Annotated in this window: 53 protein-coding genes and 1 pseudogene (1 of these 54 cut by a window edge); 33 read left to right on the top strand and 21 right to left on the bottom strand. The window is 66.9% G+C overall.

Annotated elements, in window-relative coordinates:
• The 11 genes from A9G05_RS14825 to sthA all read left to right on the top strand — a co-directional run.
• Positions 1-1,140: the 3' portion of a glyceraldehyde-3-phosphate dehydrogenase gene (locus A9G05_RS14825; RefSeq protein WP_069561708.1), read on the top strand. The gene continues 327 nt to the left of window position 1, outside the view; only the last 1,140 of its 1,467 coding nucleotides appear in the window; its start codon lies off the left edge, out of view; it ends in the stop codon at positions 1,138-1,140.
• Between the two features lie 94 nt (positions 1,141-1,234).
• Complete coding sequence (locus A9G05_RS14820) at positions 1,235-2,626, top strand: amino acid permease (protein ID WP_069561707.1); 1,392 nt, start codon at positions 1,235-1,237, stop codon at positions 2,624-2,626.
• A 271-nt stretch (positions 2,627-2,897) separates the two neighbouring features.
• Positions 2,898-4,235, top strand: a complete 1,338-nt coding sequence (locus A9G05_RS14815; RefSeq protein ID WP_069561706.1) for a Na(+)-translocating NADH-quinone reductase subunit A — start codon at positions 2,898-2,900, stop codon at positions 4,233-4,235.
• Between the two features lies 1 nt (position 4,236).
• On the top strand, positions 4,237-5,448 hold the full coding sequence (locus tag A9G05_RS14810; protein WP_069561705.1) for an NADH:ubiquinone reductase (Na(+)-transporting) subunit B: 1,212 nt from the start codon (positions 4,237-4,239) through the stop codon (positions 5,446-5,448).
• Positions 5,441-6,229: a Na(+)-translocating NADH-quinone reductase subunit C gene (locus A9G05_RS14805; protein WP_069561704.1), complete on the top strand. Its 789-nt coding sequence runs from the start codon at positions 5,441-5,443 to the stop codon at positions 6,227-6,229. The genes A9G05_RS14810 and A9G05_RS14805 overlap by 8 nt, the downstream gene beginning before the upstream one ends.
• On the top strand, positions 6,226-6,900 hold the full coding sequence (locus A9G05_RS14800; RefSeq protein WP_170832289.1) for an NADH:ubiquinone reductase (Na(+)-transporting) subunit D: 675 nt from the start codon (positions 6,226-6,228) through the stop codon (positions 6,898-6,900). Before A9G05_RS14805 ends, A9G05_RS14800 begins: the two co-directional genes overlap by 4 nt.
• Positions 6,900-7,508, top strand: a complete 609-nt coding sequence (nqrE, locus tag A9G05_RS14795) for an NADH:ubiquinone reductase (Na(+)-transporting) subunit E (protein WP_069561703.1) — start codon at positions 6,900-6,902, stop codon at positions 7,506-7,508. The genes A9G05_RS14800 and nqrE overlap by 1 nt, the downstream gene beginning before the upstream one ends.
• 9 nt (positions 7,509-7,517) lie before the next feature.
• Positions 7,518-8,744 carry an NADH:ubiquinone reductase (Na(+)-transporting) subunit F gene (nqrF, locus tag A9G05_RS14790; RefSeq protein ID WP_069561702.1) on the top strand — a complete coding sequence of 409 codons (1,227 nt, stop codon included), beginning with the start codon at positions 7,518-7,520 and terminating at the stop codon, positions 8,742-8,744.
• A 79-nt stretch (positions 8,745-8,823) separates the two neighbouring features.
• Entirely contained in the window at positions 8,824-9,744 is a 921-nt protein-coding gene (locus A9G05_RS14785; protein ID WP_371850567.1) for an FAD:protein FMN transferase, read from the top strand.
• A 2-nt stretch (positions 9,745-9,746) separates the two neighbouring features.
• Complete coding sequence (nqrM, locus tag A9G05_RS14780) at positions 9,747-9,974, top strand: (Na+)-NQR maturation NqrM (RefSeq protein ID WP_069561700.1); 228 nt, start codon at positions 9,747-9,749, stop codon at positions 9,972-9,974.
• Positions 9,975-10,091: 117 nt separating this feature from the next.
• A complete protein-coding gene (gene sthA, locus A9G05_RS14775; protein ID WP_069561699.1) occupies positions 10,092-11,486 on the top strand; it encodes a Si-specific NAD(P)(+) transhydrogenase in 1,395 nt (464 codons plus the stop codon).
• A 223-nt stretch (positions 11,487-11,709) separates the two neighbouring features.
• Here sthA and A9G05_RS14770 read toward each other — a convergent pair whose 3' ends face one another.
• From A9G05_RS14770 to A9G05_RS14760, 3 genes are read right to left on the bottom strand one after another with little or no spacing between them, the layout of a single operon-like run.
• Positions 11,710-12,429, bottom strand: a complete 720-nt coding sequence (locus tag A9G05_RS14770; RefSeq protein WP_069561698.1) for a glycerophosphodiester phosphodiesterase — start codon at positions 12,427-12,429, stop codon at positions 11,710-11,712.
• On the bottom strand, positions 12,426-12,719 hold the full coding sequence (locus tag A9G05_RS14765) for a phosphodiesterase (RefSeq protein WP_069561697.1): 294 nt from the start codon (positions 12,717-12,719) through the stop codon (positions 12,426-12,428). Before A9G05_RS14765 ends, A9G05_RS14770 begins: the two co-directional genes overlap by 4 nt.
• A gap of 4 nt (positions 12,720-12,723) precedes the next feature.
• Entirely contained in the window at positions 12,724-13,305 is a 582-nt protein-coding gene (locus tag A9G05_RS14760; protein ID WP_069561696.1) for a PilZ domain-containing protein, read from the bottom strand.
• Between the two features lie 98 nt (positions 13,306-13,403).
• On the opposite strand from A9G05_RS14760, the gene A9G05_RS14755 reads away from it, so the two are divergent.
• Genes A9G05_RS14755 through A9G05_RS14745 form a run of 3 tightly spaced genes read left to right on the top strand, consistent with a single transcriptional unit; the run spans position 13,404 to position 16,585 of the window.
• Positions 13,404-14,654 carry a lipoprotein-releasing ABC transporter permease subunit gene (locus tag A9G05_RS14755; RefSeq protein WP_069561695.1) on the top strand — a complete coding sequence of 417 codons (1,251 nt, stop codon included), beginning with the start codon at positions 13,404-13,406 and terminating at the stop codon, positions 14,652-14,654.
• Position 14,655: 1 nt separating this feature from the next.
• On the top strand, positions 14,656-15,339 hold the full coding sequence (lolD, locus tag A9G05_RS14750) for a lipoprotein-releasing ABC transporter ATP-binding protein LolD (protein WP_165664847.1): 684 nt from the start codon (positions 14,656-14,658) through the stop codon (positions 15,337-15,339).
• 1 nt (position 15,340) lies between these two features.
• Positions 15,341-16,585: a lipoprotein-releasing ABC transporter permease subunit gene (locus tag A9G05_RS14745; RefSeq protein WP_069561693.1), complete on the top strand. Its 1,245-nt coding sequence runs from the start codon at positions 15,341-15,343 to the stop codon at positions 16,583-16,585.
• A gap of 63 nt (positions 16,586-16,648) precedes the next feature.
• On the opposite strand, the gene A9G05_RS14740 is transcribed toward A9G05_RS14745, so the two are convergent.
• Entirely contained in the window at positions 16,649-17,179 is a 531-nt protein-coding gene (locus A9G05_RS14740; RefSeq protein WP_069561692.1) for a DUF2062 domain-containing protein, read from the bottom strand.
• A 147-nt stretch (positions 17,180-17,326) separates the two neighbouring features.
• On the opposite strand from A9G05_RS14740, the gene A9G05_RS14735 reads away from it, so the two are divergent.
• The 8 genes from A9G05_RS14735 (at position 17,327) to murB (ending at position 24,163) form a co-directional block, all read left to right on the top strand.
• Positions 17,327-19,549: a DNA internalization-related competence protein ComEC/Rec2 gene (locus tag A9G05_RS14735; RefSeq protein WP_069561691.1), complete on the top strand. Its 2,223-nt coding sequence runs from the start codon at positions 17,327-17,329 to the stop codon at positions 19,547-19,549.
• Between the two features lie 72 nt (positions 19,550-19,621).
• The gene (locus A9G05_RS14730) at positions 19,622-20,257 is read left to right on the top strand and encodes a MotA/TolQ/ExbB proton channel family protein (RefSeq protein ID WP_069561690.1); all 636 of its coding nucleotides are present in this window, start codon (positions 19,622-19,624) and stop codon (positions 20,255-20,257) included.
• Positions 20,254-20,697: a biopolymer transporter ExbD gene (locus tag A9G05_RS14725; RefSeq protein WP_044404945.1), complete on the top strand. Its 444-nt coding sequence runs from the start codon at positions 20,254-20,256 to the stop codon at positions 20,695-20,697. Before A9G05_RS14730 ends, A9G05_RS14725 begins: the two co-directional genes overlap by 4 nt.
• Positions 20,697-21,701, top strand: coding sequence for a tetraacyldisaccharide 4'-kinase (lpxK, locus tag A9G05_RS14720; RefSeq protein WP_069561689.1), 1,005 nt, complete (start codon positions 20,697-20,699; stop codon positions 21,699-21,701). Before A9G05_RS14725 ends, lpxK begins: the two co-directional genes overlap by 1 nt.
• 35 nt (positions 21,702-21,736) lie before the next feature.
• The gene (locus A9G05_RS14715; RefSeq protein ID WP_069561688.1) at positions 21,737-21,922 is read left to right on the top strand and encodes a Trm112 family protein; all 186 of its coding nucleotides are present in this window, start codon (positions 21,737-21,739) and stop codon (positions 21,920-21,922) included.
• Positions 21,922-22,686, top strand: a complete 765-nt coding sequence (gene kdsB, locus A9G05_RS14710) for a 3-deoxy-manno-octulosonate cytidylyltransferase (RefSeq protein WP_069561687.1) — start codon at positions 21,922-21,924, stop codon at positions 22,684-22,686. Before A9G05_RS14715 ends, kdsB begins: the two co-directional genes overlap by 1 nt.
• Positions 22,686-23,147 carry a low molecular weight protein-tyrosine-phosphatase gene (locus A9G05_RS14705; RefSeq protein ID WP_069561686.1) on the top strand — a complete coding sequence of 154 codons (462 nt, stop codon included), beginning with the start codon at positions 22,686-22,688 and terminating at the stop codon, positions 23,145-23,147. Before kdsB ends, A9G05_RS14705 begins: the two co-directional genes overlap by 1 nt.
• Complete coding sequence (gene murB / locus A9G05_RS14700; protein ID WP_069561685.1) at positions 23,144-24,163, top strand: UDP-N-acetylmuramate dehydrogenase; 1,020 nt, start codon at positions 23,144-23,146, stop codon at positions 24,161-24,163. Before A9G05_RS14705 ends, murB begins: the two co-directional genes overlap by 4 nt.
• An 81-nt stretch (positions 24,164-24,244) precedes the next feature.
• Here the strand turns inward: murB and A9G05_RS14695 are convergent, their stop codons facing one another.
• Positions 24,245-25,306 (bottom strand): SMP-30/gluconolactonase/LRE family protein, encoded by a 1,062-nt coding sequence (locus tag A9G05_RS14695; RefSeq protein WP_069561684.1) that lies wholly within the window; start codon positions 25,304-25,306, stop codon positions 24,245-24,247.
• 300 nt (positions 25,307-25,606) lie between these two features.
• Here A9G05_RS14695 and A9G05_RS14690 point away from each other — a divergent pair, with 300 nt between their 5' ends.
• The 6 genes from A9G05_RS14690 (at position 25,607) to A9G05_RS14665 (ending at position 32,049) form a co-directional block, all read left to right on the top strand.
• Entirely contained in the window at positions 25,607-27,292 is a 1,686-nt protein-coding gene (locus tag A9G05_RS14690) for a VWA domain-containing protein (RefSeq protein WP_069561683.1), read from the top strand.
• 1 nt (position 27,293) lies between these two features.
• Entirely contained in the window at positions 27,294-27,884 is a 591-nt protein-coding gene (locus tag A9G05_RS14685; RefSeq protein WP_069561682.1) for an RNA polymerase sigma factor, read from the top strand.
• Positions 27,881-28,621: a hypothetical protein gene (locus A9G05_RS14680; protein WP_069561681.1), complete on the top strand. Its 741-nt coding sequence runs from the start codon at positions 27,881-27,883 to the stop codon at positions 28,619-28,621. The genes A9G05_RS14685 and A9G05_RS14680 overlap by 4 nt, the downstream gene beginning before the upstream one ends.
• A gap of 80 nt (positions 28,622-28,701) precedes the next feature.
• On the top strand, positions 28,702-31,146 hold the full coding sequence (locus A9G05_RS14675) for a hypothetical protein (RefSeq protein ID WP_069561680.1): 2,445 nt from the start codon (positions 28,702-28,704) through the stop codon (positions 31,144-31,146).
• A complete protein-coding gene (locus A9G05_RS14670; RefSeq protein WP_069561679.1) occupies positions 31,143-31,493 on the top strand; it encodes a hypothetical protein in 351 nt (116 codons plus the stop codon). The genes A9G05_RS14675 and A9G05_RS14670 overlap by 4 nt, the downstream gene beginning before the upstream one ends.
• Before the next feature lie 67 nt (positions 31,494-31,560).
• On the top strand, positions 31,561-32,049 hold the full coding sequence (locus A9G05_RS14665; protein WP_069561678.1) for a hypothetical protein: 489 nt from the start codon (positions 31,561-31,563) through the stop codon (positions 32,047-32,049).
• 62 nt (positions 32,050-32,111) lie between these two features.
• Here the strand turns inward: A9G05_RS14665 and A9G05_RS14660 are convergent, their stop codons facing one another.
• The 9 genes from A9G05_RS14660 to A9G05_RS14620 all read right to left on the bottom strand — a co-directional run bounded on the left by A9G05_RS14660 (position 32,112) and on the right by A9G05_RS14620 (position 45,955).
• Complete coding sequence (locus A9G05_RS14660) at positions 32,112-33,941, bottom strand: long-chain-acyl-CoA synthetase (RefSeq protein ID WP_069561677.1); 1,830 nt, start codon at positions 33,939-33,941, stop codon at positions 32,112-32,114.
• Positions 33,942-34,155: 214 nt separating this feature from the next.
• Positions 34,156-35,853: an autotransporter outer membrane beta-barrel domain-containing protein gene (locus tag A9G05_RS14655; RefSeq protein WP_069561676.1), complete on the bottom strand. Its 1,698-nt coding sequence runs from the start codon at positions 35,851-35,853 to the stop codon at positions 34,156-34,158.
• A 408-nt stretch (positions 35,854-36,261) separates the two neighbouring features.
• A complete protein-coding gene (locus A9G05_RS14650; protein WP_069561675.1) occupies positions 36,262-37,086 on the bottom strand; it encodes an NAD(P)-dependent oxidoreductase in 825 nt (274 codons plus the stop codon).
• A gap of 73 nt (positions 37,087-37,159) precedes the next feature.
• Positions 37,160-39,145, bottom strand: a complete 1,986-nt coding sequence (locus A9G05_RS14645) for an acetyl/propionyl/methylcrotonyl-CoA carboxylase subunit alpha (protein WP_069561674.1) — start codon at positions 39,143-39,145, stop codon at positions 37,160-37,162.
• A gap of 483 nt (positions 39,146-39,628) precedes the next feature.
• Positions 39,629-40,423, bottom strand: a complete 795-nt coding sequence (atuE, locus tag A9G05_RS14640; RefSeq protein ID WP_069561741.1) for an isohexenylglutaconyl-CoA hydratase — start codon at positions 40,421-40,423, stop codon at positions 39,629-39,631.
• Positions 40,424-40,436: 13 nt separating this feature from the next.
• On the bottom strand, positions 40,437-41,597 hold the full coding sequence (atuD, locus tag A9G05_RS14635) for a citronellyl-CoA dehydrogenase (protein ID WP_069561673.1): 1,161 nt from the start codon (positions 41,595-41,597) through the stop codon (positions 40,437-40,439).
• A gap of 58 nt (positions 41,598-41,655) precedes the next feature.
• Entirely contained in the window at positions 41,656-43,272 is a 1,617-nt protein-coding gene (gene atuC, locus A9G05_RS14630; RefSeq protein ID WP_069561672.1) for a geranyl-CoA carboxylase subunit beta, read from the bottom strand.
• Positions 43,273-43,275: 3 nt separating this feature from the next.
• A complete protein-coding gene (locus tag A9G05_RS14625; RefSeq protein ID WP_069561671.1) occupies positions 43,276-44,145 on the bottom strand; it encodes an SDR family oxidoreductase in 870 nt (289 codons plus the stop codon).
• Positions 44,146-44,167: 22 nt separating this feature from the next.
• Positions 44,168-45,955 carry an acyclic terpene utilization AtuA family protein gene (locus tag A9G05_RS14620; RefSeq protein WP_069561670.1) on the bottom strand — a complete coding sequence of 596 codons (1,788 nt, stop codon included), beginning with the start codon at positions 45,953-45,955 and terminating at the stop codon, positions 44,168-44,170.
• Between the two features lie 207 nt (positions 45,956-46,162).
• On the opposite strand from A9G05_RS14620, the gene A9G05_RS14615 reads away from it, so the two are divergent.
• The 3 genes from A9G05_RS14615 to A9G05_RS14605 are packed head-to-tail and all read left to right on the top strand — an operon-like array spanning position 46,163 to position 48,514.
• Complete coding sequence (locus A9G05_RS14615; protein ID WP_069561740.1) at positions 46,163-46,786, top strand: TetR/AcrR family transcriptional regulator; 624 nt, start codon at positions 46,163-46,165, stop codon at positions 46,784-46,786.
• Positions 46,787-46,842: 56 nt separating this feature from the next.
• A complete protein-coding gene (locus tag A9G05_RS14610) occupies positions 46,843-47,640 on the top strand; it encodes an ABC transporter substrate-binding protein (protein WP_069561669.1) in 798 nt (265 codons plus the stop codon).
• Positions 47,641-47,662: 22 nt separating this feature from the next.
• Positions 47,663-48,514 carry a transporter substrate-binding domain-containing protein gene (locus tag A9G05_RS14605; RefSeq protein WP_083272589.1) on the top strand — a complete coding sequence of 284 codons (852 nt, stop codon included), beginning with the start codon at positions 47,663-47,665 and terminating at the stop codon, positions 48,512-48,514.
• On the opposite strand, the gene A9G05_RS14600 is transcribed toward A9G05_RS14605, so the two are convergent.
• The 3 genes from A9G05_RS14600 to A9G05_RS14590 form a co-directional block, all read right to left on the bottom strand.
• Positions 48,465-49,223, bottom strand: coding sequence for a CPBP family intramembrane glutamic endopeptidase (locus A9G05_RS14600; protein WP_069561668.1), 759 nt, complete (start codon positions 49,221-49,223; stop codon positions 48,465-48,467). The genes A9G05_RS14605 and A9G05_RS14600 overlap by 50 nt on opposite strands.
• A gap of 103 nt (positions 49,224-49,326) precedes the next feature.
• The gene (locus tag A9G05_RS14595; protein ID WP_069561667.1) at positions 49,327-49,494 is read right to left on the bottom strand and encodes a DUF2897 family protein; all 168 of its coding nucleotides are present in this window, start codon (positions 49,492-49,494) and stop codon (positions 49,327-49,329) included.
• Positions 49,495-49,711: 217 nt separating this feature from the next.
• Complete coding sequence (locus A9G05_RS14590; RefSeq protein ID WP_069561666.1) at positions 49,712-50,623, bottom strand: LysR family transcriptional regulator; 912 nt, start codon at positions 50,621-50,623, stop codon at positions 49,712-49,714.
• A 66-nt stretch (positions 50,624-50,689) separates the two neighbouring features.
• On the opposite strand from A9G05_RS14590, the gene A9G05_RS14585 reads away from it, so the two are divergent.
• A complete protein-coding gene (locus A9G05_RS14585; protein WP_069561665.1) occupies positions 50,690-51,304 on the top strand; it encodes a LysE family translocator in 615 nt (204 codons plus the stop codon).
• Positions 51,305-51,533: 229 nt separating this feature from the next.
• Positions 51,534-52,061, top strand: coding sequence for a hypothetical protein (locus tag A9G05_RS14580; RefSeq protein ID WP_069561664.1), 528 nt, complete (start codon positions 51,534-51,536; stop codon positions 52,059-52,061).
• Positions 52,062-52,167: 106 nt separating this feature from the next.
• Here A9G05_RS14580 and A9G05_RS14575 read toward each other — a convergent pair whose 3' ends face one another.
• The 4 genes and pseudogenes from A9G05_RS14575 to A9G05_RS26640 form a co-directional block, all read right to left on the bottom strand.
• The gene (locus A9G05_RS14575; RefSeq protein ID WP_069561663.1) at positions 52,168-52,677 is read right to left on the bottom strand and encodes a BRO family protein; all 510 of its coding nucleotides are present in this window, start codon (positions 52,675-52,677) and stop codon (positions 52,168-52,170) included.
• Positions 52,678-53,470: 793 nt separating this feature from the next.
• Complete coding sequence (locus A9G05_RS14570) at positions 53,471-53,944, bottom strand: hypothetical protein (protein ID WP_069561662.1); 474 nt, start codon at positions 53,942-53,944, stop codon at positions 53,471-53,473.
• A gap of 207 nt (positions 53,945-54,151) precedes the next feature.
• A complete protein-coding gene (locus A9G05_RS14565; RefSeq protein ID WP_069561661.1) occupies positions 54,152-55,138 on the bottom strand; it encodes an arsenic resistance protein in 987 nt (328 codons plus the stop codon).
• A gap of 33 nt (positions 55,139-55,171) precedes the next feature.
• Positions 55,172-55,701: pseudogene (locus A9G05_RS26640) on the bottom strand (transposase); the annotation flags it as partial.
• Positions 55,702-55,783: the final 82 nt, after the last annotated feature.

Raw genomic sequence — 55,783 nt, 5'->3', positions numbered from 1 at the left:
GGTGCCGGTCGCAGCCTCGAACAGTTCACCCAGGACGAACTGGCCGAACTGGTTGGCAAGCAGAACGGCGCTGCCCGTGAAGGCACCGACGTTGTCCTCTACGGCTTCGGTCGCATCGGTCGCCTGCTGGCACGCATCCTCATCGAGAAGACCGGTGGCGGCGACGGCCTGCGCCTGCGCGCCATCGTCGTGCGCAAGGGCGCCGAGAACGACCTGGTCAAGCGCGCCAGCCTGCTGCGTCGCGACTCCGTGCACGGTCCGTTCGACGGCACCATCGTCATCGACGAGGAGAACAGCACCCTCACCGCCAACGGCAACCTGATCCAGGTGATCTACTCCAACGATCCCGCCTCGGTCGACTACACCGCTTATGGCATCAAGAACGCCCTGCTGGTGGATAACACCGGCAAATGGCGTGACGCCGAGGGTCTGAGCCAGCACCTGAAGTGCCCGGGCATCGACCGCGTGGTCCTCACTGCTCCCGGCAAGGGCGCGCTGAAGAACATCGTCCACGGTATCAACCACGGCGAGATCACTGCCGACGACAAGATCATCTCCGCTGCCTCCTGCACCACCAACGCCATCGTGCCGGTGCTCAAGGCGGTGAATGACAAGTTCGGCATCGCCAACGGCCACGTCGAGACCGTTCACTCGTACACCAACGACCAGAACCTGATCGACAACTTCCACAAGGGCAGCCGCCGTGGTCGCAGCGCCGCGCTGAACATGGTGATCACCGAGACCGGTGCCGCCACCGCAGCCGCCAAGGCCCTGCCGGTGCTGAAAGGCAAGCTGACCGGCAATGCCATCCGTGTGCCGACCCCGAACGTCTCCATGGCCATCCTCAACCTGAACCTGGAGAAGGCCACCACCCGCGACGAGATCAACGAGTACCTGCGCCAGATGGCCATGCACTCCGACCTGCACAAGCAGATCGACTACGTCTCCTCCCAGGAAGTGGTGTCCACCGACTTCGTCGGCTCCCGCCACGCTGGCGTGGTGGATGCCGAAGCCACCATCTGCAACGACAACCGTGTCGTCCTCTACGTCTGGTACGACAACGAGTTCGGCTACAGCTGCCAGGTGGTCCGCGTGATGGAAGACATGGCTGGGGTTAACCCGCCGGCCTTCCCGCGTTAAGTCGCTGGTCCGTGAAAACGGGAGCTCTCGGGCTCCCGTTTTTCATTTTTCCGGCTGTAATCGCTAGACCCTTCCCCTCTTTTCGGAACTCCTGATGGACGGACAACAGCAGCACGCCGGCTCGCTCAAGCGCGGGCTGGAAAACCGCCATATCCAGTTGATCGCCCTAGGTGGCGCCATCGGCACCGGCCTGTTCCTCGGCTCTGCCGGGGTGCTCAAGTCCGCCGGGCCGTCGATGATCCTCGGCTACGCCATCGCCGGCTTCATCGCTTTCCTGATCATGCGCCAGCTCGGCGAGATGATCGTCGAGGAGCCCGTGGCCGGCTCCTTCAGCCACTTCGCCCACAAGTACTGGGGCGGCTATGCGGGCTTCCTGGCCGGCTGGAACTACTGGGTGCTCTATGTGCTGGTGGGCATGGCCGAGTTGACCGCCGTGGGCAAGTACATCCAGTTCTGGTGGCCCGACGTGCCCACCTGGGCGACGGCGGCAGCCTTCTTCGTGCTGATCAACCTGATCAACCTGGCCAACGTCCGGGTCTTCGGCGAGACCGAGTTCTGGTTCGCCCTGGTCAAGGTGGTGGCGATCATCGGCATGATCATCCTCGGCCTCTACCTGCTGGTCTCCGGTACCGGCGGCGAGCAGGCCGCAGTGAGCAACCTCTGGAGTCACGGCGGGTTCTTCCCCAACGGCCTGGAAGGGCTGGTGATGGTCCTGGCGATCATCATGTTCTCCTTCGGTGGGCTGGAGCTGGTGGGCATCACCGCCGCCGAGGCCAGCGAGCCGAAGAAGGTGATCCCGAAGGCGATCAACCAGGTCATCTACCGCATCCTGATCTTCTACATCGGTGCCCTCAGCGTACTGCTGATGCTCTACCCCTGGGACAAGCTGCTGGAAACGCTCAACGCCGCCGGCGACCCCTACAGCAGCAGCCCGTTCGTGCAGATCTTCTCGCTGATCGGCAGCGACACCGCCGCCCACCTGCTGAACTTCGTGGTGCTGACTGCCGCGCTGTCGGTTTACAACAGCGGCGTGTACTGCAACAGCCGCATGCTCTACGGCCTGGCCGAGCAGGGTGATGCGCCGAAGGCACTGCTCAAGGTCAACCGCCGTGGCGTGCCGGTGCTGGCCATTGGCGTGTCTGCGCTGATCACTCTGTTGTGCGTGCTGGTGAACTACCTGGCGCCCAAGCAGGCCCTGGAGCTGTTGATGGCGCTGGTGGTGGCGGCCCTGGTGATCAACTGGGCGATGATCAGTCTGTCGCACCTGATGTTCCGCAAGTCGTTGCAGCGCCAGGGCATCGAGCCCTTCTTCAAATCGCTCTGGTACCCCTTCAGCAACTACCTGTGCCTGGCCTTCGTGATGTTGATCCTGGGCGTGATGCTGATGATCCCGGGCATCAACGTCTCGGTCTATGCCATTCCGTTCTGGCTTGGATTTATTGCGATTTGTTACTGGGTTAGGCGCACCACCGGGGCGCGCCGGTAGAACCTGAAACGGGGGCCTTGGCCCCCGTTTTTCATGGTGTGGCGGGCTATGACCGTTCGTCCGCTGGCTGACTTCCGGTTGCCCGAATAGCTCTAACAGTCGGAAATTTAGGGACTTTCAGTGGCCGCTTGGGAAGTCGCCTCTTTATAATGCGCGGTTCTCGTCCCGGGGCCCTGCCGCATGCTGCGATTTCAGCCCAGCGCCTGCCTGGCGTTTGGCGGCTACTGTTCCACACCGGGACGAAACCCTTCTCAAGGTTCAGGCGAGAAACATGACAAGAATCAGACGGGGGTTGGACCTGCCCATCGCAGGCCAACCTGAGCAGCGCATCGAGGCTGCGCGAGCCGTGCGTAGCGTGGCCGTGATCGGCTTCGACTATCACGGCATGAAGCCCACCATGCAGGTGCAGGTCGGCGACCGGGTGAAGCTGGGCCAGGTCCTCTTCACCGACAAGAAGAGCCCCGGCGTAGCGTTCACCGCCCCGGCCGCGGGTGTGGTATCGGCCATCCACCGTGGCGAGCAGCGCGTGCTGCAGTCGGTGGTGATCGATGTGGACGGCGACGACGAAGTCGTCTTCGATACCTGCCCGGACAGCGCCCTGGATGCCCTCGAACCCCAGGCCGTGCGGGACAACCTGCAGCGTTCGGGGCTGTGGGCTGCGCTGCGCACGCGCCCGTTCAGCCGGGTGCCGGCTGTCGATGCCGTTCCCAGCTCGATCTTCGTGACCGCCCTCGATACCCACCCGCTGGCCGCTGATCCGCAACCGATCATCGCTGCCCATGCCGAAGACTTCGAGCGTGGCCTCAAGGTGCTGGCACGTCTCGGTCAGGTGTTCCTGTGCAAAGCAGACGGGGTCAGCCTGCCGGGCGAACAGGTTGCCGGCGTGCGCGCCGAGGCTTTCTCCGGCCCGCATCCGGCGGGTCTTCCGGGCACCCACATCCATTTCCTCGACCCGGTCAGCGCCACCAAGAGCGTCTGGCACATCGGTTATCAGGACGTGATCGCCGTCGGCAAGCTGTTCGCCACCGGCCGCCTGTGGGTCGAGCGTGTCGTGGCCCTGGCCGGCCCGGTGGTGGAGAAGCCGCGCCTGCTGGCCACCCGCCTGGGCGCCAGTCTTGACGAACTGACCGCCGGCGAACTCAAGCCCGGCGTCAATCGCGTGGTGTCCGGCTCCCTGTTGGGCGGTCGCACCTCCCGCGGCGCCTGCGCCTACCTGGGGCGCTACCACCTGCAGGTGTCCTGCCTCGCCGAAGGCCACGACCGCGAGCTGATGCACTACCTGCGCGCCGGCGTGAACAAGCACTCGGTGCTGAACATCTTCGTTTCCAAGCTGATGGCCGCCCGCCGGTTCGCCTTCAGCACCACCACCAACGGCAGTCCGCGCGCCATGGTGCCGGTGGGCAACTACGAGGCGGTGATGCCGCTGGACATCCTGCCCACCCAGTTGCTGCGCTACCTCATCGTCGGCGACACCGAGATGGCCCAGAAACTGGGCTGCCTGGAGCTGGACGAAGAAGACCTGGCGCTGTGCAGCTACGTGTGCGCCGGCAAGTACGAATACGGCCCCATCCTGCGGGACAACCTCAACCGCATCGAGAAGGAGGGCTGACATGGGCCTGCGCAAATTCCTCGACCGGATCGAGCACAACTTCGAGCAAGGCGGCCGCTTCGAGAAGTGGTACGCCCTGTACGAAGCGATCGACACCTTCTTCTACCGGCCGGCCAGTGTCACCCGGACCACGGCCCATGTGCGCGATGGCATCGACCTCAAGCGCATGATGATCACCGTGTGGCTCTGTACCTTCCCCGCGATGTTCTTCGGTATGTGGAACGTCGGCTACCAGGCCAACCTGGTGTTCGCCCAGAGCCCTGACCTGCTGGCCGCCCAGGATGGCTGGCGCTTCGCGCTGATCGGCAGCCTGGCCGGCTTCGACCCCAACAGCCTGTGGGACAACATCATCCAGGGCGCCGCCTGGTTCCTGCCCATCTACGCCGTGACCTTTATCGTCGGCGGCTTCTGGGAAGTGCTGTTCGCCGCCATCCGCCGCCATGAAGTGAACGAAGGCTTCTTCGTCACCTCCGTGCTCTTTGCCCTGACCCTGCCGCCGAGCATCCCGCTGTGGCAGGTGGCCCTGGGCATCAGCTTCGGCGTGGTGCTGGGCAAGGAAGTGTTCGGCGGTACCGGCAAGAACTTCCTCAACCCCGCCCTGGTGGGCCGTGCCTTCCTGTTCTTCGCCTACCCGGCGCAGCTCTCCGGCGACAGCGTGTGGACGGCGGTGGACGGCTTTGCCGGCGCCACGTCCCTGAGCCTGGGCGCTGCCGGTGGCGTGGAGAACATCGTCGGTCACGGCATCACCTGGATGGACGCCTTCCTCGGTACCATCCACGGCTCCATCGGCGAGACCAGTACCCTGGCCATCTTCATCGGCGGCGGTGTGCTGCTGCTGACCCGCATCGCCGCCTGGCGCATCGTCGTCGGTGTGCTGCTGGGCATGATCGCCACCAGCACGTTGTTCAACGCCATCGGTTCCGACACCAACCCGATGTTCGCCATGCCCTGGTACTGGCACCTGGTCCTCGGCGGCTTCGCCTTCGGCATGATGTTCATGGCCACCGACCCGGTGTCCGCCTCCATGACCAACACCGGCAAATGGCTGTTCGGCGCACTGATCGGCCTGATGGTGGTGCTGATCCGCGTGGTCAACCCCGCCTTCCCCGAAGGCATGATGCTGGCGATCCTCTTCGCCAACCTCTGTGCACCGCTGATCGACCACTTCGTCGTCCAGGCCAACATCAAGCGGAGGCTGGCACGCCATGGCTAACCAGAAGGAATCCACGATCCGCACCCTGCTGGTGGCCCTGGTGGTCTGCCTGGTGTGCTCCATCTTCGTCGCCGGCGGGGCGGTGGCCCTCAAGCCGGTGCAGGTGGAGAACCGCGAGCTGGACAAGCAGCGCAGTATCCTCTCCATCGCTGGCCTCGGCCAGCCGGGCATGTCCGCCAGCGAAGTGAAGGCGCTCTATGCCGAGCGCATCACCGCCAAGGTGGTGGACCTCTCCAGCGGTGAGTACAGCGACGCCATCCAGGCCGCCGGCTTCGACCCGCTGAAGGCCGCCAAGGACCCGAAGCTCTCCGACGCCCTGCCGGGTGACCAGGACATCGCCTCCATCAAGCGCCGCGAGCGCTTCACCACCGTCTACCTGGTGGAGAAGGACGGCCAGTTGGACACCCTGATCCTGCCGGTGCGTGGCTACGGCCTGTGGTCGACCCTGTATGGCTTCCTCGCCCTCAAGGGTGATCTCAATACCGTGGTCGGCCTCGGCTTCTACCAACACGGCGAGACGCCCGGCCTCGGCGGCGAGGTGGACAACCCGAAATGGAAGGCGCTGTGGAACGGCAAGAGCCTGTTCGATGAGCAGGGCCAACTGGCCATCCAGATCATCAAGGGCAGTGTCGAGCCCGGTTCGCCCAGCGCCAGCCACCAGGTCGACGGCCTGGCCGGTGCCACGCTGACCAGCAAGGGCGTCAACAACCTGCTGCATTTCTGGCTCGGCAAGAACGGCTTCGGCCCCTTCCTGGCCAAGCTCAACGACGGGGAGGCATGAACATGGCGCAACCCACGATCCGCTCGGTCCTGCTGGACCCGATCCTGCACAACAACCCCATCGGCCTGCAGATCCTCGGCATCTGCTCGGCCCTGGCGGTCACCTCCAACCTGAAGACCGCGCTGGTGATGTCCATCGCCCTGACGCTGGTGACCGGCTTCTCCAACCTGTTCATCTCGATGATCCGCAGCCAGATCCCCAGCTCGATCCGCATGATCGTGCAGATGGTGATCATCGCCTCGCTGGTGATCGTGGTCGACCAGGTGCTCAAGGCCTATGCCTTCAGCCTGTCCAAGCAGCTCTCGGTGTTCGTCGGCCTGATCATCACCAACTGCATCGTGATGGGCCGCGCCGAGGCCTTCGCCATGGCCAACCCGCCGCTGCTGTCGTTCTTCGACGGCATCGGCAACGGCCTCGGCTACAGCGCCATGCTCATCGCCCTTGGTGTGATCCGCGAGCTGTTCGGCTCCGGCAAGCTGCTGGGCTACGAGATCCTCCCGGTGATCAACGACGGCGGCTGGTATCAGCCCAACGGCATGCTGCTGCTGCCGCCCTCGGCCTTCTTCCTCATCGGCCTGATCATCTGGGCCCTGCGCAGCTGGAAGACCGAGCAGAAGGAAGCCCCGTCCTTCAAGATCGCGCCCCAGGTATCCAACAAGGAGGCCTACTGATGGAGCACTACATCAGCCTGTTCGTGAAGGCGGTGTTCGTCGAGAACATGGCCCTGGCCTTCTTCCTCGGCATGTGCACCTTCATCGCCATTTCCAAGAAGGTGGAAACCGCCATCGGCCTCGGCATCGCCGTGATCGTTGTGCAGGCCATCACCGTGCCGGCCAACAACCTGCTCTACACCCTCCTGCTCAAGGACGGGGCGCTGGCGTGGGCCGGCCTGCCGGACGTGGACCTGTCGTTCCTCGGCCTGCTCAGCTACATCGGGGTCATCGCCGCCATCGTGCAGATCCTCGAGATGCTGCTCGACAAGTACGTGCCCTCGCTCTACAACGCCCTCGGCGTGTTCCTGCCGCTGATCACGGTGAACTGCGCCATCATGGCCGGCTCGCTGTTCATGGTGGAGCGCGACTACAACCTGAGCGAAAGCGTGGTCTACGGCGTCGGTTCCGGCTTCTCCTGGGCCCTGGCCATCGCGCTGCTCGCCGGCATCCGCGAGAAGCTCAAGTACAGCGATGTACCCGAGGGCCTGCAGGGCCTGGGCATCACCTTCATCACCATCGGCCTGATGTCGCTGGGCTTCATGTCCTTTTCGGGCGTCCAGTTGTAAGGAGACGACATGCCGAGTTTCGAAATCTTCCTCGCCATTGGCATGTTCACCGCCATCGTCCTCGCGCTGGTGGTGGTCATCCTCGCCGCCCGCGCCAAGCTGGTGTCCAGCGGCGACGTGAACATCGTGATCAACCGTGAACGCACCATCACCGTCCCGGCCGGCGGCAAGCTGCTGCAGACCCTGGCGGCGCAGAACATCTTCCTCTCCTCGGCCTGCGGCGGCGGCGGTACCTGCGCTCAGTGCAAGTGCGTGGTGGAGAGCGGTGGCGGCGAGATGCTGCCCACCGAGGAGTCCCACTTCACCCGCCGCCAGGCGAAGGAAGGCTGGCGCCTGTCCTGCCAGACTCCGGTGAAGCAGGATATGCACATCGAAGTACCCGAAGAGGTCTTCGGGGTGAAGAAGTGGGAATGCACGGTGGAGTCCAACCCCAACGTCGCCACCTTCATCAAGGAGCTGACCCTGCGCCTGCCGGAAGGGGAGAGCGTGGATTTCCGCGCCGGTGGCTACGTCCAGTTGGAATGCCCGCCCCACGTGGTCAATTACAAGGACTTCGACATCCAGCCCGAGTACCGCGCCGACTGGGACAAGTTCAACCTCTGGAAGTACGTTTCCAAGGTCGACGAGACCGTCATTCGCGCCTACTCCATGGCCAACTACCCGGACGAGAAGGGCATCGTGAAGTTCAACATCCGCGTGGCCTCGCCGCCGCCGGGCAAGGACGAGATCCCTCCGGGCAAGATGTCCTCCTGGGTGTTCAACCTCAAGCCGGGCGACAAGGTCACCGTGTACGGCCCCTTCGGCGAGTTCTTCGCCAAGGAGACCCAGGCCGAGATGGTCTTCATCGGAGGCGGTGCGGGTATGGCGCCCATGCGCTCGCACATCTTCGACCAGCTCAAGCGCCTGGGCTCCCAGCGCAAGATCAGCTTCTGGTATGGCGCGCGCTCCCTGCGTGAAGCCTTCTACACCGAGGAGTACGACCAGCTGGCCGCCGAGAACCCCAACTTCCAGTGGCACCTGGCGCTGTCAGACCCGCAGCCCGAGGACAACTGGACCGGCTACACCGGTTTCATCCACAACGTGCTGTTCGAGAACTACCTCAAGGACCATCCGGCCCCCGAGGACTGCGAGTTCTACATGTGCGGCCCGCCGATGATGAACGCGGCAGTGATCAAGATGTTGTTGGACCTGGGCGTCGAGCGCGAGAACATCCTGCTGGACGACTTCGGTGGTTAAACCTTTTGTATTGCTGCTTTCGGCCAGCTTCCTGCTGGCCGGTTGCGGCGACTCCCTGGAACAGTTCGGCGGCCCGACCATGGGCAGCAGCTACTCGGTGAAGTACGTGCGCAACGCGTCCGGGCCCTCCGTGGAGCAGGCGCGGGGCGAAGTGGAGGGCATCCTCGCCGAGATCGACCGGCAGATGTCCACCTACCGCGCCGACTCCGACGTGGAGCGCTTCAACGCCCTGCCGGCAGGCCGCTGCATGGTCCTGCCGGCGCCCATGCTGGAACTGGTGGCCTTTGGCGACAGCCTGTCCGCACAAAGTGACGGCGCTTTCGACATGACCCTGGAGCCGCTGCTCAACCTCTGGGGCTTCGGCCCGCAGTCACGAGGCGACCAGGTGCCCAGCGCCGAGGCCATCGCCACGGCCCGGGCCGATGTCGGTCACCAGCACCTCAAGCGCCAGGGCAACGAGCTGTGCAAGGACGCCGCCGTGCAACTGGATTTCAACGCCATCGCCGCCGGCTACGCCGTGGACCGTGTCACCGCTCGGCTGGGCGAGCTGGGCGTGACCAGCTCCCTGGTGGAGATCACCGGGGAAATGAAGGCCGTCGGCCGCAAGCCCGACGGCAGCCCCTGGCGCGTGGCCATCGAAGCACCGCGCGACGACCGCCAGGTGGCACAGAAGATTGTTGCATTGCAGGACATGGGCATTTCCACCTCAGGCGACTATCGAAACTACTTCGAGCGGGGTGGTCAGCGGTATTCTCACACCCTCGATCCCACGAGCGCTGCACCGATCACCCACCACCTGGCAGCCGTGACGGTCATCGACCCGTCGGCGCTGAGGGCTGACGGACTGTCTACGCTGTTGATGGTGCTCGGCCCCGAGGCCGGCCTGTCGTTTGCCGACCGCCACGACATCGCCGCGTTCTTCGTAACCCGTGAAGGCACGGGCTTCACCACCCGCGGCAGTCGCCGCTTCGAGCAACTGTTCCCCACGGAGGCGCACTGAACATGACTTGGCTACTGGTCTTCCTGATCATGCTGCTGGTGGTGCTGGGCATGGCCGTTGGCGTGATCATGGGGCGCAAGCCCATCGCCGGTTCCTGCGGTGGCATCGCCAACCTGGGAATCGAGAAGGAATGCTCGATCTGTGGTGGCAATCGCGAAAAGTGCGAGGAGGTCAATCGCACTGGCGATGTAGTGGATGCGGAACTCGCCTACGACGCGACCAAGCGCTAATGTGCAGCGCCATGCAGTGTGACTAAGCTGCGCGCCGAATTCGAATTGCCACGGCCGCTGGTGCCGTGGCCCCGCCGGGGGCGCTGACGACCCTCGGTCCGTGTATGAGGAGTAAGCATGGCTGTCTACAACTACGACGTAGTGGTGCTGGGTTCCGGCCCGGCGGGTGAGGGTGCGGCAATGAACGCCGCCAAGGCGGGCCGCAAGGTCGCCGTGGTGGACAGCCGCCGCGAAGTCGGCGGCAACTGCACCCATCTGGGCACCATCCCTTCCAAGGCCCTGCGTCACTCCGTCCGACAGATCATGCAGTTCAACACCAACCCGATGTTCCGCCAGATTGGCGAGCCGCGTTGGTTCTCCTTCCCCGACGTGCTCAAGAGCGCCGAGAAGGTCATCGCCAAGCAGGTGGCCTCGCGCACCGGCTACTACGCCCGCAACCGCATCGACACCTTCTTCGGCACCGGCAGCTTCCATGACGAGCAGACCATCGAAGTGGTGTGCCTGAACGGCGTGGTGGAGCGCCTGGTGGCCAAGCAGATCATCGTCGCCACCGGTTCACGCCCCTACCGCCCTGCCGACGTCGACTTCACCCACCCGCGCATCTACGACAGCGACACCATCCTCGGCCTGACCCACACCCCGCGCCGGATCATCATCTACGGAGCCGGGGTGATCGGTAGCGAATACGCCTCGATCTTCAGTGGCCTGGGCGTGCTGGTGGACCTGATCGACAACCGCGACCAACTGCTCAGCTTCCTCGACGACGAAATCTCCGATGCCCTCAGCTACCACCTGCGCAACAACAACGTGCTCATCCGCCACAACGAGGAGTACGAACGCATCGAAGGGGTGGACAACGGTGTGGTCCTGCACCTGAAGTCCGGCAAGAAGATCAAGGCCGACTGCCTGCTGTGGTGCAACGGCCGTACCGGCAATACCGACCGCCTGGGTCTGGAGAACATCGGCATCAAGGTCAACAGCCGTGGCCAGATCAGCGTCGACGAACACTACCGCACCGAGGTCAGCAACGTCTTCGCCGCCGGTGACGTGATCGGCTGGCCTAGCCTGGCCAGCGCCGCCGCCGACCAGGGCCGCTCCGCTGCCGGCAGCGCTGTGGAGAACGATAGCTGGCGCTTCGTCGATGACGTGCCCACCGGCATCTACACCATCCCCGAGATCAGCTCCATCGGTAAGAACGAGAAGGAACTGACCCAGGCCAAGATCCCCTACGAAGTCGGCAAGGCTTTCTTCAAGGGCATGGCCCGTGCGCAGATCGCCGTGGAACCGGTGGGGATGCTGAAGATCCTGTTCCACCGCGAGACCCTGGAAGTGCTCGGCGTGCATTGCTTCGGCTACCAGGCTTCGGAGATCGTCCACATCGGCCAGGCGATCATGAACCAGAAGGGTGAAGCGAATACCATCAAGTACTTCATCAACACCACCTTCAACTACCCGACCATGGCGGAAGCCTATCGGGTGGCGGCGTTCGACGGCCTCAACCGGCTTTTTTGAGCGGCACCGGCCGGGCGCCTGAACCGGCCGGGGAGGACCCTCTCGGGGAACCGGCCAACTGGCATTGGCCTAATCGCGAGAGCTTCTGATCAGGCAGCGCCCATGAAAAAACCGGCCCAACTGGCCGGTTTTTTCGTGTCTGCCGTCAACCGTAGGGTGGGCTTCAGCCCACCGCCTGCCCAAGCCGTACGTAGCCGGGCTTCAGCCCGGGAACAACGAGGCTTCATCGTGGCAACGTGCTCACCGCCACGCCAGGGAAGTCGGTGATGATGCTGTCCACGCCGAAGTCGGTGAGGCGCCGCATCAGGGCCGGCTCGTTCACCGTCCACACCGATACGTGCAGCCCCTGCTTCTGAGCCCGCAGCATGCGCTCCGGTGTGCACAGGGTCCAGTTCAGCGCCAGCAGGCTGCAGCCGTGATGGGCAGCGACCTTCAGCGGATCGAGCCAGGCGTATTCCGCAACCAGCCCGCGGGACAGCTTCGGCGTCAGCCTGTTCAGCGCGCGCAGCACCTCGCGGGAGCTGGAGGTGACCGTCACCTTGTCCATCAACCCGTAGTGCTCGGCCAGTTCCTGGATCGCCAGTACGGTACGCGCGGCGCGCACGCGGGAGGCGCTCTTCACCTCCAGTTGCCAATGCTCGAAGTCGCAGCGCTCGAACAGCTCGGACAGGCGCGGGATGGGGCAGGGGCTGACCCAGCCCGGGCCACCTTGGCGCGCGTCGTACTTCACCAGTTCATCGGCATCGTGCTCCACCACCTTGCCGCGGCGGCCTGTGGTGCGCTTGAGGGTCGGGTCATGGATCACCATCAGCTCGCCGTCGCGGGACAGATGCAGGTCCAGCTCGCAACGCTTGACGCCGTGGGACAGGCATTGCTGAAAGCTGGCCAGGGTGTTTTCCGGGCATTCGCCCTTGGCGCCGCGATGGCCGTAGATCAGGGTCACTGGGAAACCTCGGGGTTGCGGGGTTGGTGGTGGCGAACGCTGTCGATCACGCGGCCGCTCTCGAAATAGACGGAGAACTCACGGTAGTCCCAGCGGGCGATCGGCGGCTTGCCGACAGCCGGGTGTTCCTCGTCCGGGAGGCCGAAGCGCTCCAGCACGGCGCGTTGCGACTCACCGCGCGCAGGCAGCGGGGTACCGCTGTCGCCTTGCTGGCCCAGCGGAATTTCCAGGGTGTCGGCGAGGGCGGGGAGGGGCAGGGCGAGGCAGAGCAGAAGCAGCAGACGCAACATGGATTCATCCTGAAGACGGGCGTTGGCGGGCCAGGCGACGGACCTGAGCCTGTTTCTGCAGGATATGCCGGGCCAGCAACTGGCGCTGTGCGTCAGTCAGCGCTTCGAATTCGGTGCCCAGCTCGTACTGGCCATCCTCGCGCGGCTTGCAGTGGATCACCACCGCGCGCAGCAGCAGGCCAAGCGCCTGGGGCATCAGCACCATCTTGATCGCCAGGTGGGTGCCTTCTGCGAACGCCTGCGCCGTGACGAAACCCACGCCGCCTTCGGAGAGCGTCACCTGCCGGGGCGGGCCGATGTCGCGCATCAGGCTCTGGGCCACTGCCTGGCCCAACAGGTCGATGCGCTTGTTCATCACCTTCAGGTAGTTGGCCAGGGTGCGGTCACGCTCGGCGATGTGGCGCAACAGGTGCTGGGACTCGAAGTCCATCAGGTGCAGGTCGCTGAGCAGGTTGAACAGCGGGGAAGGGTCCTGGAGGGCTTCCCCAGCCTGCGCCTGGGCGCTGGAAAGCGGCGTGAATTCCAGTGCGATCGTGTCTTCGATGCGGTAGTATTCGCGGCGATCATCCGCGTCTCGTGTCGACATGGCGAACCCATGGCAGCAGTGGTGGTCAGAGTGTAAACGCTGCTTGCCAAGCCCCGCCACAAGGACGTTTCCTTCTTCGCCCGCGAACGACTTTCCCTATGTTCAGACCGCTGCCCCTGTTTATCGGCGCACGCTACACACGCGCCAGACGTCGCAGTTACTTCGTTTCATTCATCTCGCTGACGTCCATGATCGGCCTCGCCCTCGGCGTGCTGGTGATGATCCTCGTGCTGTCCGTGATGAACGGCTTCGACCGGGAGATGCGCGAGCGCGTGTTGGGCATGGTGCCCCACGCCACCCTCGAATCCGCCGTGCCGATCAACGACTGGCAGGCCCTCGCCGAGCAGGTCCGGCAACAGCCGGGCGTGGCCGCCGTGGCGCCCTACATCCAGATGCAGGGTCTGCTGACCAGCAATGGCCAGGTGCAGAAGGTGCTGGTGAATGCGGTGGAGCCCGACCTCGAAGGTGCCGTGTCGATCATCGGCAACTTCATGCAGCAGGGCAGTATCCAGGACCTGCGCCCGGGCGAGTTCGGCATCGTCATCGGCGACCGTGCCGCCGCCAAGCTGGGGGTGAAGATGGGCGACAAGGTCACCATCGTCCTCCCCGAAGTCTCGGTGACGCCGGCCGGGGTCTTCCCGCGCATGAAGCGCTTCACCGTGGTCGGCCTGTTCCATGTCGGCGCCGGTGAGCTGGATGGCTTCCTGGCGCTGACCAACCTGCAGGACACCGCCCGCCTGCACCGCTGGAAACCCGAGCAGGTGCAGGGGCTGCGGCTCAAGCTGGACGACCTGTTCCAGGCCCCGCAGATCGCCTGGCAGATCGCCGGGCAGCTCAAGGGCGAGGACTTCTACGCCCGCGACTGGACCCGCACCCACGGCAACCTCTACCAGGCCATCGGCATGGAGAAGACCATGATCGGCCTGTTGCTGCTGCTGATCGTCGCCGTGGCCGCCTTCAACATCATCTCCACCCTGGTGATGGTGGTGACCGACAAGAAGGGCGACATCGCCATCCTCCGCACCCTCGGCGCCACGCCGGGGCAGATCATGGGCATCTTCATGGTCCAGGGCACGGTGATCGGCGTGGTCGGCACTGCCATCGGCTGCGTGCTGGGCGTGCTCGCCGCCCTCAACATCAGCGCCGCCATCGACGGCCTGGAGCAGCTGATCGGCCACAAATTCCTCAGCGCCGAGGTGTACTTCATCGACTACCTGCCCTCCCAGCTCAAGCTGGAGGACGTGGTCCTGGTCTGCGGCGCTGCTCTGATCCTGAGTTTCTTCGCCACCCTTTACCCGGCCTGGCGTGCCTCCCGCACCCAGCCTGCTGAGGCGCTTCGTTATGAGTGACGTGAAAGACCGCGCGGTGCTGAGCTGCCGCAACATCGCCAAGAGCTACGAGGAAGGCCCGCAGTCCGTGCAGGTGCTCAGCGGCGTCGAACTGGAGCTGAACCCTGGCGAGCGCGTGGCCATCATCGGCAGCTCCGGCTCCGGCAAGAGCACCCTGCTGAACATGCTCGGCGGCCTCGACGTGCCCACCACCGGCAGCGTTTGGCTGGCCGGCGAAGAGCTCTCCGCCCTCAACGAACGCGCCCGCGGCCTGCTGCGCAACCGCGCCCTCGGCTTCGTCTACCAGTTCCACCACCTGCTGCCGGAGTTCACCGCCCTGGAGAACGTCTGCATGCCGCTGCTGATCGGCCGCACGCCGATCGCCGAGGCCCGCCAGCGCGCCACCGCGCTGCTGGAGCGCGTCGGCCTCGGCCATCGCCTGACGCACAAGCCGGCGGAGCTCTCCGGTGGCGAGCGCCAGCGCGTCGCCATCGCCCGGGCCCTGGTCAACAACCCGGCGCTGGTGCTGCTCGACGAGCCCACCGGCAACCTCGACCAGCACACCGCCCAGGGCATCCAGGAACTGATGCTGGAACTGAGCCAGTCGTCGCGCACCGCCTTCCTGGTGGTCACCCACGACCCGCAACTGGCCCGGCAGATGGACCGCGTGCTGCGCCTGGAAGACGGCCGGCTGGTGGCTGCCTGACATGTTCAGACCGCTCGCCGTCTTCGTCGGGGCACGCTACGTGCGCGCCAAGCGACGCAATCACTTCATCTCCTTCATCTCCCTGACCTCGATGATCGGGCTGGCGCTGGGTGTGCTGGCGATGATCGTGGTGCTCTCGGTGATGAACGGGTTCCAGAAGGAAATGAGCTCGCGCATCCTCGGCATGGTGCCTCACGCCACCCTCTCCGGGCCCGAGCCGCTGGCCGACTGGCGCCAGGTGGCCGAAGCCGCCTCGCGCAACCGCAGCGTCACCGGCGTGGCGCCGTTCGCCGAGCTGGAGGGCATGCTCTCCTTCAAGGGGCTTATGCAGCCGGTGCAGATCAACGGCATCGACCCGGCGGAAGAACCCAAGGTCTCCATCATCGGCCAGCACATGGTGCAGGGCTCGCTGCGGGACCTGCGTCCCGGTGAATCCGGCATCGTCATCGGCGAGATCACCGCACGGCGCTTCCGCCTCTCGGTGGGCGACAAGCTGACCCTCATCGTCCCCGAGCTGAGCAGCGCTCCGGGCGGCATCACCCCGCGCATGCAGCGCTTCAATGTGGTGGGCGTGTTCAAGGTCGGCGCCGAACTGGACAGCACCCTGGCGCTGATCAACGTCGCCGACGCCTCCGACGTGCTGCGCCTGCCGGAAGGTACCGTGCAGCGGGTGCGCATCGCCCTCAAGGACCTGTACCAGGCGCCCCAGGTGTCCGCCGAGATCGTCCGGCAACTGGGCGCGGGCTATCGGGCCGACGACTGGACCCACACCCAGGGCAGCCTGTTCAGCGCGATGAAGATGGAAAAGACCATGATCGGCCTGCTGCTGATGCTGATCGTCGCCGTGGCCGCCTTCAACATCATCGCCACGCTGATCATGGTGGTCGCCGACAAGCGCGCCGACATCGCCATCCTCCGCACCCTGGGCGCCACGCCACGGCAGATCATGGCCGTGTTCATGGTCCAGGGTAGCGTCATCGGCAGCGTCGGCACCCTGATCGGCACCCTGCTCGGCGTGATCACGGCGCTCAATGTCAGCACCTGGATCGCCGCCCTGGAGCGTGCCACCGGGTTGCACATCTTCAGTTCCGACGTGTACTTCGTGGCCTACCTGCCGTCCGACCTGCAGGTGGGCGATGTGGTGATGGTCTGCGGGGCGGCCTTGCTGATGAGCTTCCTCGCCACCCTCTACCCGGCCTGGCGTGCCGCCCAGACCCACCCGGCCGAGGCCCTGCGCTACGAGTGATTCCCGCCCGGGTGTTGCAGACGAAAAAACGCCGCAGTGATGCGGCGTTTTCGTTTCCCGGTGTCAGGCGCCCTTGCGCTCACGGCGGCGACGCTGCCGCGAGCGCCAACTGCGGGCGACCCACCAGCGCCAGTAGAACATCGTCAGCAGGTAGCCCAGCGCACCCAGCACTGCCCCGCAGATCAGCGAGCCCAGGAGGAAGGGCTGCCACAGCGTGGACAGCTCCTCGGTGATCCACGCCCAGGTCAGCGAGTCCGGCAGCGTGCGCGGCGCCACCCCCATCAGCCAGGCGCCCATCTTGTAGGTGCAATAGAAGATCGGCGGCATGGTGATAGGGTTCGTCAGCCACACCAGCCCCACCGAGATAGGCATGTTGGCCCTGACCAGCACCGCCAGACCGGCGGCCAGCAGCATCTGCATGGGGATCGGCACGAACGCCGCGAACAGCCCCATGGCCATGGCCCGCGAGACGGAATGGCGATTGAGGTGCCAGAGGTTGGGGTCGTGCAGCAGTGTGCCGAGGAAGCGCAGGGATTTGTGTTCCCTGATCGTGTCCGGGTTGGGCATGTAGCGTTTGAAGAGGTGGCGCGGCATCGGCGGTCTCGGCGGGCGTAAGCGCCCGTCATTATGCATAGGGATTCATGACACCGCCGGGACACTTTGTGTCGATAAATGAACGAACCCGAGGCACCCGCTCAACTGCGTGCCTCGGGTTCGCATCGTCTCCAGGGAGGGCAGGGGATGCGAGGACTTTGGCTGGCCCTGGCCGGCGGGCTGCTGGCGCTGCGCTTTCTGCCGGTGCTGCCGCCCGGCTGGGTGTTGCTGGCGCTGGTGGGGATCGGCACGTTACTGCTGCCCTGGCGGACGCGAACACTGGGCGTTGCCCTGATCGGCTTCGCCTGGGCCTGCCACTGCGCCCAGGTCGCCCTCGACGACCGGCTCGACCCGGCGCTGGACGGTACTACCCGCTGGCTGCAGGGGCAGGTGGTCGGCCTGCCGCAACAGGAGGGCGGCGTGGTGCGCTTCGAACTGGTTCCCACCATCAACGAAGGGCTGCGCCTGCCCGGGCGGCTGCGGGTGTCCTGGTACGGCGGGCCGGAGGTCCGCAGCGGCGAGACCTGGCGCTTGGCCGTCACCCTCCGGCGCCCGCGTGGCCTGGTGAATCCCCACACCTTCGACTATGAGGCCTGGCTGCTGGCCCGGCATATCGGCGGCACCGGGACGGTGAAGGCGGGCGAACGGCTCATGGCGGCCGAAGGGCCTGGCGCCTGGCGTGACGACCTGCGCCAGGCCATCCACCAGGCCGAGGCGCGGGGCCGCAACGGCACCATCGCCGCGCTGGTCCTCGGCGACGGCTCCGGCCTCAGCAGCCGCGACTGGCGCCACCTGCAGGACACCGGCACGGTCCACCTGATGGTCATCTCCGGGCAGCACATCTCCCTGCTGGCGCTGCTGCTGTACGGCGCCGTCGCCGCCCTGGCCCGGCTCGGGCTCTGGCCGTCGCGCCTGCCCTGGCTGCCCTGCGCCTGTGCGCTGGCCCTGGCCGGTGCCCTCGGCTATGGGGCGCTCGCCGGGTTCGACGTACCGGTACAGCGCGCCTGCCTGATGACCGCCCTGGTGCTGCTCTGGCGCTTGCGTTTCCGCCGGCTCGGGGTGGTCATGCCGCTGTCGGCGGTGCTCTGCATCGTGCTGCTGGTGGACCCGCTGGCTTCCCTGCAGGCGGGTTTCTGGCTCTCCTTCGCCGCCGTGGCGCTGCTGGTGCTGGTGTTCGCCGGGCGCCTGGGCAGCCCACCGGCCTGGCGCAGCGCGTGGCGGGCACAGTGGGCCCTGAGCCTGGCGCTGACCCCGGCACTGATGGCCCTCGCCCTGCCCATCAGCCTCAGCGGCCCCCTGGCCAACCTGGTGGCGGTGCCCTGGGTCAGCCTGGTCTCGGTGCCGCTGTCCCTGGCCGGCACGGCCCTGCACGCCGTGCCTTGCCTGGGCGAAGGCCTGCTGTGGCTGGCGGGGCTTTCCCTGGAGGGGCTCTTCCTTTTATTGGGCTGGATCGCCGAGGCGATGCCTGCCTGGCAGGCGCCTGCGCTGGCGGCCTGGACCTGGGCCCTGGTGCTGCTGGGTTGTCTGCTGCTGATCCTGCCGCCGGCGCTGCCCTTTCGCCTGCCGGGGCTGTTGCTGCTGGTGCTGCTGGTTTGGCCGCCCCTGCCGCGGCCCGTGCCCGGTACGGCGGATGTCCGCGTGCTGGACGTCGGGCAGGGCCTGGCGGTGCTGGTGCTCACCGAGCAGCACGCCTTGCTGTATGACGCCGGCCCGCGCCAGGGCGGCTTCGACCTGGGCGAGCGGGTGGTGGTGCCGGCCCTGCGCGGGCTGGGAGTACGGCATCTGGACGAACTGCTGCTGAGCCACGCCGACAACGACCATTCCGGCGGGGCCGAGGCGGTGGTGCGTGCCCTGTCCGTGGCGCGGGTGATCAGCGGCGAGGTGGAGCGCCTGCCGCCCGGCCTCAACGCCCAGCCCTGCGAAGCCCGCCAGTGGGAGTGGGATGGCGTGCACCTGCGCTCCTGGCGCTGGCCCGGGGCCCGCGACAGCAACGACCGCTCCTGCGTGCTCAGCCTTGAGGCCAACGGCGAGCGCCTGCACCTGACCGGTGATCTCGGCCAGGCCGCCGAGGCCGCCTGGGTGGAGAGCGGCGAGCCCCTCGCGGCGGACTGGCTGCTGGCGCCCCACCATGGCAGCCGCAGCTCCTCCTCGGCGCGCCTGCTGCAGGCGGTGCGGCCGCGCGGGGCGTTGATCTCCCGGGGCGCGCGCAACGCCTTCGGCCATCCCCATCCCCAGGTGCTGGCGCGTTACCGTGCGCTGCCGGCGGCTATTTACGACACCGCCGAGTCCGGCGCGCTGCTGATTCGCCTGGGCATCCACGGCGAGGTGTCGGGACTGCGGAGCCAGGCACGTTTCTGGCGGGAAAAATGAGAACAGCGACGGTCGGCGCACCCGGTGCCCTGTGCTAGAGTTGCGCGACTTTTTTCGAGGGGATTTACCACCGTGTGGGAGCTGGTCAAAGCAGGCGGCTGGATGATGCTGCCGATCATTCTGAGTTCCGTGGTCGCCACCGCCATCATCGCCGAGCGTCTCTGGACGCTGCGCAAGAGCCGTGTCGCACCGCCGCAACTGCTCGGCCAGGTCTGGCGCATGGTCAAGGACAAGCAGCTCAACAGCCAGAAGCTCAAGGAGCTGCGCGCCTCCTCGCCGCTGGGTGAGGTGCTCGCCGCCGGTCTGGCCAACTCCAAGCATGGCCGGGACATCATGAAGGAGTGCATCGAAGAGGCCGCGTCCCGCGTCATCCACGAGCTGGAGCGCTACCTCAACACCCTCGGCACCATCGCCGCCATGGGCCCGCTGCTCGGCCTGCTGGGCACCGTGTTCGGCATGATCGAGATCTTCGGCGGCTTCATGGACAACGGCATGGCCAACGCCCCGGCCCTAGCCGGCGGTATCGGCAAGGCGCTGATCACCACCGCCGCCGGCCTGATGGTCGCCATCCCCGCGGTGTTCTTCCACCGCTTCCTCCTGCGTCGTGTCGACGAGCTGGTGGTGGCCATGGAACAGGACGCCATCAAGCTGGTGGAAGTGACTCAGGGCGACCGTGAAGTGGACTTCGCAGAGGAAGACAAAGCGTGAAGTTCCGCCGTCGGGCGGGCAACGTGGCCCGCGAGGAAGTCTTCCTCAACCTGACCTCATTCATCGACGTCATCTTCGTGCTGTTGCTGTTCTTCGTGGTCACCACCACCTTCAGCCGCCCCAGCGAGATGAAGATCGAACTGCCCGAGGCGGTCAGCGGCACGCCCACCGAGGCCACCACCGAGAAGACTCTGGAGCTGAGCATCAGCGCCGACGGGCAGTACGCCCTCAACGGCCAGGTGCTGGTGAAGAACGACCTCACCACCCTGATGAATGCCCTGGGCAAGGAGTCCGGCGGTGACAACAGCCTGCCGATGATCATCAGCGCCGACGCCAAGACCACTCACCAGTCGGTGATCACTGCCATGGATGCCGCCGGCAAGCTGGGCTTCAGCAAGCTGCGCATCACCACCGTCGAGGCCCAGCCGGAGAAGCCCTGATGGCCTTCTCCGACCGCCTGCTGGAGGCCTGGTACCGGGGCCATCCCGCACTGGGCCTGCTGCGCCCGCTCGAAGCGCTCTACCGCCGCATCGCCGCCCGCCGCCGCGCCGCTTTCCTGGCCGGCGAGGGCGAGATCTACCGCGCCCCGGTCCCGGTGATGGTGGTGGGCAACATCACCGTCGGCGGCACCGGCAAGACCCCGATGATCCTCTGGCTGATCGAGCACTGCCGGCAGCGCGGCCTGCGCGTCGGCGTGGTCAGCCGGGGCTACGGCGCCGAGCCGCCGCACCTGCCCTGGCGGGTCGAGGCCGACCAGAGCGCCGCCGTCGCCGGTGACGAACCTCTGCTGATCGTCCAGCGCAGCGGCGTGCCGCTGGTGATCGACCCCGACCGTTCCCGCGCCGTCCGCGCGCTGCTGGAGGAGGGGCCCTTCGACCTCATCCTCAGCGACGACGGCCTGCAGCACTACCGCCTGGCGCGGGACATCGAACTGGTGCTGATCGACGCCGCCCGCGGCCTCGGCAATCGCCGCTGCCTGCCGGCCGGCCCCCTGCGTGAGCCCGCCGAACGGCTGGCCAGCGTCGATGCTGTCCTCTACAACGGCGTCGATGAGGGGCCCGACGGCGCCCACGGCTTCCGCCTGCGCCCCTCGGCACTGGTCAACCTGCGCAGCGGCGAGCGCGTCGGGCTCGAACATTTCCCCCCCGGCCAGGCCCTGCACGCGGTGGCCGGCATCGGCAACCCGCAGCGTTTCTTCACCACGCTCGAGGCGCTAAACTGGCGCCCGATTCCGCATGCCTTCGCCGACCACGCCCGCTTCGGGCCTGCCGAGCTGCAGTTCAGCCCGCCGCTGCCCCTGGTGATGACGGAGAAGGACGCGGTCAAATGCCGGGCCTTCGCGGGCGCCGACTGGTGGTACCTGGCGGTGGACGCCGCACCATCCGCCGGCTTCGTCCGCTGGCTCGATGCGCGCCTCGCCGCACTGGCGCCGGCCCGCCCCTGAAACCCGCCCCCGAGGCGGTCACCAAGGATTCCCCCATGGACCCGAAACTGCTCGACATCCTCGCCTGCCCGCTGTGCAAGGGCCCGCTCAAGCTCGCCGACGACAAGAGCGAGCTGATCTGCAAGAACGACGCCCTGGCATTTCCGGTGCGTGAGGGCATCCCGGTGATGCTCGAAGGCGAGGCCCGCACCCTCAACGTCGACGAACGGCTGGACAAGTGATGGGCCAGGCCTTCACCGTCGTCATCCCCGCCCGTTACGCCTCCACCCGCCTGCCCGGCAAGCCCCTGCAGGACATCGGCGGCAAGCCGATGATCCAGCGCGTCTGGGAGCAGGCCCGGCGCAGCGCCGCCGAGCGCGTGGTGGTGGCCACCGACGATGCACGCATCGTCGAGGCCTGCCAGGGCTTCGGCGCCGAGGTGGTGCTGACCCGCGTCGACCACAACTCCGGTACCGACCGCCTGGCCGAAGTCGCCACCCAGTTGGGCCTGGCCGGCGACGCCATCGTGGTCAACGTGCAGGGCGACGAGCCGCTGATCCCTCCGGCGATCATCGACCAGGTGGCCGCCAACCTGGCCGCCCACCCGGAAGCCGGTATCGCCACCCTGGCCGAGCCCATCCGCGAGGTGCAGGCTCTGTTCAACCCCAACGTGGTGAAGGTGGCGACCGACCTCAACGGCCTGGCCCTGACCTTCAGCCGCGCACCGCTGCCCTGGGCGCGGGACGCCTTCGCCCAGGACCGCGACAGCCTGCCGGCCGGCGTGCCGTACCGCCGTCACATCGGCATCTACGCCTACCGCGCCGGCTTCCTGCACGACTTCGTCGCCTGGGGCACGTGTTGGCTGGAAGACACCGAGTGCCTGGAGCAGTTGCGTGCCCTCTGGCACGGCGTGCGCATCCACGTCGCCGACGCCCTGGAAGCCCCGGCTGCCGGTGTCGACACTGCCGAAGACCTGGAGCGGGTCCGCCGCCTGCTGGGGGCCTGATGCGCGTTCTCTTCGTCTGCCTCGGCAACATCTGCCGCTCACCCACCGCCGAAGGCGTCCTGCGCGGCAAGCTGGAACAGGCCGGCCTGGCTGACCGGGTGGAAGTGGATTCCGCCGGCACCGCCGGCTGGCACATCGGCAAGGCGCCGGACCCGCGCACCTGCCAGGCCGCCGCCAAGCGCGGCTACGACCTTTCCGCCCTGCGTGCGCGCCAGGTCAGCGCCGAGGACTTCCAGCGCTTCGACCTGGTCCTGGCCATGGACCACTCCAACCTGCGCGACCTCAAGGCCCTGCACGCCGGCCGGGGCAACGCCCCGGACCTGTTCCTGCGCCGCTATGGCCTGGCCACCGAGGAAGTGCCCGATCCGTACTACGGCGGGGAAGACGGCTTCGAAACCGTGCTCGACCTGGTGGAGCAGGCCTGCGACGGCCTGATCGCAGAGATACGGGAGCGCCCGTGAGCCTGCAGTTGCGCGACAACCAGTCCCTCAAGCCCTACAACACCTTCGGCGTATCGGTGCAGGCGCGCCTGTTCGCCGAGGCCTGCAACGACGACGAGGTGCGCGAAGCGCTGGCCCTGGCCGCCGAGCGCGGCCTGCCGCTGCAGGTGATCGGCGGCGGCAGCAACCTGCTGCTGACCCGTGACCTCGACGCCCTGGTGCTGCACATGGCCAGCCGCGGCATCCGCGTACTGGCCGAGGCCGACGGGCGCGTCATCGTCGAAGCCGAAGCCGGCGAACCCTGGCACCCCTTCGTGCTCTGGACCCTTGACCAGGGCCTGGCCGGGCTGGAGAACCTCAGCCTGATCCCGGGCACGGTCGGAGCCGCGCCGATGCAGAACATCGGCGCCTACGGGGTGGAGATCAAGGACGTCTTCGTCGGCCTCACCGCCCTGGATCGCCAGAGCGGCGAGCTGCGCGAGTTCGGCCTCGACGACTGCGCCTTCGGCTACCGCGAGAGCCGCTTCAAGCGCGAGGCCGGCCGCTGGGTGATCCTGCGCGTGCGCTTCGCCCTGAGCCGCGCCGCCGCCTTGCACCTGGACTACGGCCCGGTGCGCCAGCGCCTGGAAGCCGAAGGCATCAGCGCGCCGACCCCGCGTGATGTCAGCCGCGCCATCTGCGCCATCCGCAGCGAAAAGCTGCCGGACCCTGCCCAGCTCGGCAACGCCGGCAGCTTCTTCAAGAACCCCGTGGTGCCAGCCGCCCAGGCCGAGGCGCTGCGCCAGCAGTACCCCGACCTGGTGGCCTATCCCCAGGGCGAAGGTCTGGCGAAGCTCGCCGCCGGCTGGCTGATCGACAAGGCCGGCTGGAAGGGTTTCCGCGAAGGGGATGCGGGTGTTCATCGCCTGCAGGCGCTGGTGCTGGTGAACCATGGCCAGGCCACCGGTGGGGAGATCCATGCCCTGGCCGGGCGCATCCAGGCGGACATCGCCGCCCGCTTCGGGGTCGAACTGGAGATGGAACCCAACCTGCTCTGACCCCTGGCAGGCTGCGGGAATACCGACGGCGTTGAAAACGCCCGTCCGAAGGGCTCTCCCAGGCGGGAGAGCCCTTTTGCCTCAATGCAGCTTCAGCTTGCCGATGCGGTCGTTGTCCAGACTGCCGAAGTACAGCGTGTCGCCCACCGGCTTCACCGACGTGATCATGCGCAGGTGCGTGCCGCTGGTGTCGTGCAGGCTGCGGATGATCTTGCCGTTCTCGTCCAGCGCGATCACCAGCCCGTAGGGCACCGGCTTCGGCCACAGCGCGCGGGGCAGCTTGGCGATCTGTGCCTTCAGCCAGGGCTGGGTGTGGAGGAAGTCCGCATCGGCCTTGCGCGGGGAGGGCAGGGCCACCCAGAAGGTGCCCTTGCGGTCGCCCTGCAGGTTGTCCGGCAGGCCCGGCAGGTTGTCGATGAACACGTCATGGGTGCCGGCCTTCTCGCCGCTCAGCCAGTAGCGGGTGATGCGGTAGCGGTAGGTCTCGTTCACCAGCACGAAGTCTTCCTTGGCCGACAGCGCCACGCCGTTGGCGAAGTACAGGTCCTTGAGCAGCACCTCCACCTTGCCGGTGGCCGGGTCGTAGAGCATCAGGCGGCCGTGGGGGCGGGCCTCCAGCAGGTCCAGCAGGTAGTCCGGCTGCTGGAACTTGTCCGAGGCATCGGTGAAATAGATGCGGCCGTCGCTGGCGATGTCCAGGTCGTCGGTGAAGCGGAACGGGCCGCCTTCGGCCTCGGTGGCCAGCACCTTGATGGTGCCTTTCGGGTCGATGCTCAGCAGCCCCTTGTAGGCGTCGCCGACGATCAGGTTGCCCTGGGCGTCGAAGTCCATGCCCAGCGGGCGGCCGCCGGTCTCGGCGAAGGTTTCCAGGCGCCCGTCGTTGTCGATGCGCACCACGCGGCCATCATGCAGGCCGGCGTAGACGCGGCCCTGGGCATCCACGGCGGTGTCTTCCGGCCCGTGCACCTGCCCTTTGGCCAGCAGCTCGGCCTTCATCAGCGTGTCGTTGGGTTCCAGCACCCCGGTCATGGTCGGCGCGGGCGGCGCATCCCAGGCCAGCGGGTCGATGGGTGAGGGAGTGAAGGCAAGGTAGAGGGTGAGCGCGAGGATCAACAGGGCCAGCAGGCCCAGCAACTTCTTCATGTCCGAATTCCCTGGCGGTGGCCCACGGGGCCTGGTTTTTGTCGGAGGCGGCTCTTTCGTGGCGTGCCGGCCGCCCCGGGGGATCGGCGCGAGGCCGAAGGTCCGAGGCGGGATGCTACTGCGTCGCGGTTAGGGTGGGGAGGTTTTTTACGGACGACCCGCAAGCAGCGGCCGTTCTTCCGCAGCCAGGGGGCGCATTCTCGAACCGCAAAAAAAACTTCAAACCCCTTAACCCGTTCGCCGAACCCCCTCCGTCTACCGGTGCACAAGGACATTCCGGTCCCCCCAGGAGAACCCGCCATGCACCCGCTCCAAGCCCTGACCCGTCGCCCCCTCGCCGCCGGTTTCGCCACCACCCTGCTGCTCGCCCTGGCCGCCTGCTCCCAGCATGGCGGGGAGACCAGCGGCGCCGCCAACGAGTCGCAGAAAGACAGCCTGGCCGCCAAGCCCGCCGCTTTCTCGCCCAACGCCAGCTACGCGGTGATGGAGCGCAAGATGATGGCACCGGTGGCCCCCGCGCCGCTGACCGACAGCCTGCCCGGCTACCGGGACAGCTACCGCGAGCAGTACGCCAAGCTGGAAGAGAGCAGCGTCCACGCCGTGGCCGCCGAGCCGGTCTCCACCTTCAGCATCGACGTCGACACCGGCGCCTATGCCAACGTGCGGCGCTTCCTCAACGGTGGGCGCCTGCCGCCCAAGGACGCGGTGCGCCTCGAAGAGATGGTCAACTACTTCCCCTACAGCTACCCGCTGCCCAAGGGCAACGTACCGTTCGGCATCGACACCGAACTGGCCCGCTCGCCGTGGAACCCCGAGGCGCGCCTGCTGCGCATCGCCATCAAGGCCTCCGACACCCAGGTCGCACGCATTCCCCCGGCCAACCTGGTGTTCCTGGTGGACGTCTCCGGTTCCATGGACCGTCGCGAAGGCCTGCCCATGGTGCAGGGCACCCTGAAGTTGCTGGTGGACCAGTTGCGCCCCGAGGACCGCGTGTCCCTCGTCACCTACGCCGGCGAGGCCCGCGTGGTGCTGGAGTCCACCCCAGGCAACGAGAAGGAGACGATCCGCGCCGCCATCGATCAACTGGCCGCCGGGGGCTCCACCGCTGGCGAATCCGGCATCCAGTTGGCCTACGCCCAGGCGCGCAAGGGCCTGATCAAGGACGGCATCAACCGCATCCTCCTGGCCACCGACGGTGACTTCAACGTCGGCATCAGCGACTTCGACAGCCTCAAGGCCCTGGCCGAAGAGAAGCGCCGCACCGGCATCTCCCTCACCACCCTCGGCTTCGGCGTGGACAACTATAACGAGCACCTGATGGAGCAGCTCGCCGACGCCGGCGACGGCAACTACGCCTACATCGACAGCCTGCGCGAAGCCCGCAAGGTACTGGTGGACCAGCTCAGCTCCACCCTCCAGGTGGTGGCCAAGGACGTGAAGCTGCAGGTGGAGTTCAACCCCGCCCAGGTCAGCGAGTACCGCCTGCTGGGCTACGAGAACCGTGCCCTCAAGCGCGAGGACTTCAGCAACGACAAGGTTGATGCCGGCGAGATCGGCGCGGGCCACACCGTCACCGCGCTGTACGAGATCGTCCCGGCGGGCGGCAAGGGCTGGCTGGAGCCGCTGCGTTACCAGCCGGCCGCACCGGCGGCCGGCAAGGCCGGTGAGCTGGCCTGGCTGCGCATTCGCTACAAGGCGCCGGGTGCCGACACCAGCCGCCTGCTGGAACAACCCATCGCCGCCGCCGACGCCCGTCCCATCGCCCAGGCCAGCGACGACCTGCGCTTCGCCGCCTCGGTCGCCGCCTTCGCCCAGCAGCTCAAGGGCGCCCGCTACACCGGCCAGTTCGGCTACGCCGACACCCTGGCCCTGGCACGCGGCGCGCGCGGCGATGACCCCTACGGCCTGCGCAACGAGTTCGTGCAACTGGTGGAACTCGCGCAAAGCCTGCAAAATCCGGCCTCCAACCCGGTACGGACCGAGTGACTTGAGCGACACCATCACGGATGACGACGCCGCCCTGCTGCGGCGTTACCGACGCGGCGATTCCGAGGCCTTCGGCGTGCTCTACGCACGCCATCGCCTCGGCCTCTACCGTTTTCTCTGCGGCCTGTGCGGCGACAGCTCGCTGGCCGAAGAGATCTTCCAGGAGACCTGGCTCAGCCTGGTGCGCAGCGCCAGCGAGCAGCGCGAGGCCGTGGCCTTCCGCACCTGGCTCTACCAGATCGCCCGCAACCGCCTGATCGACCATTGGCGCAAGCACGGACGGCTGCAGGGCAAGGTGGAGGCCTTCGACGAGCAGGTCCATGCCGACCTGCTGCCGAGCGAGGAGGCCGACGACCCCGAGGCCCAGTTGAGCCTCAGCCGCGACCGCCAGCGCCTGCAGGCCGCCCTGGACGAATTGCCCGGCGAGCAGCGAGAAGTCTTCCTGCTGCGCGCCCATGGCGACCTCGAGCTGCACGAGATCGCCGAGATGACCCGCACACCCGCCGAGACGGTGAAGAGTCGCCTGCGCTATGCCCTGCAGAAGCTGCGCCGGCTGCTGGCCGACCCCGCCGCCGAGGAGAGAACCGCATGAACCAGGACCCACGCAGAGAGGACGAGCTGGAGCGGCAATTGCTCGCCCACTTCCGTGCCCACGGCGGGGGCGAGCCGCCTGCCGAGCTGGATGCATGCATCCTCGCCGCCGCCCGCGAGGCCGTCCGCCCACCGGCACCGAGCCTGGGCCAACGCCTGCATGCCTGGTTGTTCGGCCCCGGTGGCCGCCAGCGCTGGTCGGTGGCCTTCGCCGGCCTGGCCTGCCTGGGCGTGGGCGTCAGCCTGACCTTCCAGAACCTCGACCGGCAGCCGCCGGAGTACGCCGTCGCCCCCGCACCGGCCATCGCCCCGACCGCACCGGCGACCCTGGCCCGCAGTGCCCCCGACCCGGATGCCGGCTACAACGCGGAACCGGCTGCCCCACCGATGCAGGCCTTTTCCGCGCCCGCACCGGCAGCGGAGATGAAGAAGGCCGCACCCCGGCTCGAGTCCGCTCCGGTGGCCGCGCTGGCTGACAGTGTCGAGACCGATGCGCGGATCGCCGAGCAGGCCCGCCAGGCTGCCGACGACGCCTTCCCGCCCGCCGCCAAACTGGCAAAGCCCGCTGCCGTGCCCCTCGAACCGGCCCTGCAACAGGGCCTGCGCGAGGTGCTGGAGCTACGACGCCAAGGCCAGGCCAAGGCCGCCGATGAGCGCCTGGAGGCCCTGCGCAAGGCCCACCCCCGGCAGGACCTGGACGCCCTGCTGAAGGCCCTGGAGCCTTCCCCGGCGCCTTGATGGTCGCGAGTTGCCGGCTGTGTCACGCCAGGGTGACGGTCGATCCGTCACCCTGGCGCGTTTATCCAGGAGCCTGACATATGCCGCCCGTTCCCGAACCCGACGCCCCCACCGAGAGCCTGCCGCGCCTGTTGCTGGGCCTTGTCTGGCACCTGGCGGTGCTGGTATTGCCGGTCCTGCTGGTGGCCAGCCTGCCGTTGGCCGGTGCGGCCTCAAGCGTGGTGGGGCTGGCCCTGGCGCTGATCGCCATCGCCCGCTGGCCGCGCATCGGCAAGGGCGTCAGCAGCCTGCTCACCAGCGCCGTGATCGGTGCCGCCTTCAGCCTGGGGGCCACGCTGCCCGGCTACTGGGGCATCGGCGCAGGCGTGCTCTGGGCGTTGATCGGCCTGGCCTGTGCAGCGACCCTGGAGCGGCGCCTGGGCCTGGCCAGCGCCCCGGTCACGGCCGAACCCATCGGCCCGGTGGACGCGGACGCTCGAGGCTCCAGCGCCTGGGGGGGCGGCGAACTGCTCACGCCGGAGGGCGAGCCGGTGCGCACTCTGGGGTGGGGCGAGATTGCCATGGGCGGCCCGGTCTACACCGACTACCTGATGCCTGACGGCGTGCTGCTGGAGGGCCTGGGCAGCTCGGCCCGCTTCTCCGATGACGGCCGCTATTTCGCCGCGCCGATCCCCTCGCGCGGCACCTGGTCGCTGGCGGTGTTCGACCGCCAGCAGCGCCGGCTCTATCACTGCGCCAACGAAGCCTTCTGGGAGCTGGATGCCTTCAGTGGCGGCGAACTGCGTGGCCGACACAGCCCGCTGGTGTCGGACCAGGGCTACCGTCTCAGCCTCGATGCCTTGCTGCGCGAGGCGACCTGCGAGGACTTCGTCGCCATCGGCGATCTCTGGCTTGCACCCGGCTGGGCCGATAGGCAGCAGCAGGCGCTGCCGGACCTTTCGCCCCCCACCGGCCCCCAACGCCTGCGCGGCGAGCCCTGGCTGCCGGAGCGACTGCGCGAGCGCGACGACCCGCTGCTGCCGCTGCGCTACCCCAGCTACCAGTTGTGGCTGGACGACGTTCCCACCGGGCTGCTGCTGCCCGACGACGAGCGCCCCGTGTGGCGTGCCGACGGCCTGGCCTTCGCCTGCCGCCTGCGCGACACCGCCCAGGAACGCCCCTGGCCATGCCCTGTCCGGATCTGGGAGGCCGGGCAGGGCTGGCGCACCCTGGACGACTGGTCGCCCCGGGAAGATGAGCCGCGCCTGATGCTCGAAGCGCCGCTTGCGCTGGACCCGACCCTCCTGGCCATTCAAGCCCGCTTCGACCTGCCCGAGTTGGACCAGATGGAGCACGGAAACGCCGTGCACCACATCTTCAGTGAGGAACTCGAACGCCTCGCCGGCTTCGACGCCTGGGGCCGCGCCGTGCCTGGCTTGCGTGCGGCCACGCGGCTGGAGCTGCTGTATCCCCTCGGCCGGGGCACGCCGGTGATGCAGGCCGACCTGCGCCTGGCACCGTTGGCCGATGGCCGCGGCCCATTGCTGGAGTGGCAGCGGGAGAGCGCCGACGGGCTGCGGGCCGCCTACCGCTGCCGCATCGATGACTGGGTGCTGGAGGGCGAGTGGTGCCTGGACCACCGTGTATCCGCCTGCGGCCGCTACCTCGCACTGGTGGCCTTCGCCGAAGCCCCGGCCGTGCCCCATCGCTTGGTGGTGGCGGACGTGCCGGCCCGGCGCCTGCTGGGCATCGACTTCGACCTGCCGCTGGCACGGCTGATGGATTTCCAGGACGGCGTCGTCGAACTGGCCGTGGTGACGGGGCGCCTGGCCGATGCCCTGATTGCCACCCCGTTGCAGCGCATCGACGAGCCTCCGCCACCGGTGGTGAACGCCGCCGACTTCCTCCCGCGCCGGGAGGACAGCCGGCTCTGCTACGCCCTGCGCCGCCTGCGAGTGGGCGCAACGCTCGAGCTGTTGCCCGACTGGCGCCCGCTGAGCCAGCCGCCCGCCTCCAACGCCTACGGCGACTTCGTGCTGCCGGCGCCCACCGGTGGCAATGCCGCCTGGCTGTTCGGCAGTTGCACCGCCTATGGCGGCGCCTACCTGCATGAGCGCCTGCCGCGCCAGGGTGGGTACCTGCTCACCGCCTGCGGTTGCGCCCTGGCCGATCTCGCCCCGGCCATGGCCTGGTCGGCGGACAGCCGCTACCTGGCCCTGACCCGCCACGACGACGGCGAGTGGCACCTGCTGGTGCTGGACACCCTCGCGCACCGGTTCTACCCCTGGCCTGACCCCATCGGTCCGCTGCCGCGCTTCGAAGGCTTCGCCGACGGGGCCTTGCATTGGCGGAACCACCCGTACCACGACGACGTCGCAGAAGAGGCCGGCGAGCCTCGACACCTGCCCCTCGACGCCCTGCTGGGCGTCGCCCCCGAGGCACTGGAGGCCGTGGATGGCCTCTGGCTGCCGCCTTCCGAGCGCCCCCGTGCTGCCCAGTGGCGGCGCCTCGATACCGCCCATCTCGACCCCTGGAGACCCCAATGAGCGAAAGCATCCTCTCCCACGCCCTGACCATGCAGGTTCTCGGTTACATCGGCCTGGTGCCGCTGGTCATCGCCTGGCTGGCCGGCATCGCCCTGTCCGTCCGCTACTGGCGCGAGCGGCCCCGTGCTGCCGGCTTCTGCCTGGCGAGCATGGTCCTGTTGCTGGCCTGGACCCTGCTGCAGCAGGTGCTGTACCTCACGGCCTACCAGTGGGGCGGGGAATTTGAGGCTGCACGCATGAGCGTGGTTTTCAGCGGCATTGGCGCCATTGGTGGGCTGGTCCACACCCTGTGCTTCGGGTTGCTGCTGGCGGCCGTGTTCTCCGGCCGTGACACCCCGCGTGAGTAAGACAGGGTTGCCAGTGCCCGCCTAGCGCGCCAGCATGGTGCACCTTTCATCCAGCGGTGGCCGCTCCATGACCCGAACCCTGCTGCCTACCCTGTTCCTTGGCTTCTGTGCATCCGCCCTGGCCAACCCGGCCCCTGTGGCTCCCCGGGGGGATACCTGGCCTGGCCTCGTGGCCGGGCCCGTTTTCACGCCAGTCAACGCCTGTGCCGAGGCGCCGACGCAAGCCAAGCCGAAGCCGGCGCCGACCAAGGCCGAGACCGCCAAGCCCAAACCGAAGCCCGTGCCTGGCAAGCCCAAACCGTCCAAGGTGGAGCAGGTCAAGCTGCGCGAACCCAAGCTTGACCTGAGCCTGCCCAAGCACCTGGTAGATGAGCTGGAGCCGCGGGTGAAGCAAGAGCAGCACGTCGAGCAGCCGCTACTGCCGCCGCTGTTCGTGGAGAAGCCGTCGGAGCAGAGCCCTTACCAGCTCAACGGCAAGCTCATCACCAACCAGCGGGAAGACGACTACTGGCGCTCCGTGGAGGGCGCCGAGTTGCAGATCGAGTTCAAGCAGTAGCCCGGTCGGGGCTCATGGCGAGGAGGAAACGGGGTGAGCCGGGCTCACCCCGTGGAGCAGCCTCAGAAGCGGTACGCGCCGCTCTGGATCGCTGCGTGCAGGTCGGTGTCCAGGGGGCGGAAGGCCGGTTCCCCCGGTAGCCGCACGTACAATGGCTCGTTGACCTGGGTGGGGTCGAAGCCGGCCTTCTTCAGGTCGGTCTTCTTGTACTTGAAGGTGCCGGTGGTCTCGATCTCGTCCAGCAGCCGCAGGAACAGCGGAGCAGCATAGGGCGGCAGCTCGCGGTCCAGGTGCTCGGCCACGGCGGCGGCGTCCAGGTCCGCGTCGGGGCTCAGGCGCAGTGCCGCCATGCCGCAGCGGCCGTTGGTGCCGGGAATCTCCACGCCGTAGACCACCGCATCCTGCACCCCATCGAACACCCCCAGCACGCTTTCCACCTCGGTGGTGGAGACGTTCTCGCCCTTCCAGCGGAAGGTGTCGCCCAGGCGGTCGACGAACTGCGCGTGCTTGCAGCCGATGTCGCGCATCAGGTCGCCGGTGTTGAACCAGGCATCGCCCTTCTTGAACACGTTGCGCAGGATCACCGCCTCGCTCTTGGCCGGGTCGGTGTAGCCGTCGAAGGGCCACTTCTCGCTGATTTCGCTGATCAGCAGGCCCGGCTCGCCCTTGTCCACCTTGGTCAGGAAGCCCTTGTGGTCGCGCACCGGGCAGTCGTTCTCCAGGTCGTAGCGGACGATGGCGTAGGTGGCCGGGGAGAAGCCCACGGTGTTGTCGAAGTTGAAGACGTTGGTGAAACCGATGTTGCCCTCGCTGGAGGCATAGAACTCGGTGACGCGCTGGATGCCGAAGCGGGTCTTGAACTCGTCCCAGATGGCCGGGCGCAGGCCGTTGCCGATCATGCAGGTGAGGGTGTTGTCCTTCTCCTCGGGGCAGGGCGGCTGGTTCAGCAGGTAGCGGCACAGCTCGCCGATGTAGCCGAAGCAGGTGGCCTGGTAGCGCGCCACGTCCTTCCAGAAGTTGCTGGCGGAGAACTTGCGGCGCAGGGCGATGGCCGCGCCACCGGCCAGCACCGAGGCCCAGCTCACGGTGACGGCGTTGTTGTGATAGCAGGGCAGCGTCAGGTAGAAAACGTCGCGGTCGGTGAGCCCCAGCCCGGAGTGGCCGAAGCCGCCATAGGCCTTGATCCACTTGCCGTGGCTGAGAATCGAGGCTTTCGGCAGGCCGGTGGTGCCGGAGGTGTAGATGTAGAAGCAGGCGTCCTTCAGGCGCACCCGCCCGGTGTCCGCCGGGTTCTCCGCACTGTGCTCGCCGGCCAGGCGCATCAGGTTGGTCCAGCCGCGCGGGGCCTGTCCGGCATCGCGGCGGGTGTCCAGGTCGTCGGCCACCCAGTAGCGCCGTGCCCCGGCAGTCTCCAGGTCCGGCTCCACCTCCTCGAAGGCGCTGCGCAGCTCTTCGCCGACCACATGGTGGCCGGCTTTCACCAGGTTGAGGCTGTGGGCAAGGACCTTGCCGCGCTGGGTGGTGTTGACCAGGGCGCCGATGCCGCCCAGCTTGGCCACCGCCGCCAGCACCGCGAGGATTTCGATGCGGTTCTCCAGCATGATCGCCACCACCTTGCCGGGGCCCACGCCCTCGGACTTGAGCGCGTGGGCGATGCGGTTGGCCCAGGCGTTGAACTCGGCGTAGGTCAGGCTGCGCGTCTCGTCCATCGCCGCCGGCCGCTGCGGGTAGCGCGCCGCCGCCCGCTCCAGGGCCCAGCCCAGGGAGAGCGTCTTGTCGCGGTTGCGAATCCCGGTGAAGTACAGGCCCAGCAACATGCGGGGCACGCGATTGAGGTTCGCCGGCAGGCGGGCGAGGAAGCGGAACGGGGAGATCAGGTCGGCCTGGGTCATGGTTCTCGCACTTCAGTCTTGTTGTTCTGACCACCTTCGCGGGGTGGGAATAGGCGCCACCGGCGAATCTAGACGGGTTCCCTCGGGCTGCCCTTGGCCCCCGCGCGGGTGGGCGCGGGCAGTTCGGCAAATACCGGGGTGTATTCAGGTGGTCAGCCGAAAGGCCCTCCTCGGGCAGGAGAAGGGCCTCAAAGACTGCGTGTGGCTTGGTATCTCAGAACACCCATTTGGCTTGCAGCTCGCCGGCGAAGCCGCCACGGGCGGTGGCGTTGTAGCTGCCCAGGTTCAGGCTCACGCTGCTGCCATCGGGACGCAACAGGGAAAGGGACAGGTCCAGTTGGTAGCTGTCGCTGGGCAGGCGCTGGCCCGGCGTGGAGAAGACGCTGCCACCGCCGGTGAAGCGGGCGTTGGTGTCCAGAGCGTTGCCGATCAGTTCGTGGCGCCAGGTCATCTGCACGGCGGGCTGCAGGTGGGTGCCAGCGGAGAGTGGCAGGTCCATGCTCAGGCGTGCGCCAACGCGGCTGGCCAGGCGGTCCTGGCGTTCACCCTCGATGCCCAGGCCCAGGGCGCCGGCATGGCGCTCCTGGTAGCTGTCCAGGTGCAGTTGGCTCCACTCCAGACCGGCCAGCGGCGTCAGGGTTGTCTGGTGGGTCAGCCGAAGCGGCATGCCGGCTTCCAGTTTGGCGCTGTACTGCCGGCCGTCGAAGCGACCTTCGGCGGTGCCCCCAAGGACGGTGTCGCGGCGGGTCTCGAAGCGTTGCTGGGCGTAGCCGAGCATGCCGTCCAGGTACCAGGCACCGAAGTCGCGGCTGGCGTAGGCGCTGATCTGGTAGGTGTCGATTTCGCTGCCGTCGCCCTTGCGCTCGCCTTGTTGGTTGAGGTTGACCGTGCCGTAGCTGAAGGCAGCCCCGGCGACCCAATCGTCATTGAGGCGGGTGTCCAGGCCCAGGGTCATGCCTTGGGTGTGGCTGTCGTAGCCGTTGTAGCCGGCGTGACTGCGCTGGTCGAGGCGGCCACCGAAGGCCTGGATCCAGAAACCCTGTACAGGGGCACGGGTGGCCTTGCCTGCGGCGGCGGCATTGCTGGCCAGCCACTGGCTGGGGGTGTTGTCCACCAGGTTCAGGGCCAGCGCGCTGTGATCCTGGGCACGCAGGCCGTGGAGGCGGCCGGAGAGACTTCGCCAAATGCTGTTGCGCACGAATTGCAAGGCGAGCTCGTGCGCGGAATTACTTTGTGGCGCCAGGTGGGCCAATGTTTCGCGTTGGGCCTCGGGGGTCATCCCGTCCAGCAGCCGGATGGGTTGCAGCAGCGCGCCTGGTTCACCCCGCAAGGTGTCCAGTTGGGTCGCCATGGACTGTGCAGGGCTGCTTGCAATGCTTCTCAGTTGGCGTGCGGGCAGTCCTGCCATGTTGACCGCGGACCCGCCGATGACGAAAAAGCTCAAGGGCAGAACGATCGGAACGCCGTCGTCATAGGTCGTGATGACCACGTAGTAGTTGATGCCCGCTTCCAGTTGCGCGTTCAACTGCGGGCAGTAGGTGTTGCCGAAGGTGCTGCAGGCGGTGGAGACCTCGTTGCCATCGTCGTCCTGGCCGATCAGGTTGGCAGTTGGGTCGGATGGGGCGAAGGTGTCCCGGTAGAAGTACATGTAGGGGTCTTCGAAGGCCGAGGCGTCCATTCCGACGGTGTAGATCCCGTCCGTATTGGGTGTGAAGAACTGGAATACGTATTGGAACGACACACCGGGGCCGGTGTCGGGGCGCTGGTAGGTCCCGATGGTCGCGCTATCCAGGGTGAAGGTGGTGATGGCCGAGTGGACGGGCAGGGGGAGTGCCAGCCCCAGCAGCGCTGGGATCAGAGGGATGAGGGCGCCCGCCCTGCGAGTTTCGGAAGAGTGGGAGGAAAAGGACATGGTCGTTCCTGCTCCTTGGCAGACTTATGCAGTGCAGACTAGGTCGGGGCGGGGAGTGCAAGGCTTATTTGTGCTTGTGTTTCCGGGTTTTATTCTTCTTTTTGTGTAGGCATTTACCATTTGGTCGCGCGTGGCTCCTCCGCAGAGTGAGCGTTGCCAATCCACGGGGTGCAACTGCGAGGCAGCAGGAGTGCCTGTGGCGGGCACATGGATACCCGCAAACGGAAGTGTTTGATGCCGGGTTGGAGCTGGGTTGGAGCTGGGTTGGAGCTGGGTCGGCGGCGGAGTCACCTCCGGCACCGACCGTCAGGATCGATAGCGACAACCACCTCCATGTCGGTTGCCTGGCGAGGCCGCGTGCGGGGGCGAGCTGTCACCAGGTTCACGCTGTTCTCGTTGTCAGTGGGCTCAGTCGACGAACAGGTCCGGGATGAGGCTGCCGCCCTCGGGGTCGAAGCGGTAGTGCTCGAACTCGGTCTGGCCCTGTTCGCGGAGAATCTCCTCGTCCACCAGCAGGCGCCCGGTGATGCAGCGGCCTTCGCTGGAGAGGATGGCGTGGGCGGCGTCGGCCATGATCGCCGGGGTGCGGGCACGCTTGAAGGCGTCGCGGCTGCCCAGTTCGAACTCGATGGCGGCGGTGGCGATCATGGTCTTCGGCCACAGCGAGTTGACGCTGATGCCGTAGCGCTTGAACTCCTCGCTCATGCCCAGGGTGAGCATGCTCATGCCGTACTTGGTGACGGTGTAGGGGCCGTGCTGGGCGAACCACTTGGCGTCCAGGTTCAGCGGCGGGGACAGGTTGAGGATGTGGCCGTTGCCGCTCTGCTTGAGGTAGGGCAGGGCGGCCTGGCTGCAGACCATCACCGCGCGGGTGTTGATCTGGTACATCAGGTCGAAGCGCTTGGGCTCCAGACGCTCGACGCCCACCAGCTTGATGGCGCCGGCGTTGTTGACCAGGGCATCGATGCCGCCGAAGTGCTCGGCGGCCTGGGCCAGGGCATCGCGTGCGGCGGCTTCGTCGCGCACGTCCAGTTGCAGGGGCAGGGCCCGGCCGCCGGCCGCTTCCACTTCCGCGGCGACGCTGTGGATGGTGCCTTCCAGCTTGGGATGGGGCTCGGCGCTCTTGGCAGCGATGACGATGTTGGCGCCATCGGCGGCGGCCCGCAGGGCGATCTCGCGGCCGATGCCACGGCTGGCACCGGTGATGAACAGGGTCTTGCCGGAAAGGGACATGGGGGTGCTCCTGTTGGTGTTGTCGGGTTCCTGGCTACTCAACGTAGCCGAGTGGCGCGGTTCGAGCGGTTGTTCAGTCGGCGGCTTCGACCTCCACCAGCACCTGGCGGCTCTTCACCTGGTCGCCGGCGCTGACCTGCACGCGGCGGACGGTGCCGTCCATCCCGGCCTTGAGGGGGTGCTCCATCTTCATGGCTTCCAGTACCACCAGCAGTTGGCCCTTGGTGACCGGGGTGCCTTCCTCCACCAGTACGTCGACGATGGCGCCGTCCATGGGGGCCTTGACGGTGCCGGAGGCGGCGCCGGCCTGGCCGCCGGCGGGTTCGTGGGTGACGTCCTGAAGTTCGATGCTGCCCTGGTGGCCCTTGAGCCAGAGGCGCTCGCCGTCGTGGTGGTAGGCGAGGCGGCGGCGGATGCCGTCCAGCTCCAGGGTGGCCCAGCGGCCGTCGCAGGCCAGCAGGCGCACGGCGACGGACTGCCCGGCAGCCTGGACCTGCACCTGCGGTTGCGCGCCGCTGGTGCGGACGTCCAGCAGGACTTCGTGTTTCTGCTCGCCCTGGCGCAGCACCAGGCGCCAGGGCGCGCTGCCGGCGCTGCGCCAGCCGGCGAGGCCGGCCTGGTGGGCGCGGGATTCGGCGGAGGCCTGGTAGAGCAGGGTGGCTGCGGCGGCCAGCTCCACGGCCGGCAGCGGCTGTGGGGCCAGGCTCGGGTCGGCGGCGAAGTGTTCACCGATGAAGGCGGTGGTGGCGTGGCCGGCGGCGAATTCGGGGTGGGCCAGCAGGTTGGCGAGGAACCGCTGGTTGCCCTTGACCCCCAGCAGCACACAGTCTTCCACGGCACGGATCAGCTTGCGCCGGGCTTCGTCACGGGTGGCGCCCCAGGCGATCACCTTGGCCAGCATGGGGTCGTAGAAGGGCGTCACCGGCTGGCCTTCCACCAGGCCGTGGTCGATGCGCACGCCGGTGCCGCTGGCAGGTTCCCAGCGCAGCACGTCGCCGGTCTGCGGCAGGAAGCCGGCGGCCGGGTCCTCGGCGTAGAGGCGGACTTCCATGGCATGGCCGTCAAGGCGGATGTCGTCCTGGGCCAGCGGCAGGGCTTCGCCGGCAGCGACGCGGATCTGCCAGGCCACCAGGTCGAGCCCTGTGACCAGTTCGGTGACCGGGTGCTCCACCTGCAGGCGGGTATTCATTTCCAGGAAGTAGAAGCGGCCTTCGGCGTCCAGCAGGAACTCTACGGTGCCGGCGCCCAGGTAGTTCACCGAGGCGGCAGCCTTGACGGCCGCTTCGCCCATGGCCTGGCGCAGCGTTGGCGTCATCACCGGGCAGGGGGCTTCTTCCACCACCTTCTGGTGGCGGCGCTGCACTGAGCAGTCGCGCTCGCCCAGGTAGAGGAGGTTGCCGTGGCGATCGCCGAACACCTGGATCTCCACGTGGCGCGGCTGGATCACCGCGCGTTCGAGGATCAGCTCGCCGCTGCCGAAGGCGTTCTGCGCTTCCGAGCGCGCGGTGCGGATCTGCGCAGCCAGCTCGCTCGCCTCGTGCACCAGGCGCATGCCGCGCCCGCCGCCGCCGGCACTGGCCTTGATCATCAGCGGGTAGCCGATGCGCTCGGCCTCGTGGGCGAGGGTGGCGTCGTCCTGATCGGCGCCTTCGTAGCCGGGGATGCAGGGCACGCCGGCTTCGAGCATGGCGATCTTGGACAGGCGCTTGCTGCCCATCAGGTGGATGGCCTCCACGGTGGGGCCGATGAAGGTGATGCCGGCGGCTTCGCTGGCCTGGGCGAAGGCGGCGTTCTCGGAGAGGAAGCCGTAGCCCGGGTGCACCGCATCCGCGCCGGTGCGCCGTGCGGCGTCGAGGATGGCCTCGACACACAGATAGGACTGGCCCACCGGTGCCGGGCCGATGCACACGGCTTCGTCGGCCAGTTGCACGTGGCGCGCGTCGCGGTCGGCCTCGCTGTACACGGCCACGGTGCGGTAGCCCAGGTCGTGGGCGGTGCGCATCACCCGACAGGCGATCTCGCCCCGGTTGGCGATCAGGATCTTGTGGAATGCGGGCATCTTCGTGCTCCTGCTGGGGGACCGGAGGGCATCCGGGGTCCGGGCTGTTTGCGTTCGGTGTTGCCGGTGGATCGGGTTGGGGTGATCCGCCTGTGGTGTTCGGTGTTGCGGTGGATGTGAAGAGCGACATCCACCCTACGGGTGCCTCGGTGTTGCGTGGGGATCGGGTTGGGTCGATCCGCCTGTTGTGTTCGGTGTTGCGGTGGATGTGAAGAGCGACATCCACCCTACGGGTGCCTCGGTGTTGCGTGGGTATCGGGTTGGGTCGATCCGCCTGTGGTGTTCGGTGTTGCGGTGGATGTGAAGAGCGACATCCACCCTACGGGTGCCTCGGTGTTGCGTGGGGATCGGGTTGGGTCGATCCGCCTGTTGTGTTCGGTGTTGCGGTGGATGTGAAGAGCGACATCCACCCTACGGGTGCTTCGGTGTTGCGTGGGGATCGGGCGTAGGGTGGATCGCGCTCTATCGATCCACCGCCTGGGTTCACTGGGCCCAGGTCGGTTTGCGTTTCTGCACGAAGGCCAGGGTCCCCTCGGTGCCTTCGGCGCCGGTGACGGCTTCGGCGAACCAGGCGGCGGCGTCGTCCAGCAGCGGGCCCAGCTCGCGTTCCTCGGTGGCCAGCAGCAGCGCCTTGGTACGGGCGTTGGCGCCGGGGGCGCAGCGGCGCACCTGGTCGAGGGTGTCGGCCAGGCGCTGGTCCAGGGCCGCTGCGTCGGCCTCGGCGCTGTGCACCAGGCCCAGGCGCAGGGCCTCGCGGCCGTCGAAGCGGGCGGCGGTGAGGGCCAGGCGGCGGGCCTGGGTGAGGCCGATGCGCTTGACCACGAAGGGCGCGATCTGTGCCGGGAGGATGCCGAGGCTGGTTTCCGGCAGGCCGAACTGGGCGCTTTCGGCGGCCAGGGCGATGTCGGACACGCAGGCCAGGCCGAAGCCGCCACCGAGCACCGCGCCTTCCAGCACGGCGATCACCACCTGCGGCTGGGCCTGGGCCTCTTCCAGCAGGCGGCCGAAGGCGCGGTTCAGGCGCTGGTAGGCCTCACCGCCGGTGGCGCGGGCGCTGGCCATGTCCTTGATGTCGCCGCCGGCGCAGAAGTGCCCGCCGGCCCCGCGCAGCACCAGGGCACGCACCTCGGGCGCCTGGCGCGCGGCGGCGAGCACCGCGCGCAGCTCTTCCACCATGGCCAGGCTCATGGCGTTGCGGCTCTCCGGGCGGTTGAGGGTGATGTGCAGCACGCCGTCAGCGGGCTCCAGCAGCAGGGTCTCGGTGTTCGGCAGTTCCATGGTCACCCCCGTCTCAGTCTTTCTTCTTGCCCGGCAGGATGCCCATCAGCTTGCAGATGATGCCGAGCATGATCTCGTCGGCACCGCCGCCGATGGACACCAGGCGGGTGTCGCGGTAGGCGCGGGAAATGTGGTTGTCCCACATGAAGCCCATGCCGCCCCAGTACTGCAGGCAGGCATCGGTGACTTCGCGGCCCAGGCGCCCGGCCTTGAGCTTGGCCATGGAGGCGAGACGGGTGACGTCCTTGCCCTTCACGTACATTTCGGTGGCCTGGTAGACCAGGGCGCGCAGGCATTCCACCTCGGTCATCAGCTCGGCCATGCGGAAGTGGATGACCTGGTTGTCGATCAGTGCGTTGCCGAAGGTCTTGCGTTCCTTGCAGTAGTCGATGGTGGCGTCGATGCAGTGCTCCAGGCCCTTGATCATGTTGGCCGCGCCGAACAGGCGCTCTTCCTGGAACTGCAGCATCTGCATCATGAAGCCGGCGCCTTCGTGGCCGATGCGGTTGCGCTGCGGCACGCGGACGTTGTCGAAGAACACCTGGGCGGTCTCGGAGCTGCGCATGCCGAGCTTGTCCAAGTGCGGGCTGAGGGTGATGCCGGGGGTGTTCATCGGCACCATGATCAGCGACTTGTTGACGTGGGGCTTGTCGTCGGAGGTGTTGGCCAGCAGGCAGATGAAGTCGGCGGACGGGGAGTTGGTGATCCACATCTTGCTGCCGTTGATCACGTAGTCGTCGCCGTCCTTGCGAGCGGTGGTCTTGAGCCCGGCGACGTCGGAGCCGGCACCCACCTCGGAGACGCCGATGCAGCCGACCATCTCGCCGGCGATGGCCGGGCGCAGGAACTCTTCGCGCAGCTCGTCGGAGCCGAAGCGCGCCAGGGCCGGGGTGCACATGTCGGTCTGCACGCCGATGGACATGGGGATGCCACCGCAATGGATGGTGCCGAACTCTTCGGCGGCGACGATGGAGTAGCTGTAGTCCAGGCCCATGCCGCCGAATTTCTCCGGCTTGGAGATGCCCAGCAGGCCCAGCTCGCCGGCCTTCCTGAAGATGTCGTGGATGGGGAAGCGGCCGTCCTTCTCCCACTGGTCGACGTGGGGGTTGATCTCCTTGTCGACGAAGTTGCGGACGGTACGGCGGAGTTCTTCGTGTTCCTGGGTGAAGATCATTGTTGTTGTTCTCCGTGAGTAAGCCGTTGGGGGTGCGCCAGGCGCACCGTGAGGGTTCTCAGAAGCGAGCCACGCCGAAGCGGTTGGTCTTCAGGGGCCGGGCCTCGGCCTCGGCGCAGATGTCCAGCAGGTAGCCCAGCAGCTTGCGGCTGTCGCGGGGGTCGATCAGGCCGTCGTCCCACAGGCTGGCGGTGCCGTAGAGCGCGGTGGACTGGCTGTCGAGCTTCTGCGCGGTCATCTGTTCCAGCATGTCGAGCATCTTCGGGTCGGCTTCCTTGCCTTCCTTGGCGTGTTTCTCCTCGGTGACGATGCGCAGCACCTTGCCGGCCTGGGCGCCGCCCATCACGGCGGTGCGGCTGTTGGGCCAGGCGAAGATGAAGCGCGGGTCCAGCCCGCGGCCGCACATGGCGTAGTTGCCGGCGCCGTAGGAGCCGCCCACTACCAGAGTGAGCTTGGGCACGCTGGCGTTGGCCACGGCCTGGATCATCTTCGAGCCGTGCTTGATCACCCCCAACTGCTCCGACTCGGTGCCCACCATGAAGCCGGTGGTGTTGTGCAGGAACAGCAGCGGGGTGTTGCTCTGCTCGCAGAGCTGGATGAACTGCGCGGCCTTGGCGGCGCCGCGCGGGGTGATCGGGCCGTTGTTGCCGATCAGCCCGCAGGGGCGGCCCTCGATGCGCAGGTGGCCGCAGACGGTCTGGCGGTCGAATTCGTTCTTGAAGTCGAGGAACTCGGAGCCGTCGGCGATGCGGGCGATGATCTCGCGCACGTCGTAGGGCTTCTTCGGGTCCGCCGGCACCACGCCCAGCAGCTCTTCGGTGCTGTACAGCGGCTCGCGCCAGGTGGGCTTCACCGGGGCCGGCAATTGGGCGTTCCAGGGCAGCATGGCGAGCACCTCGCGGGCGATGCGCAGGGCGTCGGCGTCGTTCTCGGCCAGGTATTCGGCGGTGCCGGCCACCTGGGCATGCATCTCGGCGCCACCGAGTTCTTCGTCGGTGGCCACTTCGCCGGTGGCGGCCTTGAGCAGGGGCGGGCCGGCGAGGAACATCTTGGCCTTGCCACGCACCACGATGACGTAGTCCGACAGGCCCGGCTGGTAGGCCCCGCCGGCGGTGCTGGAGCCGTGCACCACGGTGACCTGGGGAATGCCCATGGCGGAGATGCGCGCCTGGTTGGCGAAGCCGCGCGCGCCTTCGACGAAGATCTCCGCCGCGTAGTTGAGGTTGGCGCCGCCGCTTTCGGTGAGGGCCACCATGGGCAGCTTGTTCTCCACGGCGATCTGCTGCAGGCGCAGGGTCTTCTTCAGGCCGGTGGGGGAGATGGTGCCGCCCTTGATGGCGCTGTTGCTGGCGCTGATCAGGCAGCGCACCCCGGCGATGTAGCCGATGCCGGCGATGATGCCGCCTCCGGCCTGGGTGCCGTCCTTGTCGTCGTGCAGCTTGTAGCCGGCCAGGGAGCACAGCTCCAGGAAGGGGCTGCCCGGGTCCAGCAGCAGGTTGAGGCGCTCGCGGGGCAGCAACTGGCCGCGCTTCTCGAACTTGGGCTTGGCGTCCTGTGCCTTGTCCAGCACCTTCTGTTCCACCTCGCGGAAGCTCGCCACTGCGGCCAGCATGGCCTCGCGGTTGCGGGCGAAGTCGTCGCCGTGGACGTCGAGTTCGGATTGGATCACGGCCATGGCTTACTCCTCGTCCTTGAACACGGCGGGCAGGTAGGCCCGGTGGAAGCCGTTGTAGGACTCGCTGGCGCGGGCCTTGCCCAGGGTCCAGGCGCGGGTGCCCTGGCTGGCGGCGCCGTCGATGCGGATGGTGTTGCCGCTGATGAAGTTGGCGCCGGGGGAGAGCAGGAAGACGATGGCAGCCGCCACCTCGGATTCGGTGCCGATGCGCTGCAGCGGGACGTGGTCCTTGAGGGAGCGGATCATCGCCTTCATCGACTCGGGGTAGGTGTCCATGCCGCTGGAGGCGATCCAGCCCGGTGCCACGGCGTTTACCCGCACTCCGGCGTGGCCCCACTCGTAGGCGGCGGTTTTGGTGAAGTTCTCCATGCCGGCGCGGGCGGCGCCGGAGTGGCCCATGCCGGGCATGCCGCCCCACATGTCGGCGAGCATGTTGACGATGCTGCCGCCGGTCTTGCTCATGCTCTGCAGGAAGACCTCCCTGGCCACCAGGAAGCCGCCCACCAGATTGGTGCGCACCACGGTCTCGAAGCCCTTCTGGTTGATGCCGATGAGCGGCGCGGGGAACTGGCCGCCGGCGTTGTTGACCAGGTGATGGATGGGGCCGCGCTCGGCCACCACGGCCTTGACCATGGCCTTGACCGCTTCTTCGTCGCGGATGTCGCAGGCCTGCCAACTGGCGCTGCCGCCGTCTTCGATGATCTCGCCGGCGGTGGCTTCGAGCTTTTCCGCCTTGCGCCCCACCAGCACCACATGGGCGCCCAGGTGGGCCAGCTCGTGGGCCACGCAGCGGCCGATGCCGCTGCCACCGCCGGTGACCAGAATGGTCTGGCCGGCGAACAGGCCGGGCCGGAATACGGAGTCGTAGCTCATTGTTGTTGTCGTCCTCGTCGCGCTACAGGGTCTCGGCCAGTGCGCGCGGCACCGGTACGGGGAATTCAAGCAGTTGCTGGGCGAAGGCCTTGCCCTGCGGGTCGATGCGCAGGCTGGCGACGCCGCCGCCGCCCAGGGCGTTCTCCAGCAGGAAGTTCAGGCTGTGGGTGCCGGGCAGGTACCAGCGCTGCACGCGGCCGGTCTGCGGGTCGAGCACGTGGGCCATCCAGTCCACCACGGCCTCGGGCGTCAGCGCCTCGGCGATCCACGGCAGGAACTCGGGCCGGCGCGCCATGACGCCGATGTTGCTGTGGTTGCCCTTGTCGCCGGAGCGGGCCACGGCGAGCCTGATCAGCGGCACGCTGGCGTCGGCCTCGCCGACCGGGCGTGGCGGGTGCAGGTCTTCGGCCAGGGCCGTCGGGCCGGCGCTGCCGGCTTCGGGCAGGGCCACCGGGTGGCGCTCGCCGTCCAGGTCCATCTCCAGGCTGCAAGCGCTCTTGTCCACCAGGAAGGAGAACAGGCGGATCACCGGGTACACCGTGGGGCGGCCGCCGACGATGCCGGTCAGACCGGGGGCCATGCCGGTGGCGGCCTGGGCGATCTCGCGGGAGAAGAGGATCAGCGCCTCCTTCTTGCTGTGGCGCACGGCGAGCTTGATCACCACTTCGCGGCTGTCCTGCCGTTGGGCATGAGGCCCGTAAGTGGCTTCGCTGCCCAGCAGTTCGATGTTCACCTCGCGGTAGGGGCCCCAGCCCCGTGCGGCGAAGATTTCCTCGGTCTTGGCGATGATGGCGCGGCTCACCCGCTCGGCCTTCTTCACCGCGTCGAGGCCGGCGATCAGGCAACTGGCGGTGCAGCGGAAGCCGTCGGGGTAGGTGGCGCTGACCTTGTAGCGGTCGGTGGGCGCCAGGCCCCGGGCGCCGGAAACGCGCACACGGTCGGTGCCGGCGGCCTCCAGGCGCACCTGGGTGAAGTCGCAGATCACGTCGGGCAGCAGGTAGGCGCGCGGGTCGCCGATCTCGTAGAGCATCTGCTCGCCGACGGTGAAGGGCGTCACCAGGCCGCCGGAACCGTCCGGCTTGGTCACGCAGAACTGGCCGTCGGCCTCCACTTCGACGATGGGGAAGCCGATGTGCTCGTAGTCCGGCACCTTTTCCCAGTCGGTGAAGTTGCCGCCGGTGCACTGGGCGCCGCATTCGATGATGTGGCCGGCGAGGGCGGCCTGGGCCAGGCGGTCGTGGTCGTCCCAGCGCCATTTGAATTCGTGGACCAGGGCGGCGCTGACCACGGCGCTGTCCACCACCCGGCCGGTGATGACGATATCGGCACCGGCCTCCAGCGCAGCGACGATGCCGGGGGCGCCCAGGTAGGCATTGACCGAGACGCACATGGGCGGCAGCGGGGCGTCGGTGAACATCTCGCGGACGCCGGCCTTGGCCAGCTCGCCCAGGCGCGGCTGCAGGTTGTCGCCATGCAGCACGGCGATCTTCAGCGCCACGCCGGCCTTCTCGCAGGCGGCGGAGAGGGCGGCAGCACAGGCCACCGGGTTGACCCCGCCGGCATTGCTGATCACGCGGATGCGCTTGTCGGCGATCTGCGGCAGCAACGGTGCCAGCACCTCGACGAAGTCGGTGGCATAGCCTTCGTCCGGCTTCTTCATGCGTGCCCCGGCGAGGATCGACATGGTGATCTCCGCCAGGTAGTCGAACACCAGGTAGTCCAGCTTCGCGCCGTTCACCAACTGGGCGGCGGCGGTGGAGGTGTCGCCCCAGAATGCGGAGGCGCAACCGATGCGTACGGCTCTGGTCATTGTTATGGCCCGTATCACTCGAGAAGGTGGGGCGACATTACCAAGCAAGCGCTTGGTTGAAAAGTGGAGTGCGGCAGTTTTTTGCCCAAGCGCTTGCTTGGGTGTCGGGCGGGGAATAGATTTCGCGAATCAAGACAGAGACTTGCGCTCCATTCTTAAGTTGGATGGGCAAGCGCCGTGCGAACGAGGTAGTGACGAGCGATGAGCCTGGACAACCCAAAAGCCCAAGACGTGATGCGTGAACTGGTGGAAAGCGGGCAGATCACCGACCCGGAAAGCCCCCGCGGCAAATTGCTGCAGACCGCCGCCCACCTGTTCCGCAGCAAGGGCTACGAGCGCACCACCGTGCGCGACCTGGCCAGTGCCGTGGGCATCCAATCGGGCAGCATCTTTCACCACTTCAAGAGCAAGGACGAGATCCTCCGCTCGGTGATGGAGGAGACCATCCTCTACAACACCGCATTGATGAAGGCCGCCCTGGCCGAGGCCGACAGCCTGCGCGAGCAGGTGCTGGCGCTGATCCGCTGCGAGTTGCAGTCGATCATGGGCGGCACCGGCGAGGCCATGGCCGTGCTGGTGTACGAGTGGCGCTCGCTCTCGGAGGAGGGGCAGCGCTACATCCTCGAACTGCGCGATGCCTATGAACTGCTCTGGCTGGATGTGCTGGGCGAGGCCCGTGCCCAGGGCTACGTCCAGGGTGACCCGTTCATCCTGCGGCGCTTCCTCACCGGCGCGCTGTCCTGGACCACCACCTGGTTCCGCCCCGAGGGCCCCATGAGCCTCGACCAGCTCTGCGAAGAGGCTCTGGCGCTGGTGCTCAAGGACGGCTGAGCGAGCATGGACTAGTCTTCCCCGGGAGCCGTCCCACCTCTCTCTCCGGGGCCAAGATGTCGGGTGTCTGGTCTATCACCTCACGGTTTTTGCTGCTGTCAGTCTGTCTGCTGACCGGCAGCGCATGGGCCGCGCTGCCCCGTGAAATTCGCGTCGGCGCCTACAACTTCCCGCCCTACATGGTGCACCCCGAGCAGGACGCCGGCAGCGGCCTGACGGTGGAGCTGGTGGCGCTGTTCAACCGGGTGCAGAAGCGCTTCCACTTCAGCATCGTGCCCACCTCTTCGGCGCGCCGGTATCGCGATCTGCAGACCGGTCGCTACGACCTCATCCTCTTCGAGGACCCTGACTGGGGCTGGGAGGGCGAACGCTACAGCCTGGTCGACATGGGCATCGACGACGCCGAGGTCTACGTGGCCCGCGCCGAACCCGGGCGCGACGAAGCCTACTTCGACACCCTCAAGGGCAAGCGCCTGGTGCTCTATGCCGGCTACCACTACGGCTTCGCCGGCTACGACGCAGACCCGGTCATGCTGCAGCAACGCTTTCAGGCTACGCTCACCTATTCCCACGACAGCAATCTGCTCATGCTTGTGCATGGTCGTGCCGATATAGCCGTGGTCACGCGGTCCTACCTCGAACAACGGCTCCAGCGGGACCCCGAACTGCGCGGCAAACTGCTTGTTTCCCGCCGGTTCGATCAGGAATACCATCTCAACGCCATGCTCAGGCCCAACGCCCCCATCGAGCCCCAGGAGTTCGAACGGCTGTTGCGGCGGCTGCAGGCGGATGAGTCTTACCAACGGCTGCTGGAGCGATACCAGTTGCCGTTCAAGAAGAACGACCGAGATTAAGAACGGCGCATACGGGGACAACATGGTTTTTGCACGTGTTTGGCGGAAGGACGGCCGACAACGGGTTGGGGGATGCAAGGAACTGTTGGCCGCACTGGCTCTGTTCGCTTCGCTGGAACCGGCGCTTGGCGCCGAGGTGGTCAAGGTGGGCGGCGCCCACTTCCCGCCCTATGTGATCAAACCGGAATCGGAAGCGGCCACCGGCCTGCTGCCCGAACTGCTGGAAGCCCTCAACCAGGCCCAGACGGACTACCGCTTCGTCATGCTGCCCACGGCCATTCCGCGGCGCTTCCGCGACTTCCAGAGCGGGCGCATCGACATGGCGGTGTTCGAGAACCCCGGCTGGGGCTGGCAGGACTTCGAGGCCGCGCGCATCGACATGGGCCTGGAGGACGCCGAGATCTTCGTCGCCCACAAGCGCGACAGTCGGGGCCAGGACTACTTCCGTAGCCTGGACGGCAAGCGCCTGGCCCTCTACAGCGGCTACCACTACGGCTTTGCCGGTTTCAATGCGGACCCGGAGTACCTCATGCGCGAGTTCAACGCGATGCTGACCTACTCCCACGACAGCAACCTGCTGATGGTGCTGCGTGACCGCGCCGACATCGCCCTGGTGACGCGCTCGTACCTGGGCATGTACCTGGAGCGCAACCCGGACGTAGCCGGGCAGTTCCTCGCTTCCGACCGGGTCGACCAGTACTACCGCCACTACGCCCTGTTGCGACCGGGCGCGCCCATCAGTCCGACGCGCTTCGCCCACCTGCTGGAGGACCTGCGGGCCGATGGCAGCCTGGAGCGCATCTTCGGCCGCTACCGCATCCGCGTCAGCCCAGCTTCAGTGGATAACTCAGCAGCAGGACGTGGCAGAGATTGACCCCCAGGTGCAGGGCCACCGCCGGCCCCAGCCGACCCGAGAAGTGAAACGCCAGGCTGTAGCCCAGACCCGCCACCGTCGCCAGCACGGCGAACAGCGTGCTGAAGGGCAGGTGCACCGCACCGAACAGCAGCGTCGCCAGCAGCAGCCCCGCCCAGGGGCCCAGGCGCGCTGCCAGGCTGCGCTGCAGCAGCGCGCGGAACACCAGTTCCTCCGCCAGCACCGTCACCAGCAGGTTCACCGCCAGCCATAGTGCCAGGTGTTCCGGCCACTTCGGCACCCAGCCCACCAGCCCCAGGGCCAGCGCCAGCACCGGCACGGCCACCAGCGTCGCCAGCATCACCGCCAGGGTCGCTCCACGGCGTGGCGCCGGCACCGGGTCCGGGCGGCCCAGCCACCAGGCCAGCAGGCTCATGCCCACCAGCGCCTTGTCCCAGTTCACCCGCAGGGCGTAGGGCGGCGCGTCCGGGCTCCAGGGCGTCGGTTCGGTCAGCGAGAGGTAGGCGAAGCCCGGCACCAGGTGCGCGGCCAGAGCCACGCTGGCCAGCAGCGTCACCGGCAGCCACAGCCAGTTGGGCAGGCGGTTCGCCGCCAGCACCCAGCCGGCATAGGCCACGCCGAGGGTCAGGCCGAGCGGGCTGATGTGGCCGGTGGCATGGCCCAGGGCCAGGGTGAGCAGGGGAAGCAGGATTTGTAGATGGATAGGCATGGCACCTCCTGAGGAATCAGGTGGCGCACTTTAAGGCCATCTCGCCATCAGGTGTTGGCGGATGTGCGGGAAACCGGCTCGGGGCCGGCTTCCTTGAACGCTCTCAGCGGTCTTCCGCGTCCTTGGCGTCCGCTTCCGCGTTGCGCTGGCGGATACGCGCCAATTGCTCCTCGGTCAGCGGAACCTTCTTCGCGGTGTCACGCAGCATCATCAGGCCGCCGACGATGGAGCCAAGGGCCAGCGCCAGGATCAGCCAGGCATACCAGGGCATGTCGATCTCCTTTGTGGATGGGGCATGTGGGGTTGGATGCTACGGCGTCATACGAAAAGTGTCTGCGCTCGGTGATGCTGCGTTGAAAACGCCCTCAGAATGCTCATTTACAGCACGTAAACTGCGCTTCTTCGGGCGTTTTCGCCTTGCCTGACCTTCGCTCGACGACTTTTCGTATAGAGCCTACGGCGCGCATGCCGTTCCGTCACTCGTTGCATCAGGCCTGCTCCCGCAGCCACGCCAGCAGCGCGGCCGGCAGGCTGCCGGGGGGCGGCGGGGCCTCGCTCAGCAGGCAGTAGCGCGAGCCATCGGCCACGAACCCCAGCGGCGCCACCAGCGCGCCGCTCGCCAGGTCGTCGCGCACCAGGTGCCACGGGCCGATGGCCACCCCCAGCCCGGCCACCGCCGCCTGCAGGCTGAAGTAGAAGTGCTCGAACACCTGCCCGCCCGGCAGGCCCGGAGCGCGACCGGCCGCCGCGCCCCAGTCCGTCCAGGCTGCTGGCCGGGTGCGGGTGTGCAGCCGGGGCGCATCCGGGCGCAGGTCGTCGGTCTCGAACCACTGGGCGGCCCGCTCCGGGCGGCACACCGGCCCCACCTGCTCCTCGAACAACGGCTCCACGTGCCAGTGCGGCGGGTGCGGGAAATCCTCGCGGCGGATCGCCAGGTCGATGCCGGCCTGGAAGGAGAAGGCCCCGCCGCCGGCCACCAGGTGGATCACCCAGTCCGGGTGGCGCGCCTGGAAGTCCGGCCAGCGCGGGATCAGCCAGCGCATCAGCAGGGTCGGCTCGCACGAGATCACCCATTGCCGCTCCCGGCGTGCCTTGGCTCGCAAGCCCTGGGCAGCCTGTTGCATCAGCGCCAGCCCGTCGTGCACCGCGCGGGCCAGGGTGCGGCCGTCCTCGGTGAGGAAGACGCGGCGGTTGCGCCGTTCGAACAGCGCCACGCCGAGATCGTCTTCCAGCAGCCGAACCGCCCGGCTCACCGCGCCATGGGTCAGGTGCAGCGCTTCCGCTGCGCGGGTGAAGTTCTCCAGACGGGCTGCGGCCTCGAAGCAGCGCAGCGCCATCAGCGAGGGCAGTCGGGCATCGCTGGATGGTGAGCCAGGCTCACCGGAATGGTCAGAAAGCATCGTTGGTCAGGCCCCTGGCTGGCTTCCTATGATTGGCACCTCTATCGAACCGCCAGAGGATACGCCATGGCTGAACTGTTAGCTGTCATCACCATCACCCTGCTTGCGGTCATCAGCCCCGGGCCGGACTTCGCCCTCGTCTCACGCAACAGCCTGCTGCGCTCCCGCCGCGCCGGCGCCCTGACGGCCCTGGGCATCGGGCTGGGGGTGCTGGTGCATGTCAGCTACACCCTGGTGGGTGTCGGCGTGCTCATCCAGCAGTCGCTCTGGCTGTTCGACGCCATCCGCCTGGCCGGTGCCGCCTACCTGATCCTGCTGGGGGTGAAGATGCTGCGCAGCCAGCCCGCCGGCACCCAGGCCGAGGCGCCCGAAGCACCGCTGAGCGACGCGGCGGCCCTGCGCATGGGCTTCTTCACCAACGTGCTCAACCCCAAGACCACGGTCTTCATCGTCAGCCTGTTCCTGCAGGTGGTGCGCCCGGACACGCCCCTGGCGGTGCAGGTGGGCTATGGCGCCTTCATTGCCAGCGCCCATGTCGCCTGGTTCGGCCTGGTGGCGCTGTGCTTCTCTTCCGGCGCCGTGCGCCAGCGCTTGCTGGCGGTGCGGCACTGGGTGGACCGCAGTTTCGGCGCGTTGCTGGTGGGCTTCGGTTGCTGGTTGGCGTTGTTTCGCCGGGGGTGAAGGTCGCCGCCAGTCCACAGCCAGCCACGGGGCTTCGTCACCCGCAGAACCCTTTGCAGAGGTGTGCGCCCGAGGCGCTTTCATCAGTCCGGGAAGGTGCGTTTGAGGCTGCTTGGTCCTGCACGGCGCCTTCCAGAGACGCCCCCGCCGCAAAGGTGGGCCTGTGCTGTCTTGCCTGCCCGGTGAGGGCTGGGATAGGTTGCGAGCCTGTCCACAACGGGGCAACGCCATGCGCAAGCCTTCAAGACACATGCACGACATGCCGCACGCACCGGCACGGTTACCGCTCGGCCTGCGTCTGTTGCTGCTGTGCCTGCTCGTTGGCCTGGCCTGGGGCATCGTGCAGAAGCCTGCCCTGCTGTGGGTTGTGGCTGGCACGGCTGTGCTGGTGAAGTACTTGAGCTGGCGAGAGCAGCGACGTTTGGCGAGGCTGGCCGCGCAACGCCAGGGGCAGTCCATATGCCAGTTCGCTCGCGCCTTTCCTCGGTGGCAGGTGGACACCTGGGTGATCCGCGCCGTGTACGAATCGCTGCACGGCTATCTCGGCGGAGGTTTGCCGATCCGTGCCGATGATCGCTTCAAGGAGGATCTGCGCCTGGACGACGAGGACCTGGAGTTCGAACTGCTGGAGGAGATGGCCCGGCTCAGTGGCCGGTCTCTGGCGGGCATCGAGGACAACTCCTTCTATGGCCGGGTCCTGCGCGTGCGTGACCTGGTGCTGCTGCTCGATCATCAGCCGCGCAGCCTTTCTCCCTGAGTGCCTGATCAGGCGCTCCGCAGCCTAGCCGAACGGCCACCGGCGCATACCGCACACGCGCACAGTTTCGACAGTCGGGAGCGGGGCGTACCCGCTCCCGGTTCGGCTACCAATCGCCGAAGGGCATGTGCTTCCAGCTCGGCTCGTTGCCCAGCGCCGGCTCCTCGCGGCTGCAGAGGAACACCGGCAGGTCGCGTCGGGCGATCCAGATGTCCCCTTGCCACTTCACCACGCCGATCCGCTGGTTGGCCCAGCTCATGTACGCCCGGCGGGGCGCCGCGTTGGCGTCGCGGTAGTGGTCATGCAGCGTCGGCACCACCTCCTCGCTGAGCCAGCGGCTCAGGCAGCGGTGCTCCGGGTGCTGGTAGCGGTACAGCAGGCGATAGACGCCGGCCTCGCTGAGGGCAATGACTTCCTCGCTGCCACCGCTGGCGTGCCGCAACCGGACGGCGCGGCGCTGGTGCGGGTCCACCAGGCGGGGCAGGCGACCGGGCTTCAGCGCGCCGATCATCCGCGCGAAGTCCATGGCCACGAACCAGGGCTGGTTGTCGACCATGGCGGCACGGAGCTGGTGGTTGTGGCGTTGGAAAACGATGGGTCTATGTGCGTCGTGCATGGTGTTGCTCCTGTAAGTGATTTCAGGATCGCCACCCACGCTGTCAATCGAAGGGTGGCAAACCGCGCGGGGTTGACAGACCGGTTACAGGACCCGGCAGACCCGAGGGTCTCCCCGCGCGATCTGCCATGACGCAGTGCAGTCAGAAAACTGCATACGAACACGTGCCTGCAAAAAACGTCCGCCGTTTTTCGCATGCACCTGAAGCGCAATCGCGCCTGTAAGTTCGGGCTGTCAAACCCGGCCGCGGGATTGACCGCGACGCCGGGAGGATAGGGAGGTGGGGGAGGGAGGGCAAGGGGCATGGCCAGCGCCCCGGGCTGGGATGCCGTGCGATGGGGTGGTGGCGGATCGCATAGGGTTGGCGAGCCGGCTAGTAGGGGCCGGCAGACCCGAAGGTCTCCCCATGCGACCCGCCGTGACGAGATGGCTGTATCGCCGGACGTTGAAGGGGGCAGGAGGGCAGACCGCGCGAGGTGACAGACCGGGCTCGGGCCGGCAGGCCGCTAGGCCTCCTCGCGCGGTCTGCCGACACGGAGTCTGCCTCGTAGTCGGCAGTGGTGCGTGTCCTGAGTGGCCTGGCGAGTGGTGGGATCTGTCGTATTCGGTCCGGGTATCCGTTCCATTTGCCAGGCCGAGCGGGACCTTTGAAACTATGCCGCCATCGGCCTAGGCACGATGGAACGTCTGTTTGATGCGCAGGGAGCCTTATGTGGGGGGATCGAGGTGATCCACGTTGAAGAGTCCGGGAAGTAAGGCACAGGTTTTTCCTGTGCTCTTACAGGGGTAACACTCACTTTTTCCGCTCTGGGCAATTCAACTGGTCGGCATCTATATCGATCGTATACAGCTCACCGTCTTTGGCCATGTACAAATGCTGCATCCGAATACCGTACTTGCTCATCGCGGCCAATAGCTGCGTTTCCCTGCAGGCCAGTCTTTCCAGTCCGCGACGCGAGCTTGCCTCCCATTTCGCCCTTTCCTCATCGGGCAAGTCTTCTGTCGTCATATTGACCTTGTAGCGGTAATAGATCGTGTCGGGGTACGAGAGGTTGACGTGTTCGAGTGTGGTCAATCCGTCGACTCTCTTCGGAAGGGTGGCGCTCAACTGGGAAATTCGTTGGCTCAACAGTGACAGTTGCGCCTCTTTTTCCCGCTCGGAAGTTATTGAGAAATAGCGTCCCAGCAAAACGAGCACGACCGTTGCCGCGATACTCAAATAGAAGTTACGGGGATTGCGCTTCTTCGGCGCCAGTTTCATCAACATCTGATTCACTCGTCCTGAGTACGAAAACTTGATCTGGAATTAAAGGGTTGAAGTTAATGCACCGTTGCATGGGGCTCGGAAACAGGACCATGTGCTTTCCGTTTGCCTCGTGCAGGGAGGGCTTTATGGGCCAGTTGTTTGGCGGCTGTGCTCCAGGTCGGCAGAGGGTAAGCGTCCGGCCAACCCGCCTTGCGCCAGGAGACCGATCTAGGAAGTTGTCGACGCAAGACTGGGTTTTCCTCGCCAAACAAGCGCCGGTATTGCGCGGATGTAGATCAGCTCACCTACCAACTCGACCAACGTCTGTGTGATTACCGCTGCGGCAGCAAGCCCTCGAATATCTTCAGGCAATGCTAAAGCCAGAGGCAGAACAACCAGGGAGTTTCGAGTTGATGAGCTAAAGGTTACTGCTCGTGCTGTCGTGGGTGGCAGTTTGGCAACTCCGGATGCCAGCGCCCCCATTAGTGGTGCCAGTACCAGAAAGCCAATGTACACAGGGATAACTGGAGCAAGCAGATTGATGTCGCGCACCACCGAAGATATCTGAGATCCAACCACCACGATCAGAACCGCAGCCATTGCTGGAACGGGTAGCCATGCCCACACAGCGTTCCACCCGGCGACAATGTTCGACCGTTTGGCCACAGCAGCTGTAGCTACCGCCAAAAAAAGCGGCGCGACGATTAGGAGAAGAAACGCTTCAACGAATGGGCCGATGGAGATTACGACTTCGGACTGCCCACCCAGCATGAAGGCCAGGTAAACAGGCAGCAAAACAAGCTGAAGCAACAGTAGAACCGGGGTTGCCGAAAGAATCGCGCGCGAGTCGCCCTTGCCAATGTGAGTGAAGACCACCACGTAGTCGATACAGGGTGTCAGCAATACCAATAGAGCGCCAACGAGTATGGCCGGGTGGTCTACAAGGCCTCTAGTGATGCCCCAAACCAATAGCGGAATCAATACGAAATTAGCGATGAGAAGCGCCGACATGAAGCGCTTGTTGCTCAGCCCTTCACGCAAATCCAAGAAGGGTATTTGCAGAAACATTGCATACATCAGCACGGCGATTGTGGGGGTTACCAGCACATCCAGCCCTTGTGCTGCTGAGGGTGATATCAATCCGCCGATTGCTGCTGCTATGACCGCTACGAAATAGATCGGTATTTGGTTCTGCTCAAGCGTATCCCTATTCATGACTCCCCCCTCCAGCACGAAAAGGGCGTCAGACTAGCAAACCTGCCTGGATAAAGGGGCCCAGCTATGCGGCAGCAGTTGACCGATCTCACTTGCCCGCTGCGTCGGCAGTCGTGTCAGCACATCCTTGAGATAGGCATACGGATCATGTCCGTTCATGCGGGCCGATTGGATCAGGCTCATGATCGCCGCCGCGCGCTTACCGCTGCGTAGCGAGCCGGCAAACAACCAGTTCGAGCGTCCAAGGGCCCATGGTCGAATCTGGTTCTCGACCGGGTTATTGTCGATGGGCACAGCACCATCCTCGACATAGCGAGTCAGTGCCAGCCAGCGCTTGAGACTGTAATCCAAGGCTTTCGCCGTTGATGATCCGTTTGGCACCAGATCACGCTGGGCCAGCATCCAGGTATGCAGTGTTTCTCGGCGTGGATTACGCGCTGGGCCAGCACGGTTTCGCGCAGGGCATCGACCAGCGGCTGGAGTTGCACATCGGTTTGCCCGACCCACTGCGCCAGTGTCGAGCGAGCGATGGGCAGGCTGGCACGGCCAAAGATTTGGTTCTTCGCGGAATCAGGGGAAAGAGCAAGTTGACAGTCAGGGAGATAGGTAGATTGGCAGTCACCAAACGAACCAATCCCTACCCCC

The organism is Pseudomonas sp. ENNP23, from assembly GCF_001728945.1.
GTDB classification, from domain to species: Bacteria; Pseudomonadota; Gammaproteobacteria; order Pseudomonadales; family Pseudomonadaceae; genus Metapseudomonas; species Metapseudomonas otitidis.
This window is presented reverse-complemented; position numbering and strand designations above follow the sequence as displayed.

Excerpts from the sequence above, each read along its gene's own strand:
- A9G05_RS14665 (WP_069561678.1), top strand. The coding sequence starts at position 31,561 with ATGACCCGAACCCTGCTGCCTACCCTGTTCCTTGGCTTCTGTGCATCC.
- A9G05_RS14715 (WP_069561688.1), top strand. The coding sequence starts at position 21,737 with ATGGACCCGAAACTGCTCGACATCCTCGCCTGCCCGCTGTGCAAGGGC.
- atuE (WP_069561741.1), bottom strand. The coding sequence starts at position 40,423 with ATGGAACTGCCGAACACCGAGACCCTGCTGCTGGAGCCCGCTGACGGC.
- atuC (WP_069561672.1), bottom strand. The coding sequence starts at position 43,272 with ATGGCCGTGATCCAATCCGAACTCGACGTCCACGGCGACGACTTCGCC.
- sthA (WP_069561699.1), top strand. The coding sequence starts at position 10,092 with ATGGCTGTCTACAACTACGACGTAGTGGTGCTGGGTTCCGGCCCGGCG.
- A9G05_RS14645 (WP_069561674.1), bottom strand. The coding sequence starts at position 39,145 with ATGCCCGCATTCCACAAGATCCTGATCGCCAACCGGGGCGAGATCGCC.
- A9G05_RS14580 (WP_069561664.1), top strand. The coding sequence starts at position 51,534 with ATGCGCAAGCCTTCAAGACACATGCACGACATGCCGCACGCACCGGCA.
- A9G05_RS14760 (WP_069561696.1), bottom strand. The coding sequence starts at position 13,305 with ATGTCGACACGAGACGCGGATGATCGCCGCGAATACTACCGCATCGAA.
- A9G05_RS14590 (WP_069561666.1), bottom strand. The coding sequence starts at position 50,623 with ATGCTTTCTGACCATTCCGGTGAGCCTGGCTCACCATCCAGCGATGCC.
- A9G05_RS14575 (WP_069561663.1), bottom strand. The coding sequence starts at position 52,677 with ATGCACGACGCACATAGACCCATCGTTTTCCAACGCCACAACCACCAG.
- A9G05_RS14805 (WP_069561704.1), top strand. The coding sequence starts at position 5,441 with ATGGCTAACCAGAAGGAATCCACGATCCGCACCCTGCTGGTGGCCCTG.
- A9G05_RS14755 (WP_069561695.1), top strand. The coding sequence starts at position 13,404 with ATGTTCAGACCGCTGCCCCTGTTTATCGGCGCACGCTACACACGCGCC.
- A9G05_RS14745 (WP_069561693.1), top strand. The coding sequence starts at position 15,341 with ATGTTCAGACCGCTCGCCGTCTTCGTCGGGGCACGCTACGTGCGCGCC.
- A9G05_RS14670 (WP_069561679.1), top strand. The coding sequence starts at position 31,143 with ATGAGCGAAAGCATCCTCTCCCACGCCCTGACCATGCAGGTTCTCGGT.
- A9G05_RS14565 (WP_069561661.1), bottom strand. The coding sequence starts at position 55,138 with ATGAATAGGGATACGCTTGAGCAGAACCAAATACCGATCTATTTCGTA.
- A9G05_RS14595 (WP_069561667.1), bottom strand. The coding sequence starts at position 49,494 with ATGCCCTGGTATGCCTGGCTGATCCTGGCGCTGGCCCTTGGCTCCATC.
- A9G05_RS14680 (WP_069561681.1), top strand. The coding sequence starts at position 27,881 with ATGAACCAGGACCCACGCAGAGAGGACGAGCTGGAGCGGCAATTGCTC.
- A9G05_RS14765 (WP_069561697.1), bottom strand. The coding sequence starts at position 12,719 with ATGTTGCGTCTGCTGCTTCTGCTCTGCCTCGCCCTGCCCCTCCCCGCC.
- A9G05_RS14600 (WP_069561668.1), bottom strand. The coding sequence starts at position 49,223 with ATGCCTATCCATCTACAAATCCTGCTTCCCCTGCTCACCCTGGCCCTG.
- lpxK (WP_069561689.1), top strand. The coding sequence starts at position 20,697 with ATGGCCTTCTCCGACCGCCTGCTGGAGGCCTGGTACCGGGGCCATCCC.
- A9G05_RS14655 (WP_069561676.1), bottom strand. The coding sequence starts at position 35,853 with ATGTCCTTTTCCTCCCACTCTTCCGAAACTCGCAGGGCGGGCGCCCTC.
- atuD (WP_069561673.1), bottom strand. The coding sequence starts at position 41,597 with ATGATCTTCACCCAGGAACACGAAGAACTCCGCCGTACCGTCCGCAAC.
- A9G05_RS14570 (WP_069561662.1), bottom strand. The coding sequence starts at position 53,944 with ATGTTGATGAAACTGGCGCCGAAGAAGCGCAATCCCCGTAACTTCTAT.
- A9G05_RS14815 (WP_069561706.1), top strand. The coding sequence starts at position 2,898 with ATGACAAGAATCAGACGGGGGTTGGACCTGCCCATCGCAGGCCAACCT.
- A9G05_RS14800 (WP_170832289.1), top strand. The coding sequence starts at position 6,226 with ATGAACATGGCGCAACCCACGATCCGCTCGGTCCTGCTGGACCCGATC.
- A9G05_RS14820 (WP_069561707.1), top strand. The coding sequence starts at position 1,235 with ATGGACGGACAACAGCAGCACGCCGGCTCGCTCAAGCGCGGGCTGGAA.
- A9G05_RS14705 (WP_069561686.1), top strand. The coding sequence starts at position 22,686 with ATGCGCGTTCTCTTCGTCTGCCTCGGCAACATCTGCCGCTCACCCACC.
- A9G05_RS14695 (WP_069561684.1), bottom strand. The coding sequence starts at position 25,306 with ATGAAGAAGTTGCTGGGCCTGCTGGCCCTGTTGATCCTCGCGCTCACC.
- A9G05_RS14785 (WP_371850567.1), top strand. The coding sequence starts at position 8,824 with ATGGGCAGCAGCTACTCGGTGAAGTACGTGCGCAACGCGTCCGGGCCC.
- A9G05_RS14610 (WP_069561669.1), top strand. The coding sequence starts at position 46,843 with ATGTCGGGTGTCTGGTCTATCACCTCACGGTTTTTGCTGCTGTCAGTC.
- nqrF (WP_069561702.1), top strand. The coding sequence starts at position 7,518 with ATGCCGAGTTTCGAAATCTTCCTCGCCATTGGCATGTTCACCGCCATC.
- A9G05_RS14735 (WP_069561691.1), top strand. The coding sequence starts at position 17,327 with ATGCGAGGACTTTGGCTGGCCCTGGCCGGCGGGCTGCTGGCGCTGCGC.
- nqrE (WP_069561703.1), top strand. The coding sequence starts at position 6,900 with ATGGAGCACTACATCAGCCTGTTCGTGAAGGCGGTGTTCGTCGAGAAC.
- nqrM (WP_069561700.1), top strand. The coding sequence starts at position 9,747 with ATGACTTGGCTACTGGTCTTCCTGATCATGCTGCTGGTGGTGCTGGGC.
- A9G05_RS14620 (WP_069561670.1), bottom strand. The coding sequence starts at position 45,955 with ATGACCAGAGCCGTACGCATCGGTTGCGCCTCCGCATTCTGGGGCGAC.
- A9G05_RS14740 (WP_069561692.1), bottom strand. The coding sequence starts at position 17,179 with ATGCCGCGCCACCTCTTCAAACGCTACATGCCCAACCCGGACACGATC.
- A9G05_RS14810 (WP_069561705.1), top strand. The coding sequence starts at position 4,237 with ATGGGCCTGCGCAAATTCCTCGACCGGATCGAGCACAACTTCGAGCAA.
- A9G05_RS14660 (WP_069561677.1), bottom strand. The coding sequence starts at position 33,941 with ATGACCCAGGCCGACCTGATCTCCCCGTTCCGCTTCCTCGCCCGCCTG.
- A9G05_RS14690 (WP_069561683.1), top strand. The coding sequence starts at position 25,607 with ATGCACCCGCTCCAAGCCCTGACCCGTCGCCCCCTCGCCGCCGGTTTC.
- A9G05_RS14605 (WP_083272589.1), top strand. The coding sequence starts at position 47,663 with ATGGTTTTTGCACGTGTTTGGCGGAAGGACGGCCGACAACGGGTTGGG.
- kdsB (WP_069561687.1), top strand. The coding sequence starts at position 21,922 with ATGGGCCAGGCCTTCACCGTCGTCATCCCCGCCCGTTACGCCTCCACC.
- A9G05_RS14650 (WP_069561675.1), bottom strand. The coding sequence starts at position 37,086 with ATGTCCCTTTCCGGCAAGACCCTGTTCATCACCGGTGCCAGCCGTGGC.
- A9G05_RS14585 (WP_069561665.1), top strand. The coding sequence starts at position 50,690 with ATGGCTGAACTGTTAGCTGTCATCACCATCACCCTGCTTGCGGTCATC.
- A9G05_RS14675 (WP_069561680.1), top strand. The coding sequence starts at position 28,702 with ATGCCGCCCGTTCCCGAACCCGACGCCCCCACCGAGAGCCTGCCGCGC.
- A9G05_RS14625 (WP_069561671.1), bottom strand. The coding sequence starts at position 44,145 with ATGAGCTACGACTCCGTATTCCGGCCCGGCCTGTTCGCCGGCCAGACC.